General features: G+C 32.9%; 39 protein-coding genes, 1 tRNA gene and 1 pseudogene (1 of these 41 running past the window's edge). 23 read left to right on the forward strand and 18 right to left on the reverse strand.

Annotated elements, in window-relative coordinates; genetic code table 11:
* The 7 genes and pseudogenes from F0000_RS07415 to F0000_RS07450 form a co-directional block, all read right to left on the reverse strand.
* A partial coding sequence (locus F0000_RS07415; protein ID WP_149624084.1) for a non-ribosomal peptide synthetase/type I polyketide synthase occupies nucleotides 1–14,779 on the reverse strand: 14,779 nt, incomplete at its 3' end.
* Between the two features lie 41 nt (nucleotides 14,780–14,820).
* Nucleotides 14,821–16,206 (reverse strand): aspartate aminotransferase family protein, encoded by a 1,386-nt coding sequence (locus F0000_RS07420; RefSeq protein ID WP_149624085.1) that lies wholly within the window; start codon nucleotides 16,204–16,206, stop codon nucleotides 14,821–14,823.
* A 201-nt stretch (nucleotides 16,207–16,407) separates the two neighbouring features.
* Nucleotides 16,408–17,322, reverse strand: a complete 915-nt coding sequence (locus tag F0000_RS07425; RefSeq protein ID WP_149624086.1) for a cupin-like domain-containing protein — start codon at nucleotides 17,320–17,322, stop codon at nucleotides 16,408–16,410.
* A 187-nt stretch (nucleotides 17,323–17,509) separates the two neighbouring features.
* Nucleotides 17,510–18,192, reverse strand: a pseudogene (locus F0000_RS07430) (dimethylarginine dimethylaminohydrolase family protein).
* 310 nt (nucleotides 18,193–18,502) lie between these two features.
* A complete protein-coding gene (locus F0000_RS07435; RefSeq protein WP_149624087.1) occupies nucleotides 18,503–19,027 on the reverse strand; it encodes a UpxY family transcription antiterminator in 525 nt (174 codons plus the stop codon).
* A gap of 1,533 nt (nucleotides 19,028–20,560) precedes the next feature.
* A tRNA-Pro gene (locus tag F0000_RS07445) sits at nucleotides 20,561–20,635 on the reverse strand.
* 73 nt (nucleotides 20,636–20,708) lie between these two features.
* Nucleotides 20,709–21,374, reverse strand: a complete 666-nt coding sequence (locus F0000_RS07450; RefSeq protein WP_149624088.1) for a hypothetical protein — start codon at nucleotides 21,372–21,374, stop codon at nucleotides 20,709–20,711.
* Nucleotides 21,375–21,480: 106 nt separating this feature from the next.
* On the opposite strand from F0000_RS07450, the gene F0000_RS07455 reads away from it, so the two are divergent.
* From F0000_RS07455 to F0000_RS07550, 20 genes are all read left to right on the forward strand, one after another.
* Nucleotides 21,481–23,760: a TonB-dependent receptor gene (locus F0000_RS07455; RefSeq protein ID WP_149624089.1), complete on the forward strand. Its 2,280-nt coding sequence runs from the start codon at nucleotides 21,481–21,483 to the stop codon at nucleotides 23,758–23,760.
* 44 nt (nucleotides 23,761–23,804) lie between these two features.
* Complete coding sequence (locus F0000_RS07460) at nucleotides 23,805–24,926, forward strand: PQQ-dependent sugar dehydrogenase (protein ID WP_149624090.1); 1,122 nt, start codon at nucleotides 23,805–23,807, stop codon at nucleotides 24,924–24,926.
* A gap of 201 nt (nucleotides 24,927–25,127) precedes the next feature.
* A complete protein-coding gene (locus F0000_RS07465; protein ID WP_149624091.1) occupies nucleotides 25,128–25,589 on the forward strand; it encodes a cytochrome c in 462 nt (153 codons plus the stop codon).
* 88 nt (nucleotides 25,590–25,677) lie between these two features.
* Nucleotides 25,678–26,427, forward strand: coding sequence for a hypothetical protein (locus tag F0000_RS07470; protein ID WP_149624092.1), 750 nt, complete (start codon nucleotides 25,678–25,680; stop codon nucleotides 26,425–26,427).
* Between the two features lie 275 nt (nucleotides 26,428–26,702).
* Nucleotides 26,703–27,854: an anhydro-N-acetylmuramic acid kinase gene (locus F0000_RS07475; RefSeq protein ID WP_255452661.1), complete on the forward strand. Its 1,152-nt coding sequence runs from the start codon at nucleotides 26,703–26,705 to the stop codon at nucleotides 27,852–27,854.
* Between the two features lie 109 nt (nucleotides 27,855–27,963).
* Nucleotides 27,964–28,572: a uridine kinase gene (gene udk, locus F0000_RS07480; RefSeq protein ID WP_149624093.1), complete on the forward strand. Its 609-nt coding sequence runs from the start codon at nucleotides 27,964–27,966 to the stop codon at nucleotides 28,570–28,572.
* 83 nt (nucleotides 28,573–28,655) lie between these two features.
* Entirely contained in the window at nucleotides 28,656–28,970 is a 315-nt protein-coding gene (locus tag F0000_RS07485; RefSeq protein ID WP_255452666.1) for a septum formation initiator family protein, read from the forward strand.
* The gene (locus F0000_RS07490) at nucleotides 28,963–30,348 is read left to right on the forward strand and encodes a methylmalonyl-CoA mutase subunit beta (protein ID WP_149624095.1); all 1,386 of its coding nucleotides are present in this window, start codon (nucleotides 28,963–28,965) and stop codon (nucleotides 30,346–30,348) included. The genes F0000_RS07485 and F0000_RS07490 overlap by 8 nt, the downstream gene beginning before the upstream one ends.
* A gap of 71 nt (nucleotides 30,349–30,419) precedes the next feature.
* Nucleotides 30,420–31,052, forward strand: coding sequence for a hypothetical protein (locus tag F0000_RS07495; RefSeq protein ID WP_149624096.1), 633 nt, complete (start codon nucleotides 30,420–30,422; stop codon nucleotides 31,050–31,052).
* 412 nt (nucleotides 31,053–31,464) lie between these two features.
* A complete protein-coding gene (gene scpA, locus F0000_RS07500) occupies nucleotides 31,465–33,600 on the forward strand; it encodes a methylmalonyl-CoA mutase (RefSeq protein WP_149624097.1) in 2,136 nt (711 codons plus the stop codon).
* Between the two features lie 64 nt (nucleotides 33,601–33,664).
* Nucleotides 33,665–34,714, forward strand: coding sequence for a sugar-transfer associated ATP-grasp domain-containing protein (locus F0000_RS07505; protein ID WP_149624098.1), 1,050 nt, complete (start codon nucleotides 33,665–33,667; stop codon nucleotides 34,712–34,714).
* Nucleotides 34,715–34,854: 140 nt separating this feature from the next.
* On the forward strand, nucleotides 34,855–36,165 hold the full coding sequence (locus tag F0000_RS07510) for a CoF synthetase (RefSeq protein WP_149624099.1): 1,311 nt from the start codon (nucleotides 34,855–34,857) through the stop codon (nucleotides 36,163–36,165).
* A 148-nt stretch (nucleotides 36,166–36,313) separates the two neighbouring features.
* A complete protein-coding gene (locus F0000_RS07515; RefSeq protein ID WP_149624100.1) occupies nucleotides 36,314–37,195 on the forward strand; it encodes an SDR family oxidoreductase in 882 nt (293 codons plus the stop codon).
* 210 nt (nucleotides 37,196–37,405) lie between these two features.
* Nucleotides 37,406–38,170, forward strand: a complete 765-nt coding sequence (locus F0000_RS07520) for a ParA family protein (protein ID WP_149624101.1) — start codon at nucleotides 37,406–37,408, stop codon at nucleotides 38,168–38,170.
* 6 nt (nucleotides 38,171–38,176) lie between these two features.
* On the forward strand, nucleotides 38,177–39,082 hold the full coding sequence (locus F0000_RS07525) for a ParB/RepB/Spo0J family partition protein (protein ID WP_149624102.1): 906 nt from the start codon (nucleotides 38,177–38,179) through the stop codon (nucleotides 39,080–39,082).
* Between the two features lie 85 nt (nucleotides 39,083–39,167).
* On the forward strand, nucleotides 39,168–39,674 hold the full coding sequence (locus F0000_RS07530) for a DUF5683 domain-containing protein (RefSeq protein ID WP_255452662.1): 507 nt from the start codon (nucleotides 39,168–39,170) through the stop codon (nucleotides 39,672–39,674).
* Between the two features lie 33 nt (nucleotides 39,675–39,707).
* Complete coding sequence (gene dapB / locus F0000_RS07535) at nucleotides 39,708–40,406, forward strand: 4-hydroxy-tetrahydrodipicolinate reductase (RefSeq protein ID WP_149624103.1); 699 nt, start codon at nucleotides 39,708–39,710, stop codon at nucleotides 40,404–40,406.
* Between the two features lie 62 nt (nucleotides 40,407–40,468).
* Nucleotides 40,469–42,046, forward strand: coding sequence for a signal peptidase I (lepB, locus tag F0000_RS07540; RefSeq protein WP_149624104.1), 1,578 nt, complete (start codon nucleotides 40,469–40,471; stop codon nucleotides 42,044–42,046).
* 25 nt (nucleotides 42,047–42,071) lie between these two features.
* Nucleotides 42,072–42,695, forward strand: coding sequence for a WbqC family protein (locus tag F0000_RS07545; protein ID WP_255452663.1), 624 nt, complete (start codon nucleotides 42,072–42,074; stop codon nucleotides 42,693–42,695).
* Nucleotides 42,695–43,018, forward strand: coding sequence for a DUF6122 family protein (locus F0000_RS07550; protein WP_149624105.1), 324 nt, complete (start codon nucleotides 42,695–42,697; stop codon nucleotides 43,016–43,018). The genes F0000_RS07545 and F0000_RS07550 overlap by 1 nt, the downstream gene beginning before the upstream one ends.
* Nucleotides 43,019–43,026: 8 nt before the next feature.
* Here F0000_RS07550 and F0000_RS07555 read toward each other — a convergent pair whose 3' ends face one another.
* The 7 genes from F0000_RS07555 to F0000_RS07585 form a co-directional block, all read right to left on the reverse strand.
* Nucleotides 43,027–44,043 (reverse strand): endonuclease/exonuclease/phosphatase family protein, encoded by a 1,017-nt coding sequence (locus F0000_RS07555; protein ID WP_149624106.1) that lies wholly within the window; start codon nucleotides 44,041–44,043, stop codon nucleotides 43,027–43,029.
* Nucleotides 44,044–44,049: 6 nt separating this feature from the next.
* The gene (locus tag F0000_RS07560; protein WP_149624107.1) at nucleotides 44,050–44,952 is read right to left on the reverse strand and encodes a rhomboid family intramembrane serine protease; all 903 of its coding nucleotides are present in this window, start codon (nucleotides 44,950–44,952) and stop codon (nucleotides 44,050–44,052) included.
* The gene (locus F0000_RS07565) at nucleotides 44,952–45,704 is read right to left on the reverse strand and encodes a rhomboid family intramembrane serine protease (protein ID WP_149624108.1); all 753 of its coding nucleotides are present in this window, start codon (nucleotides 45,702–45,704) and stop codon (nucleotides 44,952–44,954) included. Before F0000_RS07565 ends, F0000_RS07560 begins: the two co-directional genes overlap by 1 nt.
* Nucleotides 45,705–45,708: 4 nt before the next feature.
* On the reverse strand, nucleotides 45,709–47,586 hold the full coding sequence (gene mutL / locus F0000_RS07570) for a DNA mismatch repair endonuclease MutL (RefSeq protein WP_149624109.1): 1,878 nt from the start codon (nucleotides 47,584–47,586) through the stop codon (nucleotides 45,709–45,711).
* A 3-nt stretch (nucleotides 47,587–47,589) separates the two neighbouring features.
* On the reverse strand, nucleotides 47,590–47,880 hold the full coding sequence (locus tag F0000_RS07575) for a hypothetical protein (RefSeq protein WP_188112047.1): 291 nt from the start codon (nucleotides 47,878–47,880) through the stop codon (nucleotides 47,590–47,592).
* A gap of 398 nt (nucleotides 47,881–48,278) precedes the next feature.
* Nucleotides 48,279–48,776 carry a 6,7-dimethyl-8-ribityllumazine synthase gene (gene ribH / locus F0000_RS07580; RefSeq protein WP_149624111.1) on the reverse strand — a complete coding sequence of 166 codons (498 nt, stop codon included), beginning with the start codon at nucleotides 48,774–48,776 and terminating at the stop codon, nucleotides 48,279–48,281.
* 28 nt (nucleotides 48,777–48,804) lie between these two features.
* Nucleotides 48,805–49,578 (reverse strand): tol-pal system YbgF family protein, encoded by a 774-nt coding sequence (locus F0000_RS07585; protein WP_149624112.1) that lies wholly within the window; start codon nucleotides 49,576–49,578, stop codon nucleotides 48,805–48,807.
* 136 nt (nucleotides 49,579–49,714) lie between these two features.
* Here F0000_RS07585 and F0000_RS07590 point away from each other — a divergent pair, with 136 nt between their 5' ends.
* The 3 genes from F0000_RS07590 (at nucleotide 49,715) to F0000_RS07600 (ending at nucleotide 51,580) form a co-directional block, all read left to right on the forward strand.
* A complete protein-coding gene (locus tag F0000_RS07590) occupies nucleotides 49,715–50,797 on the forward strand; it encodes a DNA replication/repair protein RecF (protein WP_149624113.1) in 1,083 nt (360 codons plus the stop codon).
* 64 nt (nucleotides 50,798–50,861) lie between these two features.
* Nucleotides 50,862–51,278, forward strand: a complete 417-nt coding sequence (locus tag F0000_RS07595; protein ID WP_149624114.1) for a lipocalin family protein — start codon at nucleotides 50,862–50,864, stop codon at nucleotides 51,276–51,278.
* A gap of 8 nt (nucleotides 51,279–51,286) precedes the next feature.
* The gene (locus F0000_RS07600) at nucleotides 51,287–51,580 is read left to right on the forward strand and encodes a DUF721 domain-containing protein (protein WP_149624115.1); all 294 of its coding nucleotides are present in this window, start codon (nucleotides 51,287–51,289) and stop codon (nucleotides 51,578–51,580) included.
* A 481-nt stretch (nucleotides 51,581–52,061) separates the two neighbouring features.
* On the opposite strand, the gene F0000_RS07605 is transcribed toward F0000_RS07600, so the two are convergent.
* The 4 genes from F0000_RS07605 to F0000_RS07620 all read right to left on the reverse strand — a co-directional run.
* The gene (locus F0000_RS07605) at nucleotides 52,062–52,454 is read right to left on the reverse strand and encodes an acyl-CoA thioesterase (protein WP_149624116.1); all 393 of its coding nucleotides are present in this window, start codon (nucleotides 52,452–52,454) and stop codon (nucleotides 52,062–52,064) included.
* A gap of 168 nt (nucleotides 52,455–52,622) precedes the next feature.
* A complete protein-coding gene (locus tag F0000_RS07610) occupies nucleotides 52,623–54,080 on the reverse strand; it encodes a hypothetical protein (RefSeq protein ID WP_149624117.1) in 1,458 nt (485 codons plus the stop codon).
* Between the two features lie 186 nt (nucleotides 54,081–54,266).
* A complete protein-coding gene (locus tag F0000_RS07615) occupies nucleotides 54,267–55,694 on the reverse strand; it encodes a hypothetical protein (protein WP_149624118.1) in 1,428 nt (475 codons plus the stop codon).
* A gap of 888 nt (nucleotides 55,695–56,582) precedes the next feature.
* On the reverse strand, nucleotides 56,583–57,671 hold the 3' portion of the coding sequence (locus F0000_RS07620; protein ID WP_149624119.1) for a hypothetical protein. Its footprint extends 381 nt past the window's final position; only the last 1,089 of its 1,470 coding nucleotides appear in the window; its start codon lies off the right edge, out of view; the stop codon is at nucleotides 56,583–56,585.

Raw genomic sequence — 57,671 nt, forward strand, 5'->3', positions numbered from 1 at the left:
ATACGCCCTCAAACACCAAAGCCGTAGCTTCTGGGGTCAATGCAACCTGAGAAGTAAACAAATCAACAACCGTCTTTTCTAAGGGATAAGCTACAGCAGTAGCATTAAAACCGGAGAGTAATTGTTCCTCTTCTATCGGAACAATATTTAAACTATTTATATTGATTTGTTCGGCACCAATAACACCTTCAATTATCTGATTTAAAGCTATTTTCATATAATAAATTATACGAATCGCATCTATATCATCAATAACATATGCTGTAAGGTTAAAGTCTGTTCCGGTATCATCTACACTTAATTCTAATGGATAATTAGTACGTTCTTTAGCTCCGATAACAGTACCACCTATCTCTGCATCGACATCATCTATAGAATATCTATAATTTAATAAGGCACTAAATAAAGGGGTGTCGTTAGGAATACCACTCCAATTATGAATACTGGATAAAGGGGTTTGCTCGTGAGATAACAATCCTTGTAATTCTTTATATACATGCTTTAAATACTCTTCAATACTTCCTTCTAAACGGAGCATTATCGGTAAGGTATTGATAAACAACCCTAATGACTGACCAGCTCCTAGTGATCCTTGTAAACGACCAGAAAATAGTGTCCCAAAAATAGCATATTCCTTATTACTACATTTACTGATGACAAGTCCCCATGCAGCATGAAAAATAACGGCTGGTGATATTTGTAAGTCACGACACACACTTCTTATCTGCTTAGATACTTTAGAAGAAAGAATACTGCTTAACTCTTTGATATCAGAACCATTTCCAAGAGTATTGGATACCCCAAAAGGAAAAGTCGGCTCCACTATTGTTCCCCATCGAGAACGGAAATATTCTTCACTATTATTATAGTGTTTTTGATATTCTAGATGCGCTATAAAATTTCGATATAAAACAGGTTCTGGAAGATTCTTAATATCTCCTGACAGAAACATGGCGATTTCTTCTATGATCTTTTCTAACCCAACATGATCTATCATCATATGATGATATTTAAATAATACATAATAAGTATCTGTATCATCTGTTGTCTGTATTTGTATAGAAGGAGCTTTTGACAGCTCCATCCAATGCTTACCGAAATTAAGGATGGATTCTAATTCTTCCAATATATTTTTTGAGGAAGCAAAAGATAACTCTTCGATACTAAATTTAACCTCTCTTAAAACGACCTGAACAGCATGAGGTAAACCTTCACTAATCACACAACTACGAAGTACGTCATGACGCATAATAATATAACTAAATGCATCAATAAATTTATTTCGCGCAAGCAAACTATTAAACGAAACTAAATTAGTTATAACATAAGGATCTCCATGAATCTGATCACTCATCAAATAATGAAAATACATCCCTTCTTGTAACGGAGATAATGGGTATATGTCCTGAATATTAGATGCACCCCCTGGAACAGTATCCATGATTACATCTAAATCACTTTGGCTAAGATCGACCAAAGGCAACATATCTGGAGTAATGTATTCACAATCTATACCAATGGCGTTCTCTGGTATCTCATAAGTTGGGGATGCAATCGATACTTTAGAAGCTAATTCTCTTATCGTTGGATTTGCAAAAACTTCTTTAACACTAATCTGAAAATCTACTTTTTGTAACTGTGCTATCAATTCAACTACCATTAATGAGTGGCTGCCCAATTCAAAGAAATTTTCATCTATCCCCAACTGATGAATCCCTAATATATCTTTCCAGATATTTACTAACTGTTCCTCAGTTTCGTTTCTTGGTAATACAAGAGCATCCTTTTTAGTATTACTTCCTTCATCATAGTCTGATAAAAAGATCGATATTAATTGTTTTCCATCTATTTTATCACTCAAATTCAATGGAAACTCATCGATAATACAATACTGATTTGGATGCATATACGATGGGAGTTCTGCTTCGCATCGTTTGTAAAGTTTTTCAGAGATAGATTCTTTTAAATTATCCAGAGGTTCAAAATTATTTAATATCACAAAGCATAATACTAACTCTTGATCACTATCACTTTTATATACCAAAACATGGCAATCATTTACAGTTTCATCTTTTCTTATTACTGATGCTATATCTTCTAACTCTACACGATGTCCTCGAATCTTAACCTGATGATCTTCTCTCCCAATGAATTCTATCATACCATTACTTAACCAACGACCTAAGTCTCCTGTTTTATATAAGGTATCCCCCAAAAGATTAGGATAAGGATTCGCTAGAAAACTTGTTGCTGTACGCTCTGGTAGTCCTATATATCCTTCACCTACTCCAACTCCACTTACACATAATTCACCTATAACTCCAATAGGACATAACTCTAAGGAATCATTCAAGATGACAACATTCATATTAGGAATAACCTGACCTATTGGGACTCGTAATCGTGTAGATGGTAAAAGTGTTGTAATCTCATATTGTATCACGTCATCAGAAGCTTCACACGGACCATATGCATTCAATAACCGAACCTCGGGAAGTAAAGTCTTTAATCCATTAACTAATGCTACAGGAATTGACTCTCCAACTAACATAATCCATTGTAAATGTTCTAATGTAATAAGGGTTTCTCTTTCCTTTATATAAGAAAATAACCCCCACATATAAGTAGGTACAAATTCTATCACATTTATTTTAGTACGCTGCAAAGTGTCAATGAGAATGTCATATGCTAATAATTCGTACTTATCAACAATAACAGTAGTTCCTCCTTTTAATAGTGGTCCTAACAATTGCCATACTGAGATATCTGAACCAATACCTGCACTTTGTAGAAAACGAAAACCATCAGGCAAATCTAATAGCTCATATTCTGCTAAAATATGATTCATTGCTCCATCATGGCGTGTAATTGCTCCCTTAGGTTCCCCTGTAGACCCTGAAGTATACAATATATATGACCAACTATCCATTTTATTTCTATTATCAGGGTTATTAATAGGCATATTGCCTATATGATAGCTATCATAGATTGGTAATCCCAACACAGCATAACTACTGGATAATAAATCAGAACACTTGTCTATTAATATTACAATTATATTTTCCACTGCTCGTATTCCTAACCCCTCTAATAAGCTAGAGGTAGTTATAAGAATAGAAAAATTAGAACCTAATAACATTTTCTTAATCCTAGAGGGAGGGTTTTGAGTATCTAAAGGAGTGTACACTCCCCCAGATTTTGAGATTCCCAACATACAACCTACAAACTCAACACTTCGGTCTAAATAAACACCGATACAAGTTTCTTCTACAACTCCAATTTCCAATAGTGTATGTGCAATTTTATTTGAATACTTGTTTAATTGCTCATAACTCCACGAGACCTCATTATGAATTACTGCTATAGATGAACTGCTTGAATGAACAATAGATTCAAAACGAACATTTATTGGCATATTATTATCTAAATCAACCTCTTGTGAGTTAAAATAAATACCTTCTGGTGTACTTGTTCTACCAAGTATTAAATCTCTCTCATCATTAGGTAGCATTGATAAATCTTTTACGACTTGAGAAGTATCCATAGTAATATTACTCAGCAACTCTTGATAATGAATTAGCATACAACGAACCGTGGCTTCTTGAAATAAAGAAGTACAATATTCCATTCGTAAAGAAATGGTAGACTCTTTTTCTATTACTGTTAAATTAAGATCAAATTGAGATGTGGTTTCTTTATACTCATAAGAAGATACCTTTACCCCTTCAAATATTGAATCATTATGTACTACATCATCCTGAACATCAAACATTACCTGAAATAATGGACTCATACTCATATCCCGTGTAGTAACAACACGATCTACAACTTTTTCGAAGGGAGTCAACTGATGATCATAAGCTGATAAGGTTGTTTCTTTTAATTGAGATAGCACTTCTTTAAAACTAAAATATTCATCTATAGTACTTCTAAGTGCCAAAGTATTAACAAAAAAACCCATTACATCTTCTAATTCAAATTGAGTGCGATTGGCTATAGAGGTTCCAATACAAATATCTGACTGACCACTATAACGAGATAATAATATTTTAAATGCAGATAATAATAGCATAAACAACGTAACACCTTCTTGTTGAGAAACTTTCTTAAGTTTCATACTCAATTCTGATTCTAAACTAAGAGAAACATTGGCTCCTTCATTACTTTGAATGGAAGGTCTTATATAATCCATTGGTAATGATAAAGGGGATACTCCTTTTAATTTATTTTCCCAATAAGACAATTGATTTTCTAATATTTCTCCCTTCAAAACTTCTCGTTGCCAAATCGCATAATCAGAATATTGCAAAGACAACTCTGGAAGAGAGAAATACTTATTACCCTGTAAACCATCATACAACAAAGTCAGTTCTTTCATAAAGATCGGAATTGACCAACCATCACTGGCTATATGATGAAAAACAACTGCTAATACATATTCCTGGTTTCCTAAATCATATAAACATGCCCTAAACATATAATCTGATGATAAATCAAAAGGAGTGCTTACAAATGAAGTAAAGTCATTTTCTAATGCTTCTTTGTCTAAAACTTTAGCATGTTCTAATGACCAATCTTTTGCTTTCTTTATTTGTTGAAATGCTTTACCCTCTTCTGAACTAACCACCGTGCGTAAGGTTTCATGACGATCTACAATAGTACACAATGATTTTTCTAAACATTGAATATCTAAATTCCCAACCAAACGTAATCCTCCTGGCATGTGATAAGCGACACTACCTTGTAGCTGGTCTATAAACCATAAACGTTCTTGACTAAAAGACAATGGGATATGTGGGGGTTTATCTGCTGGAGTGACGACAGGTAATAATGATCCTTGAGAAATTTGAGATATATAAAGTCCTAATTCCGATATTGTAACATATTCAAATACGTTTTTTATCGTTATTTCAATGGCCAATTCCTTACGTATCATTGATACTAATCGGGTTGCTGATAAAGAATGTCCTCCTAATTCGAAAAAATTATCATATATACCAATCTTATCTATTCTTAATAATTCTTCCCAGATAGTCACTAATTGTGTTTCCATTGTATTTCTTGGAGCACAATATTCTTGTGTTGATAATTGAGAACTATCAGGTTCTGGTAAAGCTTTTCTGTTTAATTTACCATTACTAGTTAAGGGCATCGATGCTAACTCAATCCAAAATTGAGGAATCATATATTCTGGTAATTGTTTTTGTAATTCTTTCTGTATTTGTTTTTTATCAAAGTTTCCTTCTGCAACCACATAACCCACCAGAAATTTCCCTCCCTGAATGTCGTCTTTAGCAATGACACAGCAACTCTCTATAGTACCTAATGATGATAAGACACTTTCAACCTCACCTAATTCTATACGATATCCCCTAACCTTAACTTGATCATCTTTCCTACCAATATATTCTATATTTCCATCAGCCAGCCACCGTACTAAATCACCTGTCTTGTAAATACGTTCTTTAGCATTAAAGGGGTTGATTATAAATTTTTCTTTTGTTAACTCTTCTCTGTTTAAGTAACCACGTGCAACCTGCACTCCTCCAATACATAGTTCTCCTGTTACTCCTATAGGTAATAATCGTTCTTGCTTATCCAAAACATACAGTTTTGTATTCGCAACTGGCTTTCCTATCAAAACACTTGATAAGGAGTTCTCTGTGGGAACTTGCCATGAAGTAACATCAATTGCAGCTTCTGTTGGACCATATAGATTATCTAATCGTACATCTTTAAATTTTTTCTTAAATAAAACTACGTGATCCATTCTTAGAGCTTCTCCACTACATAAAACTCGTTGTAAGCCACTACATTCACCTTCATTAATTTCACTTAAAAAAGCACTAAGCATAGAAGGAACAAAATGAATTGTCGTAACCTTTTGAGATTCAATCAAATTTTTTAGATAATTAGCATCCTTATGACCTTCTGGTTTTGCAAAAACTAGTTTAGCTCCAGAAATAATCGACCATAACAGTTCCCAAACAGACACATCAAAACAAAATGAAGTTTTTTGAAGAATTACATCTTTTTCTGTAAGTTGATAGTGCGATTGTGTCCATAATAATCGATTAACAACACCACTATGTTCATTCATTACTCCCTTAGGTCGACCTGTACTTCCGGAGGTATAAATTACATAGGCTAGCATTTCTGGATATGCTACGTGCCCTAATTTTCTATTAGACTCTTTACTGATACTACCCCAATCCTTATCTAATAAAATCGTTTTTAATTCTTTATTATCATTAAAAATTGAAACTCTTTCTGTACTAGTTAGTAACAAGGCAATTCCAGCATCTTCGAGCATATAATTAATACGATCTAAGGGATACTCGGGATCTATGGGAACATAAGCTCCTCCGGATTTTAGTATTCCTAAAATACCGATAATCATCTCCAGAGAACGATCGATACAAATACCTACAAGACTTTCATTACTCACTCCTTGCTTCTTTAAATAACGAGCTAACTGATTAGAGCGCTGATTTAACATTTTATAGGTTAATGCTTCTTCCTCAAAAACAATAGCCACATGGTCAGGAGTTTTTTTGACCTGTTCTTCAAATAAATCTACAATCGTTTTATCTTTAGGATAATCAACCTGAGTATTATTAAAGTCTAATAAAACTTTTTGTTTTTGATGCTCAGAAATAACTTCTATATCAGACAATACAGATGTAGGGCTTGTCATTATTTGAGAAAGGACATGCTTAAAACAGGTCAAAAACTCTTCTGCCGCAGTCTCACTTAATGCAGATGAACGATGGTTTAAACTTATGATTAACCCTTCAGAGTTTTCTATAACATTAAACGTGATATCAAAACCATTATGCAAGGGCTGATGTTCTTCTAATTGTAACTGCAGACCATTCATCTTAATATCACCTACATTAACATCAAAATTGAATAGTACATTAATAAACTCTTCTGGTTTTATTTGTGTTTCTTTTTGTAGTAAGCTTATAAAGTCAGCATAAGGATATTCCTGATGATCATAGGCATCAAATAATCTACATTTTAGCACGGTTAGATAATCCGATATGGATTGATTAGCATCATATTGGGATGCCAATGGAATAATGTGTGCAAAATAACCTATTGAATTATCTAGGTCTGGCATTGAACGTCCTCCTACTGGAATCCCCAGTACCATTTCTTTATGCTGACACAATCTATATAGCAATATCTCAAAAGCGGATAGAAACATCATAAAAAGTGTAAGCCCTTCTTGACCACTCCATTGTTTCAATACTTCAACTTCTTTTTCGGGTATTTGAAGCATTACCGAATTATTTCTGGTATCATTGCCTGGCAAAGTGGTATCAAAAGGCAAATCAACATGAAAAGAAGCATTTGCAAACTGCTCTAAAAGATAATGTTCGTGTTCTTTCCATACATCACTTTTACGTTGCTGATCTAACCAAGATACATACTCAGGAAACTGTATTATGGTATACTCAGGGATACTATGATCATTCCTAAGAGCATTATAGTGTTCTGCCAATGTGCGTAAAAATAAAGCACAGGACCAACCATCAGCAATAATGTGATGCATGGACAGATGTAACACATGATCTTCTGGAGAAAACTTAATAAGGTTTAATCTAATTAATGGCCCCTCAGTAAAAGAAAATGGAGTTTCTAAATCATTATGGAGTAATTCGCAATACTTCTCTTCTTTTTTATCCTGAATAATTGAAGATAAATCAATTTCTGTTATAGGAATTAGGATTGATTTATCATATATCAATCGTTTACCATCTTTAGAAAAAGTACTCTTTAAAATCTGATGCTTTTCTAACACTTCTTTTGCAGCACTTTTTAAGGCAGATAGATATATACTTCCTTTCATACGTAAACTCAGCGATATGGTATATGCCAGAGATTTTTCGACACTAATTTGATCTAACAAAAATAATTGCTCTTGAGCCAAGGTTGAGTTTGATTCCTTTGCTACTACTGCTACTGTATTATGATCTATAGAAGGTGTAAATTCTTTACTATCACTTGATTTACAAACTATATAAGCACTCTCACATATTGCCTTATAAATGGTATCGATATCATCATCCGAATGCGCAAATGTTAAGAAAAGATTATTGGGAGCCCATGCAAAAATGCCTCTTTGGATAAGGTGAAATAATAGTAAATCAAAGTTTCCTCTGAATTTAAAACGAAATAAAGAGCCAAAATTCACAATCTCTAGCGGAAGGGATTCTTGTTTAAAATATACATTTAGGCGCTTCATCAAATAATCTGTTTTTTGATTAAGATCTATGTACGCTTGTTTTCCTATTTGTTGTATCCGAGTTAATACAGCTCTTGCAGAAGCCATAGTTAATGGATGACGCGAAAAAGTTCCTGCAATTAATGTTTTAGGGATTTCTGGATAAGAATCATCTCCATACTTCCAGTTTCCACCATCTACAATATTAAGATACCTTCTAGAACCTGCAACGATTCCTAATGGCATACCACCACCTGCAATTTTACCATATGTAGCGATATCTGCTTTGATACCGAAATATTCCTGAGCACCTCCAGGTAGTATTCTAAACCCTGTAACCATCTCATCAAAAATCAAAGGTACATCTAACTCCAAGGTTAATTCCTTTAATTGTTTTAGCAATTCTACAGGTTGAAAATCTGGAAATCTACTTCGTACAGGTTCTACTAAAATAGCAGCCAAATCATCTGCATTTTGACGTATTTGATCCAATATATCTGTATCATTATAACTCAATACAATAAGATCATTCACCATATTTTGGGTTACTCCAGGAACCATGGGTTCTACACCATCCTCTCCTTGCATTCCTAAAACAGTTTCTATATGTCCATGATACGAACCAGAGAACAATACTATTTTATTTTTTCCGGTGGCAGCTCTTGCCAAACGCATGGCGAAAGAAATAGCCTCTGTACCTGTATTAGCGAAAGCAATACGCTCCATACCTGTAAGCTCTGAAACAAGAGTAGCTACCTCTCCTGATAATTTTGCTAATGGACCAACAGTAATGGCTTTATGCAACTGTTCTTGCATAGCTTCAATTATAAAATCGGGTTGATGCCCAAAAATACAAGACCCATACCCCATTGTGATATCAATGTATTTGTTGCCATCGATATCCGTAAAACCAGAGCCTAAAGCATGCTCGCATACAATAGGGTACTCCATCTCTTTGGTAGACAACTTAAAACCTCTTGCCAAAAAATAATCCGCTAATACTTTTCTGTATTTGGCTGTGTATTCTTTTGAGTTTTGTGTTTGATCAGTATATTTCTTTAATAATCCGGGAAGTTGTGCTTCTTGATTCTCTGGAAGTTTTTGAAAAAAGAACTCCTTATTACCCAAAGCTCCCGGTAAAGTAGCTTCTTTTTTTTGTTTTTCTATCTTTTTTCCATTGTTAATGATGGTGTTAGAAAAATGCCCTTTTTTGGGTATTATAGCCGACGACAGGAGCGTTTTATTATGGTTACTAGAAGTATTAGTATTAGTCTTTATATACTGTGTAAGAATCTCATTTTGATCCGAAAACTGTTTAGTAAGTAAACGGTTTTGTTCTGTAAATTGTCCCTGTAAAATCTGCAAAAAATCCTCATTATGTGTACCCTTTTTAGGTGATGTAGCAGAAGAATTACTGATTTTATCGGTGGCTTCTGTCTCTGGTATGGCTGGTGTAATAGTAGCAATCTTTACTATATCATTACTAGTAGTACTTTCTTCTGGGTTATATACAGACTGATCTATATTTTCTATTATATAATTTATAATAGCTTCAAGGTCCTTCAAATCTTCGAACATTTTTCGAATCGGAAGTTTTATTTTATATTCTTTCTGTATTTTTTTTGTGATTTCTAATAAGGAAAACGAATCTGCTCCATAATTAAGTAATGGTCTATCTAATGCTATTTCTTCAATATCCATATGAAGGGTAGCAGAAATCATTTTCTTTAAATAATTTTCTATATCCTTAAAAACCATATTTGTTGTCACGTTTTGATCATTTTTATTTGCTGAACTCAGTGTAGGAGTAGGTTTGTCTTTAACTTGAGTTAGGTATGTATGTTCTATCCAAAATCTTTTTCTTTGGAACGCATATGTTGGGCAGTCTACTTTGGTAAAGGTATTCTTTGAATAAAACGCTTTCCAATCTACATGTCCCCCTATAGTGTACCATTCACTTACACTTTCTAATAGTTGTAATGTCTGATCTTTATTTTGTCTAATAGAAGGTAACCAGACAGCCTGACTGGTTTCAGATACACACTGACTCCCCATAGCCATTAAAATCGGTTGTGGGCCTATTTCTAGGTATGCATCAATCTCTAATTTCTCAAGTGATTGCATACTGCTTAAGAAATCTACAGGGGCACTAATGTGTGTTACCCAATACGCTGCAGTACATACTTCTTTGTCCACTAAGGTTCCGGTAACATTACTTATTAATGAGTATTTGGGATACTGATAATTAATCGTCTTCGCTATCTCCATAAATTCGAGCAAAATCGGTTGCATCAATGGAGAATGGAATGCATGTGAAACGTTTAATTCTTTATACTTGATTCTTTCTGAATCAAGTATGCTGATAACCTTCTTTATTGCCTTTTTATCTCCAGACAATACGGTTTGATCTGGTCTATTAATTGCTGCAATGGCAATTTTTTCTTTAGTATCTAAAAACTTTAGGACTCTATCTTTATCTAGTTGTATCGATACCATTGCCCCTGGCTCAGATAATCCTTGCATGAGCCGTCCTCTGGATGCTACTAATTTAAGTCCTTCCTCTAATGAAAACACTCCTGCTACACAGGCAGCAGTAATCTCTCCTACACTATGTCCCATTAGTACATTTGGTATAACTTCCCAATGTATCCAAAGTTGGTATAAAGCATATTCTATGGCGAACAAAGCGGGCTGTGTATATTGGGTTTGGTTGATTAGCTCTGCTTTTTTACTTGCTGCCTCTGCAAATAAAACTGTAATTAGGTTTTCTGGTAAATAAGAATCTAATATCTCGGCACATCGATCTAAAGCTCTCTTAAAAATGGGTTCTGTAGCATATAACTTTTGCCCCATTCCCAGATATTGGGAGCCTTGTCCTGTAAATAGAAAGGCTATCCTTGCTATTCTATTTTTATGTTCTGGAAGTCGAGTAATTGCCTTGTTAAGTTTTTGAAGTAATTCTTCTTTGTTTCCGGAAGTTACTGCAAGTCGGTTTTCCCAATGATCTCTGGTTACAGACATACTATAAGATAAATCTTGGACTGAAACTTCTGGATTTTCTTTTATGTACTCAATGACAGAAACAATTTGATTTTGAAGTGCATTTTCTCCTTTTGCTGAAATCGTAGTTACTACTATATCATCAGTAGAGACTCCATTTGTTACTGGTTTTTTCTTTCTTTCTGGTGCTTCTTCTAAGATTACGTGAGCATTGGTACCTCCAAATCCAAATGAACTAACTCCCGCTCTTCGTACTTCATTTTCTTTTATATCCCAATCTAACAAGTCATCTGGAATCTCAATATTTACCTCGTTCCAATTGATAAATGTATTAGGTTTATGATAATGAAGCTGCCTAGGAATTTGTTTATATTGTAAGCACAATACTGCCTTTATTAAACCGGCAACTCCTGCTGCCGATTCTAAGTGACCAATATTAGCTTTTACCGAACCTACCTTCAGAGGTTCCTTATCTTTTCTATCTTTTCCGTATATCGTATGAAGAGCATTAATTTCTATCGGGTCTCCTAAAGATGTACCCGTTCCATGTGCTTCTATATAATTGATATCATTTGGCACCAAACTTGCCGATTGTAATGCCGATTGAATAACCTGTTGCTGTGCCAGTCCGTTAGGTGCTGTTAACCCGTTGCTTTTTCCATCTTGATTGATGGCAGATCCTTTTATAATCGCTAAAATATTATCCCCATCTTCTTGAGCCTTAGATAATGGTTTTAGTAGTACCAATCCACATCCTTCACTTCTTACATACCCATTTGCTGAGTCATCAAAAGCTTTACAACGACCGTCACTAGCCATCATACTTGATTGAGACAAAGCGACTGTAGCATCTGGAGTAATTATTAAATTTACACCTCCGGCAATTGCCATTGTACAATCTCCATTGCGAATATCCCTAACTGCAGTATGTATAGTTACTAACGAAGAAGAACATGCCGTATCTACAGACATACTAGGTCCTCTTAAATCATAGTAATAAGAAAGTCTATTCGCTGCAATGCTTAGCGCTCCTCCCGTACCGGAATACATATCTTTTCCTAAACCCCTTGTAAGAGACTTATAATCACTTTGGATAATCCCGATATAAACACCTGTTTTAGTTCCTTTTAATTCTTTAGAAACATATCCAGAACTCTCCAGTAGTTGGTGACTTAATTCGAGTAAAATCCGTTGTTGAGGATCCATTAATTTAGCTTCTCTAGGAGAGATATCAAAAAATGAAGCATCAAACTCATCAATGCCATCCAAAAAACCTCCCCATCGAGTTGTCATTTGAAACCCATTAATATCTTCATTAGAGGTATAAAAATCATCCACACTCCAACGATTAGAAGGAATTTCTGAGATAGAATCAGTATTGGATTTTAAATTTTGCCAAAAAGTATCGATATCATTTGCTCCTGGAAACCTACCAGCCATCCCTATGATAGCAATAGGTTCATTTTGATACGAAATTGATGATGTTTTTTTTATTGCCTGAACGGTTTTCTCTTTCTCAGATAGATATGATACTAAATCAATTATATTAGAATAACTATAAAGTAGTGATGGTAATATTTCTTTGTTCAAATATTCTGATAGTAAACCTGATAATCGTATTCCTTGTATAGAAGTCATACCCATTACTGCAAACGACTTATCAAGGCTTATTGCAGAACGCTCAATCTTTAATTCATCACTAATCGTATTTTGCAACCATTTTACGAGCTCTTCATTTTTTAAGCCATTTTGATTAGATTTCGTATTAGTTATATTTTCATTTTCTTTCTTCTCTTGCTTTGTTTTTAAACTCCAGGTTTCCACGACTCCTTCTAAAATATTTTCCTCATAAGAAGATTTTGCCACTAATCGCTGTATTTTACCACTCGAGGTCTTTGGTATCCTTCCTGGACTCACTAATACTAGAGCATACAAGGGTAATTCATGCACTTCTAATACGGCTTTGCTAATAGTGTTTACAATAGCTTCAAAATCATAACTCCTCATACTAGTGCGTTTGATCTCCTGAACAATTACCAATTGCTCTTTCTGGTTAACTGAAAAGGAAAAAGCAGCTCCAGCATTGTTTTGTAAATCAAGATGACTATTCTGTACGGTTTGTTCGATGTCTTGCGGAAAATGATTTACTCCATTGATAATCATCATCTCTTTTAATCGACCTGAAATATATAATTCGTCTTTATGCAAAAACCCCATATCTCCAGTACGCAAATAAGAATCTTTATTTTGATCTGTCGTTTTAGTATCAAAATTAATTTGTGCAGAAAAAATTTCTTTGGATAATTGCTCTCTATTCCAATATCCTCTGGAAACACTATCGCCACTAATCCATATTTCTCCTATCTGTTTGGATCCGCAAAGTCTTTTGGTTTTAGGATCTACTATTCTTACTGTCAGACCTTTTACAACCGGACCGTTACCCATTAGTTTTACAATTTCATTATCATATAATGGTTTCTCTGCTATTTCTATTTTATGATCGTTAAAACTTTTTTTATCAAGTTTAAGAACCTCAGGTGGAGTATCAAATTTACACCCACTTACAGTTAAGGTCACTTCGGCAAGTCCATATCCAGGAAATAACGCTTCCACTGTAAAGCCATACTGCACAAATCGAGAAGCAAACTTCTTAAATGTTTCTGGACGAATAGGCTCTGATCCATTAATTGCAACTCTCCAACTACTTAAATCTACTTCTTCTAGGTCTTCATCCTTTATTTGATTAAGACATAGATCATAAGCAAAATTAGGTCCACAACTGATTGTCCCTCTATATTTAGAAAATGCTTTTAACCATCGAATAGGTTTTTGAACAAACGCAGTTGGAGGCATTATGATTAGTTCAAATCCTACATAAAAAGCTTGAATTATATTCCCTATTAAACCCATATCATGATATATGGGCAACCAAGAAACACCTATAGATTTCGGAGTGGTTCTAAAGCAATTCTTAAACAGTTCACTATTATGAATCACATTAGAATGATCTATTACAACTCCTTTAGGATCTCCTGTGGAACCTGAGGTGTATTGTAAAAATGCGATCGTATCTGGTTTGATTTTTGGAAATTCTAATACAGTAATACCAACATCCAATATATCTGTTTTAAGCCATTCTATGTTTAAAAAGACTTCATGCTTAAACCAATCCCTGCTCTTTTTATATACAGTATCTATGGTTAATACCAGACTAGCCTTACAATCTAACACAATGTTTTCTAGTCTGCCTAAACGCCGTTTACCTTTTGGAGGATAGGCAGGAACAGCAATTACCCCTGCCAATAAACACCCCAAAAAAGCATCAGTAAATTCTAATCCCGATGGATATAGTAATAAAACCCTATCACCTGGGCTTACATGTTTTAAAATGTTAGAAGCAATCATCTTTGCTCTATCGAATAATTCTTGATATGTTCTAGAATCACTTTCATCTTCACCATTGGCTAAGAATCGATATAAAACCTTATTTGGTGTTTTATTAATATGATTATTAAATACTTCTATTAATGTTTCTTCTGAATACATGTGAGAGGATAAGTTTATAAGAGATGTTTACTATTAAAAAATTAGGCTAAGCTTGGTTCTAGATATTCTTCCAAGCAAAGCGTAATAGATTCTTTCATGATGCTGATTGCTGCATCTACAATAGCATGAGTAGTTATTAATGGAGGAACTAATCGTAATACATTATTATAATGTCCACCGACCTCAAACAACAAACCTCTTTGGAAACAGGCTGCTCTAAACTTTTTTATAAACTCAGGGAAAGGTTCTTTTGTATCTCTATCTTTTACAAATTCAACTCCGATCATCATGCCTCTGCCTCGGACTTCTCCTATGAATGGTGTCTCTGTTTGTAATTCTTCTAGTCTTTTTACTAAATACGCTCCAATAGATTTGGTATATGCTGCTATATTGTATTCTTCGATAAAATCAAATGCTCCTCTGGCAGCAGCTATACTTACTTGGTTCCCTCTAAATGTACCTATGTGAGCACCTGGTCCCCAGGCTTCTATTTCTTTTTTATAGATTAATCCTGAAATTGGAAATCCGATTCCTCCGAACCCTTTAGAAAAAGTGATAATATCTGGAACAGCTTTGGTATTCATAAATTCTAGAAAGCTTCCTGTTCTGAAAAAACCACATTGAATTTCATCAAATATGACGAGTACATCATTTTCATGAGCGATTCTCACCAATTCTTCTAAGTATCCATCTTCCGGAATTATATTACCTCCTTCTCCCTGGATAGGCTCTATGAGGATTGCTGCCGGTTTAGATATTCCCGAATGTCCATTTGTCAATACGTTCTTAAAATATTCTATACTAGAATTTTCGCCACTCTTTGACTCCTCTCTATAGGGATAATTATAGGGTACAAAATGTACATTTGGCATCAAAGAAGTTAAGTGATTTCTAAAAAAAGTATCCGAAGTCACTGCTAATGCTCCAGAAGTCATTCCGTGATATCCACCAGTAAAAGCAATTATTCCATCTCTTCCTGTCTTGATTTTTGCAAGTTTAATAGCAGCTTCTACAGCATCAGATCCTGTAGGCCCCCCAAAACTAACTTTATAATCATCACGAATAGCCTCTGGTAAATTATCCTTTATCTTTTGAATTAAAGCTAGTTTATTTTCTGTAGGAAAATCTAATGCGTGAATCAATTCTGTCTGTTGTGCTTTTACGTACTCTAACACATACTCATTTCCATGACCAACATTTAAAACACCACATCCTCCAAAAAAATCAATAAATTGATTTCCATCTACATCTTCTATAATACTACCTTTTGCTCGTTTTATGGCAATTGGCATATTTCTAGGGTAGGAGACAACGCTGCCTTCGATGTTTCGTTGTATTTCTAATAATTCTTTTGACTTTTCTCCTGGTATAGAAGATGAAATAATTCTTGCGGTTTCTGATAAATGATACTTTTTTAGTGATTCCATAGTAATAATTAGATTTTTTGAGTGATTTTAAAAAAATTGTGTTCTAGGAAATTCCATTTATAAATTATACGTTAACCAACGTAGCATATTAATAACTTTAAAAGGATAATAGATTTACTAAAAAAAAGAAGTGTATAGCAGGAAACATATATTCGTTTACTGCTCTATAAAAGACTAATAATAAACATTCTTAAAATGTAATTAACTTACATAATTCAGATATGACTTATAAAAAGGGAAAATATATTTAGCTGGAATATGAAGTGAAAGCCCTAAATAAATTAAGGCATTATAATAGCCATTTTTTAATGGAGCTCCTTTTAGTAGCGTTCCTACCCCTTTTCTGGCGCTTTTTGGAGTATGCCAATCTATATTAAACGATATAGATTGACTAAGCCCATGAACCTGATGTAACATCCCAGATGGCATATATAAAATATCTCCTGCTTCTAAGACTACTTCCATTTTCTTTACCTCTCTTGCTTTTGGAAACTTCTTGTAATCAGGATTGTTTGGATCAAACCTGGCCCATCGCCATCCTTCTATATAGCAAAGTTCTTTTTGATTCCCATCTATCAAAATAAACTTCTTTTTCCCAACAACCTGAAAAAACAAGTTATTTGTTAATAATGTATCAAAGTGCAATGGAGTCAGACTTCCTGTTGCTCCGATAAAGAATTGTATATAGTTATACCATTTTGCCCAATACCACTTTGGTAACAAATCTTTACTAAAAGGATCTATATCAGATAAGTACTCGGGAAATATATGAAAGAATGGTAAATCATGAAGATATCCTATTGCATCTGGAGTTAAGCCCATCTTCAAATCCTCTTCGTATTGTGTCAAACGATCTAAGAAATCACTCAAAAGCATTTTTACTTTTTTTCCTTCTTCTATCTTTGCTGATTTTATAGGTATTTTTATGCCCCTTTCTCTTGACTTTAAGTATTCGATATCCCAATCTAATGCTTTCCAATTGGCAGTCATTCCTTTTATTACTAATGGTTTACTTTTGTTTACAAAATTTGCGTAAAACTCATTTCTTGTAATATGATCTACAATTGTAACTTCTTCTGAATATTTTAATTGATCAATAAATTTAAGTTGCCTCATGCTTTTGTTGAATTAATAATTAAAGTGGAATGAAATTTTGGGGATCCCAGATCATTAGAGTAAACTACCTCATGGCAAGCCCACGAGGCATTTATTAGAAAAAAATAGTTTGATTTCGAGGCAAGCCTCGGAGCATTTAAATCTCAATTATTGAGTAAATAACTTTCTCTAGTTTATATAGAAAGTTCTAATCTCTCATTAATGACAATGTAGAAAATCCTATCAAACCTTCTTGTTTTGTAATTTCTGGATAAGGAACCTCTTCTACAGTGATACTAATACTTCTTAGCCAATGATTCAATCTGATAAACTTTTTCTCAGAAACTACTATATCCTCATTAATAGAGAAAATATTTGAATTCATACGGTACATTTCTTCTTTGCTAATGTGAAATAAATTCTCGAACCAAAAAAAATCAACTCAATATTCATAGTCTTCTTTATTCCTAAATGACTCTCTATGAATGATTGCTTTTCCTTTTCCAAGTAGTTGGAGGCAACAATCTAGATGTAATGCATTCTCTTTTGGTTCTGTTATTGACTTTGTAAGGCCAAATTCTTTCACTATTTTATTAGGAAAAAGTTCTTTAATGTACTCGACTCCCTGCATATTACTTCTTACCACCATACAATTATTAAAATGATCAGATTTATGTGTGCCAACAAAAATATGTTCATTATGCACTATGACATCTCCTCCTTCAATAAAAATACCTTCTGATGCAGCATCATGAATATTATCAGGATGTATTCTATCGATTTTGGATCGTATGCTTGTTCTATTTCAGGCACTCCTCCTAAACTATTTGCAATACCTAAAATTACCACTCTTAATCTGGAAGTTTCATTTTGTATATTCAGTTTCATCAATTTATTTATACGATTTTAGCATCCCTTTTTATAATCGTTTAAAACTTTTTTGAGTAATACGATTTACGGATGAGAATTTCGTAAAAATAATGGCAAGGATTTTTCGCTAGATTGATGAATCAAATTAAAGAATAGCCATAGCTATTGTTTAATTTTATGAAGAAAATATAGTAGAAAAAGAATGTCATTAGATGCGAAATTTTTATTCGTAAATCGTATAAGAGTTTTAATATCTCTAAATAACAACTCTACTCTAATAAAAAGATTTATCCAAGTAATTAAACCATAAGTGAATTTATATAAACTATTCTTAAATCACTTCTAATTCAGAAAGGAAAGAAGAAGGTAGGGTCGCCATAATACTATGCTTGATAGAATCAATACGCACAATAATTTTGTTTACATTATTAACATTAATTATCTCACAATCTAAACCAGACAATGCTCCTTCTTGTACTCTTCTATATTCTCCTACTTTTATTGCTATGTCACTATTTTCTATATCTTTTACATCACTCATTTCTGTAAGCAACCTAATCGATTTTATTTCATGATCTTGCACCTTAGCAAATTCTGATCCGAAACGTATAAAAGTGCAAAAACCTCTAATTGACAATACATTTTCTGAGTCCTTTCTAAAATCAATCTTTACAAAAAGATAGGAAGGGAATAAAGGTGATTCTATCATCTTTTTTCGATCACTCCATTTTCTTATTGTTTTAACCAATGGCAAATATGTTTCTATCTGTTTTTCTTTTAATAAGTTTTCAATCTTCTTCTCATGCCGTGGTTTTACATACAATACGTACCACGCTGTAGGCTGGTTAATCCTCATTGTTAAATTTCTTTTGATATTGGTGATGAATTAGGTTTAAATTAAGAGCAAAGCTTCGCCAATTGACTCACATTTCTTCTTTTCAAAATAGGTTTTTTGTGAATCTGGATTATGTAAAATATATTTTTAATTTGAACTGATTAATTAGAAAATCACTTTCCCTGATTAATCAGTTTTAGAAAATATAGATTAGGGTCTATTACTATAAATATGTGTTGAATATATAAGTTCAGTCTAAAAACTTTATAATATGATATTCTTGATTAGTAAATTTTTCATCTTAGTACTAAATCCTGTTTTCTAAACAGAAGGTGTAATCCTTTAAGCTGGTTTATTGTCATGATATAGGTTTCTTTGATATTGATATAAATTAGGTTTAAATTAGGAGCAAAGCTTCGCCAATTGACTCACATTTCTTCTTTCAAGATAGAATTTTTGTGAATCAGGGTTTTATGAAATAATTTAGATAGCGGAATTAACTAATAAGAATATCTACTCTTCAAGTTAATTGTATTTAAATAAAGCTTACGCAATTAAAGAATTTAGTTTGCTAAAAAGTCTTTCAAATCTACCATCTCTAATTAATAAAAAGGTTACGTAATGATTAAGCCTTAAATAATAATTTACAAAAAGTATTAATTTTTGTTTGTTAAATAATCATATTAGTAAATGTATTCATTGACTTTACAATAATTTATATTAGATAATTTCTTCCGAACAATTACAATTTATATGTCCTTATTTTATACATTCAGTTTAAAAATATAAGACACGATTAGTATCATAAAAAAAATACACTCTTTTTTGAACATATTAAAACAGAGCTCCGCCATTTGACTTACATTTTTTTTCTTTATACACTTTTTGTGAATCAATATTATAAAAAGGAAATTAACCCTATAAAAACAAAGTATAACCCTTATTTTATAATTGTTTTTAATACATTGAATTTTAAAATTCAATGTATTAAAATTAATGTCTACAAACCATACAGGTGATTTGTACCCCCAATAAGGTTAAATAACTATTATACTTATTTCACTACTAAATTATAATTAAAATCCAGTAAGTGACTCCCAAAAAACAAGGAAATTTTTATATAAAAATTCCCTGAAATCAGGGTAGTGTTTTTTTTTAAAAAATATGTACATTTAAAAGATAAAAACGTAAATCCTTTATAAACAAACAATTACGAACCAATCTAAAATTTCCCCAAAAAAATTACTTAATTATTTGAATCAATCGAAAACAATTTAAGTTTCGATTATCAATGTAAAAGATCTCTAAAAATCATCTGTTCGAGGCTTTATCTTGTGTTTAAACGCTTCAGCAGAATCATTTAATGCAAAGATAAAAGCCTTTAGAGCTCAGTTTAGAGGTGTCAAAAATGTAGAATTCTTCCTTTTCAGATTAACTAGAATATTTGCATAAACACAACAATTGAGCTTGATCCCTTTATTATTTACTGACGTAGAACCGCCTATAAATGAAAAATCCGTTCGTATTTCCTTGAATACGAACGGCTTACATTTGTCGGGGTGGCAGGATTCGAACCTGCGACCTCCGCGTCCCAAACGCGGCGCGATAACCGGGCTACGCTACACCCCGAATTGGCTATCAATAAGCGGGTGCAAATATAAATAAACTCTTTTATTAAAACCTACTATTAAACAAAAAATATTTATTTCAATATTCGTTTAAATTGAAGTGATAATAAATATCCTAATTTATTATAGCAACTTCCCATCCTAGCGATATCTCCAAATTCTCCTTTCACATAATCTCCCAAAATATTTGGTGTTTCTGTTTCATATATCACCTCTTCGGTATCTGTTACTTTTACAAACTTCAATGTATTTTTCATTTTTGCTCCATTTCTTGCAATTTGTACTTTACCATATCCAAAATACATCCAATCTGCTTCTATTATCAAAATATATTTGGTGTTTTCATTAGGAACTACAAACCGGAAATCACTATAATCATCTATATTTTGATGTATTGATCTTATAAAATTTTGTCTCCAAACTTCATCTTTCGCTTCATTATATTTTGACAACCAAGTATCTCCATTAATAGAATCTTTTTTATTCCATTTTTTAATCATTTTTTCAACAAATACCTTTTCAGATGACATATTCCCTTTAATTTCTTTTGCATAATTATAACCTACAGGTAAAGTTAAATTAAAGCCAGCTACCACAATATCCTCTGGAAAAGTAAGCTTCACTCCAATTTCTTTTTCTTCTTTTAAAAATTCTAGTTTTTTCTTATCAATCTTTATTCTTTGTGCAAAAGAAATCGCAAAAGTAAACAACAGGGATACAAAAAGTATTTTTCTAATCATTCTATAATTCTTCTAATTAATTTTGTTTTTTGAAACCAATACAATTATAAGTAATTTTTAAGAACTCTTAATCAATTAGTTTCGGATATTTGAAGAAAAATCTCACTTGAAAAAAATAATTCTCATTTTCTTAATACTAAGCTTGAATAGCTATTCTCAATATAACATTTCGGGGGTTATCGTTGACAACACTACCATGATTCCTATTGAAAACTGTAAGATTATCGATATTTTATCTAAGGCCGAAGTCTATACAGATAGTAATGGCTCTTTCAGCTTTATGAGTAACAACAAGATAATTGTAAGTTCTCCTGGCTATGAGACAAAAGAAGTTATAATTAACAGAGATGAGCACCTTACTATCTATCTAATTCCCACGATTAATAAACTTGAAGAAATATTGGTAAAAGCAGCATCCATACCCATAGAACAAAAACATGCTACAGATGCAGTGTCTATTATTAATAAAAAAGAAATTGATCGAGGAAACACTATTGAATTGCACCCTATATTAAATAAGGTCGCTGGTGTTTTTATGCAACATGCAACCCTAAACACTAATAGAATTGCCATTAGAGGTATTGGAGCCAGAAATTTGTTTGGAACCGCTAATATAAGAACATATTTTGGTGATATACCACTCACAGATGGTAATGGGGAGTCATCTATTGAAGATATAGAACTGGCCTCTTTGTCAAAAATTGAAATTCATAAAGGACCATCTTCCAGCACCTATGGTGTAGGATTAGGTGGAACCATTTTATTAAAACCTACTCTTACCAATTATCAAGAATCCAGAGCTTCATTATCTACTTCTGTAGGTAGTTATGGACTAAGAAGAACTGTGGCAAACGTTACTAAAGGAGGAAAAAAATCTAATTTTAATATCCTATATAGTAATAATCATTCTGATGGATATCGAGTTAATAATACGTATGACAGGAATACAGTGACCATAACAGCTGGGGTTGATACAGATAATATGAATACTTTTTCGATAATAGCAAGTTATATCAACCTAAAAGCAGGTATTCCCAGTTCTTTAAATCAAGAAGATTTTGACACAAACCCCAGACAAGCAGCGTTTACCTGGGGGAGATCTCAAGCCTTTGAAGATATCGATTACGGAATTCTTGGAATCACCTGGAATCATCAATATTCTGACAAGTATACGCAGTACACAAGTCTCTTTGGCTCTTTTAGAAATAATTATGAACCAAGACCTTTTAATATACTGAGCGAAAGATCGAATACACTGGGGATCCGAAGTAGGATTTTAGGAAAACACACCATCCATACAAAAGAGCTTACCTGGAATCTTGGAGGCGAACTTTTTTTTGATTTTTATAACGGAAGAACTTTTGATAACCTCTATCAGGATTTCCCTCCCGGTACAGGAAGCGTACAAGGAAATCAACTTTCGGATCTGCAGGAAAAAAGGAATTATTACAATCTTTTTGCTGAAACAAATTTAAAACTAAATAATAAACTACGCTTCAACTTGGGACTACATCTTAATCAAACATTTTTTGATGTAAATGATCAATTTCTACAAGATGGAATTAATAGCTCCGGAACATTTGATTTTAATCCCATTTTCTCCCCAAAAATCGGTATAAATTATGTCATAAACTCTAATCTTATACTATTTGGAAACATTGCTCACGGATTCTCTACTCCTACTACTACAGAGACACTTCTCCCAGAGGGCGTTTTTAATCCAGACATCAAACCAGAAATAGGATGGAACTATGAAACGGGGGTTCGATACAAATTCTTAAAAAATAAAATATATGGTTCTATTTCCCTATACACCCTTAGAGTAAGAGATTTATTAGTTACAAGAAGAACTGTAGAAGATAATTTCTTTGCAATTAATGCCGGAAAAACAAATCACAATGGTATAGAAGGTGAAATTAATTACACGAGTACAAAAACTAACTATGGACAGCTAAATTTCTATATCAATACATCACTGAATATGTATACTTTTGATGAATTCACAGATCTGGAAGCTGATTTCTCTGGCAACAACCTTACCGGAGTTCCTAAAAACATTATGAACCTTGGTATTGATTTGATTTCTGAAAAAAAGTTTTACGCAAACCTTAACTTTCAAGCGGTTGGAGAAATTCCTGTAAATGATGCTAACACTGTATTTAATGATCCGTATGAGTTATTAAATGGAAAAATAGGATATCAAAATACAATTAAGAAACACTGGAAATGCAACGTATATATTGGTGCAAATAATATTTTAGATAAAAAACATGCGTCCCAACTCCAGATAAATGCTATTGGTTTTGGAGGGAACGCCCCAAGATATTTTTATCCAGGTCTCCCATTTAATATATATGGAGGCATTAACATAAATTATAGGCTATAAATAATATTTCTTTGTATTTTTCAGAAGTAAAACAATCAATTAAAATGAAAAATTTTATATTTCTAAAAGTTTTATTCTTGTTCACTCTTTTTTCTTGTGCACAAGAGAAGTTAGATGATGTTCCTCTGGAACCTGATCCCAAAAATTATACCAGCAAAATTGTTGTCCCTGATTTACAAATTCCCTGGGGAATGACCTGGCTTCCTGATAATAGTATGCTAATTACAGAAAAAAGTGGAGAGTTAATTCATTATAAAGATGGAATTAAAACTCAAATCGGTAATATTCCAGAAGTCTATAACCGTAATCAAGGAGGCTTATTAGATATTGAACTACACCCTAATTATAAAGAAAATGGATGGATCTATCTCACATACTCTTCTAAAGAAGGAAGTGAAAAAGGTGGGCATACAGCATTGATACGTGCCAAATTAGAAAATAACCAACTCACCGCTATTGAAAAATTATATAAAGGAACTCCCAATACAACTCGTGGACATCATTTTGGATCAAGAATAGAATTTGATAACGAAGGGTATCTATATTTCAGTATTGGAGATCGAGGTAATAGAGATGAAAACCCGCAAGATATTACTCGTGATGGCGGTAAAATATATAGATTGCTTGATGATGGAAGCATTCCCGACAATAACCCTTTTGTAACCAAAGATGGTGCTAAAAAAGCTATATTCTCTTATGGTCATCGCAATCCGCAAGGAATGGCATTGAATCCAGTAGACGGGAAAATATGGATTCACGAACATGGCCCCCGCGGTGGTGATGAAATTAATGAGATACACAAAGCCTCCAATTATGGATGGCCTGTCATTACATACGGTATTAACTATAGTGGTACATCCATAACTGATATTACTAGCAAAGAAGGAATGAAACAGCCTATATATTACTGGATTCCTTCTATCGCACCTAGCGGTATGGATTTTGTAACAAGTGATGTATATCCTGAATGGAAAAATGATTTGTTGGTAGGCTCACTAAAATTTCAATACCTCGAACTAGTAGAATTAGAAAATAACAAAGTAATCGGTAGAAAAAAAGTGTTAGAAGATATCGGTCGCGTACGCAATGTACGTCAAGGTCCTGATGGATTTATCTATGTTGCGGTAGAAAATAAAGGAATTGTAAAGATCATTCCTAATCCGTGATCAATGTCAAGTACATTTCAAAATTATTAATTTACATTTTGTACTATGAAACATTAGAAAACGAAGCAAACATTTAAGAGACTTAAAAATTACTATATAAAAGTTGATGTTTAAAATTTTTAATAAGAAAACAGAGAGCGTATACACTTTCTTAGTTTTATAATTAATTTCTGATTAACAATTACTAAAATTTATTTTTTTATGAAAAAACGTATAAAACAACTCTTTATTCTTGAAATCTTTTCATTCATATTTTGTATTTCTATTATAGCAAATCAGACGAAATCAAAGACGCAGTATACTAATATCCATACTAACGATCAAGATACTTCTTTATCAAAAAGTATTACAAGAGGAGAAATAATTTACTCCGATTTCTGTATGCAATGCCATCTTCATAATGGCAAAGGTACTCCTAAAATTTTTCCTCCATTGGCAGGATCAGACTGGCTTACTCAAAAAAGAGAAGAAAGTATTCATTCAGTAAAATATGGATTAAAAGGAGCAATAGAGGTTAATGGGCAACCATATAAAAGTGCTATGACTCCATTAGGATTAGAAGACGATGAAATTGCTGATGTAATGAATTATATTATGAATAGTTGGGGAAATACTCAAAAAAAGATGGTTACTATAGAAGAAGTAAAAAGTATTAAGAAGTAAGAAGCATATAACAATCATACTATATTTTACGTTAATATTTTAAAAACACCTACAAAATACAGTTAAAATACAGTACAAATTACGGTTCATGAAATTCCTGATCTTTTTCTATATATTTTCTTTTGCGTATTCAGGCTATATGCAAGATGTAGATGAGATCTCTCCCAATACCTATAAATTCAGATATCGCTTAAAAGTATTTAAAGGTTCCAGATTAGAAATCACAGCGCAATTAAGAGCCATAAAAAATGATCCGAAATATGCAGGTATTCCAGAAGAAATACAACTTGAATTAAATAATCTTTTTGAAAAAGTAAAAAACCAGGCTTTTCCTAAACAGTATCGAAAAAATGCCATATCATTTCTTAATGCCTTATATACATATGATGAATTTGTTATAGTCTATAATGACGCACTTCAGAAAGTGATAAAGAAACTAAAAAAAGATATAAAATATATTGATTTTAAGCTAGAAAGGCAATTCACTAAATCAAAAATAGCGCTGGATCGAGTTAAACTGGAAGATTCTACAAATCAAAAAGAAATAGTCCGACTGGGAGAGGATCTGCAAAAAAGTCAAATTAGATTAGTCTGCCATCGATGGATGCAGAAAAAGTTTGAAAACTACCAAGTTTCTACAGTCGTTAAAGAACCTGATCAATTGATTAAGGAGTTCAAAAAAACAGAAGCTGCTAAAGTATTTTTATTATTTAAAGAAAAAAAAACAGCTGAGATCGAAAACTATCTGGAACATCAAATCATAGATTTTTTTTATACAAAATCAATTCCGGAAATAGACCTCGACAAGTTTGAACTTAGATATATTAATAAAATATAGCGCTTATCCATTATTTTACTAATACTTACAAACCACAGTTTCTATTATTAATACAGAAGAGTAAACTACTACCTCGGAGCAAGGATACGAAGCATTTATTGAAAAAAAATATTTTGATTTCAAGGCAAGCCTCGGAGCATTTAAATCTCGATTATCGAGTAAAAACCATCAATTCGATTTAATGAAGAAAAAGTGTGTCAAGCATAGGTTTTTAGCCCCAAAACATCTATTTTCTTTACAAAATTCTTATCAGAATTTCACTCAAACTGACACCCTTGGGAGTAATTGAACTAAGCTTATTATTTATATTAGAATTATTTTTGGTAGTTTGCACGTGCAACATGCTTACTGCTCCAGAATCATACAAAGTAATAGGATTAATGTCTGGTACATCTCTGGATGGATTAGATATTGCCTATTGTCATTTTGAAAACAAAGGAGGCATCTGGAAATTTTCTATAGAAAAAACCGCAGATATTCAATATACAGCGCGATTTAAAGAAAAGCTCAAAAACACAGTACAATTAAACACTATCGATTTACTAGCATTTCATAATGAATATGGAAGCTGGTTAGGAGATAAGGCTGCCGATTTTATAGCAAAAAACAAATTGGATGTTGATTTTATAAGCAGTCATGGGCATACTGTTTTTCATCAACCCGAAATTGGAGTAACCTATCAAATCGGATCCGGACAACATGTAGCAAATCGTTCTAAAAAGAAAGTCATTTGTGATTTCAGGACTAATGATGTCGCTCTGGGAGGTCAGGGAGCACCTTTAGTTCCTATCGGAGATCAGTTATTGTTTGGTATCTATGATTTTTGCCTTAATCTGGGAGGTATTAGTAATATCTCATTTCAATCCAATCACACCAGAATTGCCTATGATATTGCTCCTGTAAACATGATATTAAACTATCTCTGTCAGAAAATAGACCTGGCATATGACAAGGGAGGAAACCTGGCCAGTTCAGGAATAGTAAATACCGATTTATTAAATAAACTAAATGGATTAGAGTATTATAAGAAGACATTTCCAAAATCTCTGGGATATGAATGGTTTTTAGAAAAAATAATCCCTCTGATAGAAAAAGCTGATGATTCTATCGAGAATTTACTACATACCTCAGTACATCATATTACTGATCAAATAGCCAAGTCTGTAAAAGAAATAAAAAAAGAAAATACTTTGCTATTAATAACCGGTGGAGGTGCTAAAAATGATTTTTTAATAAAAATGTTACAGCAGAAAGTAAAGCAAACCGTCAATGTAGTTATTCCGGAGGAAAAAATTATTGATTTTAAGGAAGCACTGATTTTTGCTTTTATGGGCGTACTAAAGGAGAGAAAAGAAATCAATTGTCTACATACAGTGACTGGAGCAGAAAAAGATTCGTCATCGGGTGTGATCTACTATCCGTCATAATACAGTAAGAATACCGAATTTCACCTATATGTATCATAAAAAAAACTCTCGTACACAAAACTCAATAACTCAATAACTATTTCTAAATTTGCTGAAAATAAATCGGAAAATGTTAATTATTGGTATCGCTGGTGGCACAGGTTGCGGAAAAACTACAGTAGTAAATCAGATTATAAATGAATTACCTGAAAATGAAGTTTGTATAATTTCTCAGGATTCATATTATAAAGACACTAGTCATCTGACATATGAAGAGAGAACTAAAATAAATTTTGACCATCCCCAATCCATAGATTTTGAATTATTAGGAGATCATCTGAAATCTCTGAAAAACGGAGAAATTATAAAACAACCTGTATACTCTTTTGTAGAGCATAACAGAACCACAGAAACTATAATTACTGCTCCTAGTAAAGTGCTTATTGTAGAGGGTATTTTAATTCTTACAAACCCAACAATAAGAGATATGTTTGATATCAAAGTATATGTCCACGCGGATAGTGACGAACGCTTAATAAGAAGATTAAAACGTGATATTGCAGAGCGTGGTAGAGATATGGAAGAAGTTCTGGATAGATATCAAAATACATTAAAACCCATGCATCAGCAATTTATTGATCCTACCAAAGAGTTTGCTGATCTAATTATTCCTAATAACACCTATAATAATGTGGCTGTTGATATTCTTCGTACAATTATAAAAGAACGCTTGGATTAACTTTTGTACCTTTATAAACCAAAATCATACGATTAAGATTGAAGTTAAAAAGTTATTTAGAAAAACTAAGGAACACACCTGCGTTGATTCCTTTTTTTGCCATATTTTTAAATAAGTATGTGTTGATAATACTTGTGTTTGTAATCTGGATGTTATTTCTGGATACAAATTCCTGGCTAATACATAGAGAATTAGATCAGGAAATAAAAGAATTAAACGATAATAAAGAATACTACAAAAAGGAAATTGTAAAAGATCAAAAAAACATAAAAGTTCTTAAAGACAGTAGTGAATTAGAAAAATTTGCACGAGAAGAGTATTTTATGAAACGTGATAATGAGGAGATTTATATAATTGAATACGAGGATAGTATCCATAAAAAAAAGAATAATGACTAAAATCTTATTTGAAAGTTTCGATGCTGTTTCTACAAAAGAGTGGAAACAAAAAATTCAATTCGACTTAAAAGGTGTAGATTATAATGAGGCATTGATTTATAAATCTTTTGAAGGTATTGATATAAAACCTTTTTATAATCAAGAAGATCTTTCAGAAACCAAAAATCAGATTACACATCCTTCTTCCTGGAAAAATGCTCAAAAAATAGAAGTTAATGAAGCAGCGGTTATTGCAAATAAAAAAGCCCTAAAAGCAATCAAAGAAGGAGCAGAAAGTATCTATTTTGTTATTTTGAATGAAAATTGTATTCCAGAAGAACTGCTAAAAGATATTTCTGAAGAAATTACGATCTATATAGAAACCTTATTTTTATCCTCCAAATTTGCTCGGGAGCTTGACAAAATTGCAGCAACGTTTACAGGTGACATCTTTTTATTGGTAGACAGCATTGGCAATCTCTCAAGGACAGGCAACTGGTTTGATACGTTAGCGGATGATCACCGAAATCTAATTAGCATTCTAAAAGAAACTCAAAATCTTAAAAGTATTATTAGTGTTGATATTAGCTTGCTCCAAAACGCTGGAGCCACTATGATTCAGCAATTGGCATATGGATTAGCACATGCTAACGAGTATTTGAATATACTGAATACCAACAAAATGGATTCTTTCAGTGAGGCGTTTATAGTTTTTAAAGTAGCTATTGGAAGTAATTACTTCTTTGAAATAGCAAAATTGAGAGCTTTAAGAATGCTATGGACAAGCTTGTCATCAGAGTTCGATCTACTTAAAAAATGTCATATCCTTGCACATCCTTCCCATAGAAATAAAACCATTTTAGACTATAATGTAAATATGCTACGTACTACTACAGAATGCATGAGTGCAATTTTGGGAGGAGCAGATACTATTTATAACCTTCGCTATGATGACATATATAATCTGGAAAATGATTTTGGAAACAGAATCGCACTAAACCAATTACTTATTTTAAAAAATGAAAGTTATTTTGATATCGTAACCAATCCAGCATCAGGAAGTTATTATATTGAGAGTTTAACACGGCAATTATCAGAAAAAGCACTGGAGCTATTCAAAAACATCGAACAAGGTGGCGGTTATCTTACACAATTAAAAGAAGGAACAATTCAGCGAAAAATAAAAGATAGCGCTAAAAAAGAACAAGACTTATTTGATAATGAACACATTATACTAACTGGCGCTAATAAATTCAAAAACCCTAGTGAAGATATTCCAAATTTGGAAAAAATACCTTTTTCTAAAAAAAATGTTATAAAAACTTTACTGAATCCAATAGTTCAGCGAAGATTATGTGAAAAAATTGATAAAAAAACAGCAGCAAACGCTAATAATTAACAACTTATTATTAACTTACGATCTAATTAACATATCTATAACACATAATTAACATAACAAAATCTTAATCGATGCCCCATAAGATGAGATTAATGGCCAATATTGTATTAGTAGGATTACTTTTTACCATCACCTGTAATGCACAACAATATGATTGCGCTATTGCAGACAAAAGTGGTTTTATCAAAAAAGCCTTTGATTCGTTCGAAAAAGACCTATTTGATCATTATAAATTTGATAGCGATTCTGTAAAAACATATAGAACGTTCTTAGCAGAGGTAGCAAGTTTATCTCTCGATCTCAGAAAACTCCCTTCAGACAATTCTATACAATTGGCAAGAACTTTTAAAAAGAAAGCTAATGATAAAAATTCTATATGGGTGAAACTGAGCGATTATGAAAGTAGAGACGCCACAAAAAAAACATCAACGTATACTCCTTCTCCAGAAGAAAAAGATGAGGAAGTATTGATTTTTAATTACAGAGGAGGTTTTATACAATGCCTTAAAAATACTAGTAATAGTGACGATTTTAAAAAAATTATATACACATTAGAAAATGATGGAAATGTAAGCACCTCACTTATAGCTCAAAAGGTATATTACATGGTAGACAAAGAAATCAACACCTCTCAGGTTAAAGAATTTATTGCTTTTGACATTTACTATTCGATACTTATGGTTATCGAAAAAGCTTTTGGCTAGTCAAATCCACATCATACCTTACTCAGTATTAATATAATTATTGTTTTCTAAAATAAATCATCAATAAAATTGTAATTTTATATTTTATTGATGATTTATTTTTTTTTATGAGAATAAGGTATTGTTTTCCTATATTATTTATTTTGTCACCGATCTCAGGTAAAACTATTATTGATGAAGCACTAAATTGGATAAAAAAAATAACTCCAAAAAAACCAGACGAGTTATTAAACAGCATCTATTTCTTTAAGAAAAATAAAATTCTTAAAACACTTCTTTTTCTTGAACTCATCTTGTGTAATGCTTTTACCTGCAAAATTTATATTTCGAACCCTAATTTTGATATTCTTTGTAACCAATACCATTTAAAATCATAGTTGGCAGATATATTTTAAAAATGATATTTTAGAAAATGACAAGAAAAAACATCCAACATATTACAGTTCCAAAAGACATCAACAATCAGACGTTAAAAACTGATTATAAAACACATAGTACTTCTGAAGGTATCGAGATTAAATCAGTGTATACCGCAGAGGACAACAAAGAATTAGAACATCTTAATTTCTCCGCAGGCATTCCTCCTTATTTACGTGGTCCATATAGTACAATGTATGTACGCAGACCCTGGACGATCAGACAATATGCGGGTTTTTCGACTGCAGAAGAAAGTAATGCCTTCTATCGCAGAAATCTTGCTGCTGGACAAAAAGGATTATCTGTAGCTTTTGATCTGGCTACACACAGAGGGTATGATAGTGATCATGAACGCGTAGTTGGTGATGTAGGAATGGCTGGCGTAGCGATTGATACCGTAGAAGATATGAAAGTACTCTTTGACCAGATTCCATTAGATAAAATGTCTGTATCTATGACGATGAATGGAGCAGTTCTCCCAATTATGGCCTTTTATATTGTTGCAGCAGAGGAACAAAATGTAGATAAAAGTTTACTCTCCGGAACTATACAAAATGACATTCTTAAAGAATTTATGGTGCGTAATACCTATATCTATCCACCGACTCCTTCTATGAGGATCATTAGTGATATTTTTAAATATTGTTCTAAAAATATGCCAAGGTTTAATCCCATCAGTATATCAGGATATCATATGCAGGAAGCAGGAGCCACCTGTGACATAGAATTGGCATATACACTTGCAGACGGGCTGGATTATATCAGAAAAGGAATAGAGGCTGGCATGGATATTGATTCTTTTGCTCCTCGCCTATCCTTCTTTTGGGCAATAGGAATGAATCACTTTATGGAAATTGCCAAAATGCGTGCTGCCCGCATGCTATGGGCAAAATTAATCAAGCAATTCGACCCTAAGAATCCCAAATCCTTAATGCTTAGGACACATTGCCAGACAAGTGGATGGAGTCTCACAGCTCAAGACCCTTTTAATAATGTTGCCAGAACATGCATTGAGGCAAGTGCCGCTGCCTTTGGTGGCACACAAAGCCTTCATACCAATGCACTGGATGAAGCCATTGCATTACCTACAGATTTTTCTGCCAGAATTGCCAGAAATACACAAATCTATCTTCAGGAAGAAACCCAAATAACTCGTACTGTTGATCCTTGGGCAGGAAGTTTTTATGTAGAATCTTTAACAAACGAAATTTCAGAAAAAGCCTGGCAACTCATTCAGGAAGTAGAAGAGCTGGGTGGCATGACCAAGGCAATAGAAGCTGGAATTCCCAAAATGCGTATTGAAGAAGCCGCCGCCAGAAAACAAGCAAGGATAGATAGCGAACAAGATGTTATTATTGGTGTTAACAAATTTAAATTAGCGCGCGAAGAAGCCATAAGCACATTAAAAGTTGATAATGATGCGGTAAGAAATCAACAAATAGCAGGATTACAAAAAGTAAAAACCTCAAGAAACGAAAATGCTGTACAAATGGCATTAAATAATATTACAAAAGCTGCTAAGGATGATACTCAAAACTTATTAACTTTAGCAATAAAAGCTGCCAGACTAAGAGCTACCTTAGGTGAAATCAGTAGTGCTCTGGAGAAAGAGTTCGGAAGATATAAAGCAGAAATTAAATCATTTACAGGAGTGTACGCCAAAGAAATAAAAAATGATGATTCTTTTCATAAAGCAAGAGAGCTAGCCAATCAGTTTGCAGAACTCGAAGGTCGAAGACCAAGAATTATGATTGCAAAAATGGGACAAGATGGTCATGATAGAGGGGCAAAAGTAGTTGCTACAAGTTATGCAGATGTTGGTTTTGATGTAGATATTGGTCCTTTGTTTCAGACACCGGCAGAAGCTGCTAAGCAGGCAGTAGAAAATGATGTCCATATAGTAGGAGTATCCTCACTGGCTGGAGGGCATAAAACATTGGTTCCTCAAATCATTTCAGAATTAAAAAGATATGAAAGAGAAGATATTATGATTATTGTTGGTGGAGTCATCCCTCCTGATGATTATACTTATTTATTTGATGCAGGTGCTGTAGCAATTTTTGGTCCTGGCACCAAGATTAGTGATGCTGCCATTACTATTTTGGATATTTTAATTTCGACGTTTCAATAGTTTTTATTTCTGTGGATATACCATAAAAAAATTGAATTCGTTTTACCAATAAGCGTGCTTATTTATGACAAACAAAATTGCCCTTTTCAATAAAAGAATTTCCGTTTTTATAAAGGATAAAAACAGGAAAAGTCTTTTTAGAATTTGTAAAGAAGCTTTTATCTTTTGGATCGTAAAAAAAGAAAAACCATACTTTTATTTTGGCAAATTTCTTTACAGAAAAAACATCCTTAATTATACAGATTATCTCAGTAACAAAGAAGTACATAAAATTACTTTTTCTAAAAACCTACACAAATATCAATTTGCCTCTCTTTTAAGAAATAAATTATCATTTGCAATATATATGGAACAAAACAGTTTTCCTGTTCCTAAACTTATAAGTCATAATTTCAAAAAGCAGTTTTACTATAAAACTAAGAAATATACAATCAACACCTCAGAAGAATTAGCGCAATATATTGAAATGATATTCGAAAAAACTCAAACAGCTACTATTTTTATAAAGTCTATGACAGAAATGGGAGGCACCGGTTGTTTTTTAATAACAAAAAGCAATCTGAACAATCAGGTCTCTGAACACGCGAATTATATTTTATCAAATGAATGCATTCATCAGGAAGTTGTAGTACAACATCCGGAAATCAATAAAATATATGCTCATAGCATAAACACCATACGTTTTGACACCTATATAGATAAGAATAATAATATCCATATACTATCGGCATTCATGCGTTTTGGGTGTGGAGGCAATGTTGTAGATAATGGCAGCTCTGGAGGTATTTACTTATCTGTTGATATTCAAAAAGGAGAGCTAAAAGGTTTAAGCCACCAACTTATGAAATATGGCGGCAAACAATTACAAAAACACCCAGATACTCATACACAATTTGACGGTTTTTCAATTCCGTATTTTACAGAATCTCTCGCACTGGTAAAAAAAGCTGTTTCTTATATTCCTGATCGAATTATTGGTTGGGATATTGCGATTAGCCCCGATGGCCCTGTAATTATAGAAGGAAATGACAACAATTCTTTTATCACACCGGATATTGCTTTTGGAGGATACTTAAAACACCCTTTGTTTAATGAAATTTTAGAGGAGGCTTAGACTTGTTTTTAGACGAAAAATTCCCTAACTTAACTCTTAACTAATGAAAATAAGAACGTTAGCCTTTTTGATCTTAAAACAATTACACCCTAGATTAAGTATCAATACCCAATACACTCAACCTTTAAAACCTGTAAATTATGTTACAAAAAATACGTAATAAGTCGTTCTGGTTTGTAGATTTGTTAACCGGAAGTAAAAAAAAGTCAAATTTTGAAGATATTAAAACCATACTCACCGATGGATCTTCAGATGAATCCAAAAAAAGAAAACAGCAATATCTGGAAAAGATTTTAAGTCACGCCATCCACACGGTTCCGTTTTACAGAGATAAAAACCCACAATTAACTTCTTTTCCGGTAATAAATAAAAATTTAATTCGAAAAAAAAAATCTGAGTTCGAATCTACTGCGTATATCGACAAGGAAAAAATAACCGTCTGCACCAGTGGCTCTACAGGAACCCCTTTTAAGGTTTGTCAAAACAAAAATAAAAGAATCCGAACTGTTGCAGATAATTTATTTTTCTGGCAGAAAGCATCATTCAGTGTAGGAGATAAATTATACTTTTTCAGGCTTTGGAATGCATTCGAAAAGAAAAATTTCTTAACTCGTTTTACTCAAAATGTCGTCCCTATCGATGTTTTTGAACTCTCTGATGATTTTATAGCAGCGTTACTCAAGGATATACAAAAAAGAAAAAAGAAACCCAGCTTGCTGGGCTATGTTTCTGCATTTACGAAAATATGTAAATATCTTGATCGAACAGACACCGGTTTTAAATCCAATGATGTAAAATCAATAATAACGATTTCAGAAAAATTAGATGCATACACAAAAAAATCCATAACAAAATATTTTGGTATTCATGCAATTTCCAGATACTCTAATCTGGAAAATGGCATAATTGCGCAACAACCAGCAGGTGAGTCCTATTTTATTATCAACCACGCTAGTTATCATGTAGAAATTCTAGACATAGATACAGATCAACCAGTAGAAAAAGGAACTATTGGACGAATCATCGTGACTGATTTTTTTAATTATTGCATGCCTATGATTCGATATGACACAGGTGATTTAGGAAGCATTGATACAGTACAAGGCAAAGAAGTTCTTACACATATTGAAGGAAGAAAAATAGACACTATAAAAAATACACGTGGAGAAATAATCATATTTAATGTAGTACTGATTGTAAACAAATACCAAGAACTGAAACAATGCCAACTCATTCAGAGAGATACTAAAGAATATGTTTTTAAACTTAATTCGGAGACTACTTTTCTAAGAGAAGAAGAATTTCTTATTGAATTCAGATCTTACCTGGGAGATGATGCCGTATTAAGCATTGAATATGTAGATGAAATACCTTTACTAGCCTCAGGGAAAAGAAGAATGGTGGTCAATGAAATGGAGCAATCTAAAAACATGAAAGTCCTAAATTATTAACAATATTACCATCAAAATACCAAAAATATTGATTTTCTTAATATATTAGACTAGAAACATAGGTAGGCATAAAAAACTATGCAAGCATAATTTTTTATAAATATAAATTGTATTTTTCAGCACTATAAATGACACTTATACAAAAAACATGAGTTATACGGATAAAATGCTTAGAGACGGAGCACTAGAAGGAAAAAACATTGTTGTTACTGGAGGCGGTAGTGGACTAGGAAAATCAATGACCAAATACTTTCTGGAACTTGGTGCAAAAGTGGCTATTACATCTCGTAATCTCGAAAAACTTAAAGATACAGCAATAGAGCTTGAGAAAGAAACTGGGGGTACTTGCCTGCCTGTACAATGTGATGTAAGGCATTATGATCAGGTAGAAGCGATGAGAGATCAGGTGATTGATCAGTTTGGATCTGTAGATATCTTATTAAATAACGCTGCCGGAAATTTTATTTCTCCCACAGAACGCTTATCTGCCAATGCCTTTGATACAATCATTGATATTGTTCTAAAAGGAACTAAAAACTGTACACTTGTATTCGGAAAACATTGGATTGACACAAAATATCAAAATACAGTAGTACTTAATATCGTAACTACCTATGCCTGGACAGGCTCTGCATACGTAGTACCAAGTGCTACTGCAAAAGCGGGAGTATTAGCAATGACCAGATCACTTGCCGTGGAATGGGCTAAATACGGAATGAGATTCAATGCTATCGCCCCAGGACCATTTCCTACAAAAGGCGCATGGGACAGGCTACTCCCAGGTGATATGAAAGAAAAATATGATCTATCTAAAAAAGTGCCTCTTAAGCGTGTTGGTGACCATCAGGAGCTGGCAAATTTAGCTGCATATTTAGTATCAGATTTTTCTTCTTATGTAAATGGAGAAGTTGTTACTCTGGATGGTGGTGAATGGCTTAAAGGTGCAGGGCAATTTAACCTTTTGGAAGAAGTCCCCCAACAAATGTGGGATATGCTGGAAGCAGCAATCAAAGCTAAAAAAAGCAAGTAAAGCAACCCACAAAAGAGAATCGTTGCTGTTTTTTGTTTATTTCTGAAATTCTCTTTTCATACATACTTTTCAAATAAGATATATTTATAAACACGCTAAAATACCCATACTACAGCGGATAGCCTGTTTAATCTGGAAATGTTAATATTTTTCATTTTTATAATGTATAATTAATTGTATTTTTATCGCTGTTAATCCAAATCTCCCCTTATGGGTAAAATAATAGCAATTGCCAATCAAAAAGGAGGTGTAGGTAAAACTACAACTTCAGTAAATTTAGCAGCTTCTTTAGGAGTTTTAGAAAAAAAAGTATTACTTATAGATGCAGATCCTCAAGCTAATGCTACTTCGGGACTTGGTATAGATGTAGAAAGTATTGAAAAAGGAACGTATCAGATTCTGGAACATACTATTACATCTAAAGAAGCTATTATAGCTACCAATTCACCGAATGTTGATATGATACCAGCACATATCGATCTTGTAGCCATAGAAATTGAACTTGTTGATAAGGATGAAAGAGAATACATGCTAAAAAAAGCAATCAATGATCTCAAAGAACAATATGACTATGTCTTAATCGACTGTGCTCCTTCACTGGGATTATTAACTCTAAATGCGCTTACAGCTTCAGATTCTGTTATTATACCAATACAATGTGAATATTTTGCACTGGAAGGATTAGGTAAATTATTAAACACTATAAAAAGTGTTCAGAAAATACATAATCAACAATTGGATATTGAGGGACTTCTATTAACCATGTATGATTCCAGATTGAGATTATCCAATCAGGTGGTCGAAGAAGTACAGAAACATTTTAATGAAATGGTTTTTAAAACAATCATTCAAAGAAATATACGTTTGAGTGAAGCTCCCAGCTATGGAGAAAGTATAATAAATTATGATGCTTCTAGTAAAGGAGCAAGTAATTACTTAAGTTTGGCACACGAGATTATAAAGAAAAATAGTTAATGATTCATGGCGAAGGCAACAAAAAAACAGGCATTAGGTAGAGGGCTATCAGCATTATTGAAAGATCCTGAAAATGATATAAAATCAGCAGAAGATAAAAATGCTGATAAGGTCGTTGGTAATATCATAGAATTAGATATGAATAGTATCGAGGTAAACCCTTTTCAGCCTCGTACCAGCTTTAATGATGAAACGTTACAAGAACTGGCTACCTCTATAAAAGAGATTGGAGTCATACAACCTATTACGGTAAGAAAACTTGATTTTGACAAATATCAATTAGTCAGTGGAGAAAGGCGTTTTCGTGCGTCCAAACTGGTTGGCTTAAAAACGATCCCTGCATACATTCGAATTGCTAATGATCAGGAATCTTTGACAATGGCATTGGTAGAAAACATACAACGCCAGGACCTGGATCCCATTGAGATTTCATTGTCTTACCAAAGATTAATTGACGAAATCAACCTAACTCAGGAACAATTAAGTGATCGAGTCGGTAAAAAAAGATCAACCATTGCCAATTATCTAAGATTATTAAAATTAGATCCTATAGTACAAACGGGAATACGAGATGGTTTTATTTCTATGGGACATGGACGAGCACTTATAAATGTTACTGACCAACAGGAACAACTCTCTATTTATGAAAAAATTATAGCAAATTCTCTATCGGTTCGTAACACTGAAGAATTAGTTAGGTCTTTAGGTAAAAAAGAAGAAAATACAGGTACTAAAAAAACTGAAACCAAGGCTCCTCCATACATATTAAAAGGAATAAAAGACTTTTCTGAATATTTTGGAGCCAAGATTGATGTAAAGGTCTCCAACAATGGACGTGGAAAATTAATTATCCCGTTTTCTTCAGAAGAAGATTTTAAACGTTTAAAGAAACTAATAGATAGTGAAAATTAAATCCTTTCATATTATAATATTACTTTTTTTTTGCTCCTGCACACTATTTGCTCAAGAAGAAAATGAAAATGAAGAGCTAAAAATTGTGACCGAACAAGTAGCTGTCAAAAAAAAGAAAAGAAGAAAGAAAAAAATTAGACCCTACGAACCTTTAGCTCCAGCTAAAGCCGCATTTTATTCGGCTATAGTTCCTGGACTTGGTCAAGCGTACACCGGAAAATACTGGAAAATTCCTATTGTCTATGGAGCTATTGGTGCAGGTATTTATTTTTACACCTTTAATAACGACCAGTACAATGAGGCTAGAGATCTTTTTAAACGTAGATTAGCAGGTCTTCCGGATGGTGATAATAGATTAAGCATCCTTGACAATGAACAACTAATCGACAGGCAACGCCGTTTTCGAAGAGATCAGGAATTATCCATATTAATTACCGTAGGATTGTATGTATTAAATATAGTAGATGCCAATGTAACAGCACATTTACAGCAATTTAATATAAGTAAAGACCTATCATTTAACCCCAAACTAAATTTTAACGAGTTCGACGCAAAACCAAGTTATGGTGTATCTCTTACTTATAGTTTTTAAACTTTATAACTACTAACAACCAATCAAGAAAATATGAATATCGCACTGCTAGGATATGGCAAAATGGGAAAAACCATAGAGAAAATTGCAATAGAAAGAGGACATACCATTATCCTTAAAGTAGACAAAGATGACACTTCATATGATGTTTCTGTGGCAGATGTAGCCATAGATTTTAGTATCCCCAACGCTGCTGTACAGAACATAACTAATTGTTTTAATGCCGGAGTACCTATTGTTTCCGGAACTACAGGCTGGTTAGAGTATTATGATCAAATGGTATCCTTGTGTACTGAAAAACAAGGAGGATTTATCTACGCATCGAATTATAGCCTGGGAGTTAATTTATTTTTTGAATTAAATAAAAAACTATCAAAAATGATGAACCCCATCCAAGGATATGATATTCATATGGAGGAAATTCATCATACCCAGAAACTAGATGCTCCTAGTGGAACTGCCATTACGCTAGCCGAAGGAATTATAGAAAATACATCAAAAAATTCCTGGAAGTTAGATCATGGTGATCAAAATACTATTCCTATTATTGCAAAACGAATTGAAAATGTTCCTGGTACGCATACCGTAACCTATACTTCTGAAGTAGATGATATAGAAATCAAACATACCGCGCATAACAGACAGGGCTTTGCGTTGGGTGCCGTAATTGCTGCAGAATGGTTATGCAATAAGAAAGGTGTATATGGTATGAAAGACGTTTTGGGATTATAAAAAAATATTTAAAAGTGTAACGCTTTTACCAATAGAAGCACTTATACTAAAAACAAAGACGAATGACACTTACAGAATGGTTTATTTTTTTCCTGGCAGTACAAGTAGTACATTTCTTAGGAACCTGGAAATTATATATAAAAGCAGGAAGAAAAGCTTGGGAAGCAGCAGTACCAGTATACAATGCAGTAATTTTAATGAAAATAATTAATCGCCCGTGGTGGTGGGTTATACTTTTATTCATTCCTGTAATCAATGTGATTATGCTACCGGTAATATGGGTAGAAACGATTAGAAGTTTCGGAAAAAACAGTACCACAGATACCATTTTGGCTATTGTAACATTAGGGCTCTACATATTTTATGTAAACTACATGCTAGATGTCAATTATATAGAAGACAGAAGCCTAAAACCTACAACTGCAGCGGGAGAATGGATTAGCTCAGTACTTTTTGCGGTCGTTGCTGCCACTATTGTACATACCTATTTTATGCAACCGTATACAATCCCGACAGGGTCTCTGGAGAGAACTCTGCTAATAGGAGATTTTTTATTCGTAAGTAAATTTCATTATGGAGCCAGAACCCCTATGACCTCCATATCATTCCCTATGGTTCATGATACGATACCGTTAGCTAAAACCAAATCCTATAATAGTGATATACAATATCCATATTTTAGAATCCCTGGTTTCCAAAAAATTAAGCGTAATGACATTGTAGTATTTAGCTGGCCTGTAGATACTGTTCGGTTTTTTAGAGATAATTCTGGTATCAATGTTTATAAACCAATTGATAAGAAATCAAACTATGTAAAACGCTGTGTTGGAACCCCTGGTGATTCTCTCTCTATTATTGAGGGTAAAGTACATATTAACAATAAACCATTACAATTATCTTATAGAGCCCGGGTACAATATTCATACACAATAAAAACCAAAAGCGGGTTTAATCCAAAAAACCTTTATGACCGTTACAAGTTAATATATGGTAAAAATCTATACCCTACTGACAACTCCGGAGGGTATATTGCCGCAGAATTATCCGAAGAAAATGCTAAAAACCTAAAAAATAATCCTTACGTTACCAGTGTAGAAAGGGTTATTTCTCAGAAAGCTCCAAGAAAAGATTCGTCTATTTTTCCTAACAATGGCAAGGTAGACTGGACTATAGATAATTTTGGTGCCATCTATATCCCAAAAGCGGGTACAACAGTAGAAATGAACTTAAAAAGTTTTTCGCTTTACAGAAGAATTATTGAAGTGTATGAAGGTTCTGAATTGGGTATTGACAATAAACTGTCTGTAAACGGGACGAACGTATTACTTAATGGCAATCCTATAGACAGCTATACGTTTAAACAAGATTATTACTGGATGATGGGAGACAACCGTCATAATAGTGAAGATAGCCGTATGTGGGGATATGTACCTGCAAATCACATCGTAGGAAAACCTGTTTTTATATGGATGAGTTGGGATAGCAATGCCAAAGGATTCTTTAATAAAATTAGATGGGAACGCCTATTTACAACCGTAGGAGGAGATGGAGAACCAAGATCTTATTTTTATTACTTCCTGATCGCTTTAGCTGGATGGTTTGGTTTCAACTTTTACAGAAAAAAGAAGAAAGCTAATTAGTATAAATTAATAGTAATTTCAAAAATTGAAACCCACCCTACTCCATCCAATGTATTTTGGATCTATATCAAAGTATGTAGCTATCGCCCAATCAGGCGAAGTTGTTTTTGAGGATCATGATAATTACCAAAAACAGACCTATCGCAATAGGACTTATATTTATGGAGCCAATGGTAAACTTCTATTGACTATACCTGTAAAACATTTAGGAAAAAATAACAGACAGTTATATAGAGATATACGTATAGAAAATGATTTCCCCTGGCAGCAAACACACTGGAGATCCATAGAGACTGCTTATCGCACTTCTCCTTTTTTTGAATACTATGAGGATGAATTTGCACACTTATTCAAAAAAAAGAAAACGTTTTTATTAGATTTTAATTATGAATGTATAGAAATCATTCTTGACTGCTTGCAATTGGATCGTAACTACACCAAAACAAATACATATATAAAAGATGCCGTAGTCCATAGAGATATGAGATATCTTGTAAATGCAAGAAAGGAAAAATCAGTGTTGCTGGAAAAATATATTCAGGTATTTTCAGAAAAACATGGTTTCATACAAAATCTCTCTATCCTGGATCTATTATTTAATGAAGGCACCAATGCCCTTACCTATCTGGAGAATCAAAAAATCTTTTGATGCTTAGGACTTGTATTCATTATGGCCTTCATTTTTTAATTCCTATAGCCATTGTTCTGGTTTTTTTTCCAAAATATTGGAAAAAAAATTATCTTATTTTTTTAACAGCTATGCTAATAGATCTAGATCACCTAATAGCTGATCCTGTTTTTGATCCTAATCGCTGCAGTGTAGGGTTTCACTTTTTACATAGTAGCTATGCTATTGTATCATATCTCATACTATCAATACCTAAAAAAACGAGAATCGCCGGACTGGCACTATTATGGCATATCATCACAGATCAAATAGACTGCTGGATGATGTTGTCTGACTTCATATAGAACTGTCACTATAGTTTAATTTTAGAAAAAATAGGATAATGATCTGATAGTTCTACATCAAAACTCTTAAAATCAATCACATCAATATCTTCTGGAACTAGAATAAAATCAATTCTTGCTGGGAATAATTCGAATTTAAAAGTTTTACCAAAACCGCTCCCGGCCTCCTTAAATGTATCCAAAAGATTTTCTGATTTAATTTTATCATATACATAAGAATAAGCAGTGTTATTAAAATCTCCCATCACAATATTTTTATATGGCGATGATTTCATGTGCTCAATAAGTTTTTCTGCCTGGTTTTGTTGTTTTTTAAAAGATACTTGTATGCGCTTTAGTAACTTCTGTGAATCGACTTTTGCCAGCTCATTGGTATTAGAACTGATCCTGTGTGATTGCAAATGCACATTATACACACGTATTGTATCTGATTTTATCACTATATCGGCAAAAATCACATTATTGGGTGTTTTTTCGAAACTCAAAGAGCCTTTATTTAAAAAAGGATATTTAGAAAAGATAACCAGAGCTAACTCTCTTCTATTATGATTAAAATACTCATATTTATGCTGATACTGACTGAAATCGGTATCTGCATTATTATAGAACTCCTGTGCACAAAAAACATCAGGATCTTGTTTTTTTATTAATTTAGAAATGTTCTGAGGTATCTCCTCTGAATCAATCCAATGAAATCTATTAAAACTATGCACGTTATAGCTTAAGAGAGAAGTAACACCTTCTATTTCTTCAGATGACTTTCCTCTCAACTTATACAAAGAAGAAACATGCGAAATTCCTAAAATCAGAATCAGTAGTGATACTAACATTTTTCGGTTCAGGAGTACCACCCAATACAGTAAAAATATTACATTTATTATTATTAGCACAGGCACTGCCAGGCTTAATACGGAGAGTAAAGGAAAAGTATGAGGCGAAACATATGGCAGCAGATATGATAATAACAAAGCAAAAGCTGCAAAGGAATTGATGATAAAAACAATCTTATTTACCAGCTTTCTCATACATAATTATTCTTTACCAGCTTTGAACAAAAAATCCTTTTCTTGTTTTGTCAAACTTTCATATCCACTTTTACTAATCTTATCAAGTATTGCATCGATCTGAGCCTGATTAGGATTCTTCTCTTTTTCTTTATATAAATTCGTTCGCTTGTTCGAAGCTGTTTTGGTTTTGGTCGCTTTATGCACCGTTTTTAAGGGGCTTTTTTTTCTGGAAGTAAACATACTTACTGTAGCATCCATTATTTTTTCGAACCAGCCTCCTATATCATTTCCTTTTTTAAGCTGACTTGCATAGACATATCCAAACAAAGCCCCTCCTAAATGAGCTATGTGACCACCTGCATTACTAACAGGAATCTGAATTATATCTAATATCACAAAAAAAGCAGCTATCCACCAGAATTTAATACTCCCTAAAAACATCAACCTAATTGTCATATTAGGTATATACGTTGCGATTGCAATTAATATAGCCATGACAGAAGCAGAAGCTCCTAATAAGGAAGAAGCTCCTATCTCAGAAAAAGCAGGAAATAAGTTATATGATAACATATATAATAACGCTCCAAAAATTGCTCCTAGAAAATAAACAGTAAGCACTCTTTTTCCTGTTAGATACTGAACAAAATATCTTCCGGAAAAATACATTAATATCATATTAGAAGCGATATGCCATATATCACTATGCAGAAATGCATAGGTAATTATTGTCCACGGTTTTACTATAAATTCACTAAGCTCTTTAGGAAACACGAACCAATCCTGTAAAGAATTGTTTGGTATTTTAAATAAAAATGCAAAGGTATTCAAGAGATAAAACAAAACAAATACAACTACATTGATTACTATCAGTTTTTCTATGATAGTAATCATCTTATATTTCAGTTTTAAATCGTCTATCAATGCCATTAGTTCCAGCGATTTTGATTAAATGAATTCTTCTTCCAATACCACATCGTAATAAATCCTATGACCGCTCCACCAATATGTGCCCAATGTGCTACATTAGATGGACCCATAATGGATTGTCCGGTAATTCCGCCAAACAAATCCATAGCAAAATAAGCAGCCACCAGATACTTAGCTTTAATAGGAATAGGGATAAACATTAGATATAATGGTAAATTGGGATATAGCACAGCAAAAGCCACTATGATACCCGAAATTGCACCAGAAGCACCTACCATCAAACTTCTATATGCTCCAAACATATTAGAAACACTTTCTTCTGAGGTATACTGCAAAACAGCAGTGCTATATTCTCCTGATTTTAAAAAACCTATCACCTCCTCATTAGTAAAACCAGCCTCAATAAAACTCTGATACGCAGGCTGAAACTGAACATAATAAAATACTAATTGAAGTAACATAGCTCCAAAGCCAGAAGAAAAATATAAAAACAAAAATTTCTTTTGCCCGATAGAGGTTTCTAAATGACTACCAAACATGTACAACATAAACATATTAAATAATATATGTGTAAAGGTTGACTGACTATGCATAAACATATGCGTAACCACCTGCCATATCTGAAAATTGTCATTCTTAGGAAACCATAAAGCAAATAATCGATATGCAACATCTCCTAATGTCAGAGATCCTATAAAAAAAATAACATTAATTATCAGTAAAGTTTTTACCGTGTCTGTAATTCTCCCCATATATTTAAAATTTCTTATCTATGTCATCTACTGTCAGGGTGATGAACGTTGGTTTATTATCAGGTGTTATGGTGGGTTCTGTACATGCAAAGAGACTATTTACAATATGCTGCTGTTGCTCTATTTCTAAATCCACCCCAGTTCTTACTGCCAAACTACCAGATATTGACCTTGCTAAAAGATCTGTCAACGAAAAACCACTATCCGGCACTTCCTGCTCTATATCACTCACCAACTTTTCTAACAGCATAGAGACTTCGCTTTCTGTTGTTACTGTTGGAATTCCGGAAATGGTAGCTTCTTCTTCTGAAATGTCATCAAAAACAAAACCTGTATTTTCTAACTGCTCTTTTACTTCTTTTAACAATATCGCTTCTTGCTTAGAAAAAGAAAGTTTTAATGGAAATAACAATTGTTGACTGACAGCACTCGCCATAGTAATATTGCGCAATACCTCTTCATACAATATCCGCTGATGCGCACGGTGCTGATTAATAATTACCATTCCACTTTTTATAGTAGTGACAATGTATTTACGTCTTAATTGATACGTAGTATTATGTGCTAATTCTGTATTCTCATTACCTTTGAACAAAGAACCTGTTACTTCAGTACTTTCGAATTCTACTGTAGAAAAATTATTCTCAACAGGTTTAGGAGCTATATCCGGGGTATCTAGCCCAACATATAAATTCTCCCAACTTCCTGCGGCATCTTTTTTGAAATCAGTATAAGGTTTTGAAGAAGAGAACCCTGCATTTTCTTTTTTCTCTTCCTTAAAAGGATTAAAACTTCTATCTACTTCTATTGTTGGAGTCTGCGCTATTTTACCTTTATACTCGTATGGAGTATCCATAGATGAATCTCTATTAAAATCCAATACTGGTGCTACATTAAACTGACCTAAACTATGCTTAATAGTCGAACGCAGCATGGCATATAAAGCATGCTCGTCGTCAAATTTAATTTCTGTCTTTGTTGGATGAATATTAATATCAATAGACTGTGGATCCACTTTTAGATATATAAAATAACTTGGATGTGCTTTTTCCTTCAGCAAGCCTTCAAAGGCCGAACTGACTGCATGATTGAGATAAGCACTTTTTATAAATCGATCATTCACAAAGAAAAATTGTTCTCCTCGTGTTCTCTTCGCATATTCTGGCTTACCTACAAACCCACTAATACTAACTAAGTCAGTTTCTTCATTTACGGGTACCAGTTTCTCATTTGTTTTTCCTCCAAAAACCTGAACAATACGTTGTCGACGATTTGAAATCGGAAGGTTAAAAATTTCGCTCCCATTGTGATAAAAATCAAATTTGATAGTCGCATGTACCATAGCTACCCGTTGAAATTCATCTATAATATGCCTAAGTTCTACTGAATTAGATTTTAAAAAATTACGTCTTGCGGGAATGTTATAAAACAGATTCTTTACACTAATAGAAGTTCCTTTTGGTGATACACATACCTCTTGGGATATCACTTGGCTTCCTTCTATTTTAATTTCTGTACCTACCTCATCCTTCTCCTGCTTTGTTTTCAATTCTACATGGGCTATGGCTGCTATAGAGGCAAGTGCTTCTCCTCTAAAACCTTTAGTCTTTAATTGAAAAAGATCCTCTGCTGTTTTTATTTTTGAGGTAGCGTGACGCTCAAAACTTAACCTGGCATCAGTAACACTCATCCCCATGCCATCATCGATTACCTGAATCAATGTTTTTCCTGCTTCTTTAATAATCAATTTTATGTGAGTCGCTTTGGCATCGATAGCATTTTCCAGTAGTTCTTTAACTACTGAGGCTGGACGTTGTACTACCTCTCCTGCGGCAATTTGATTTGCTACGTGATCTGGTAATAATTGAATAATATCTGACATGTATTATTGAGCAGTAAAAATAGAAACATCAAAATCAATAAAATATAAAAAGATAAAAATAAGTACACAAGCGATATAAATGACTCTTTTATTTATTTCTCTGTTTCCTCTATTACGACTTGCTTTTCTATCTTCACTCCATTGAGAACCAAAATCAATAGCATTTGTAGCTTCGCGATATTTAGTGATTCTATTTTCAAAATCATAGATATTACCTTCACTCTTCCCTTTGTAATACCTGGGCGTATAGTTATACCTTCTGTTAGTCTTTCTTTTAGGAATACTTAATTTCACGATCTGCTCCTCTCCTTTTTATTATTCAAATATACTCAAAATACGTAGTATTATAAAGCTTTTAGCATTACAATAACAATGAAAATAAGTGCTCATTCAAAAAAAATATTTTCTAAAAACAATCATGTAGACAATCATAAGATCACTTCGAACCTCACTACAACGAAATAACCCGCAATACGTTCGAAACTTTAAACTATTGATTTTCAGGTCACATTATTTAAAAAAAACACTAAATCAGTAAGCTTTGCTTTATTTATAAGTGCCTAAATAATTATCAAAAAACACAGCTATATGGTTTCATCATAAATTATACAGACAAAACGTAAACATCAAGGATGATGCCGTTTTACAAAAACAGGGAAATAGAATTTATGAATACAAAAACAAAGTACTATCTAAAACTTAGCATCTTTACGTAATTGTGCCATTTTTATAGCAGCAATAGCAGCTTCTGTACCTTTGTTACCATGTTTTCCTCCGGATCGATCTATAGACTGCTGCATTGTATTATCTGTCAATACACAAAAGATCACAGGAATATCATTCTGTATATTTAGATCCTTAATCCCCTGAGTAACTCCCTCACAGACAAAATCAAAATGTTTTGTTTCTCCCTGGATAACACTACCGATTGCAATCACAGCATCGAGCATATCATAGGATTCCTGCATTTTTTTACAACCGTAAATCAACTCAAAACTTCCTGGAACATTCCAGCGAACAATATTTTCTTTGATCGCTCCGCAATCTATCAAAGCGTCAAAAGCACCCTGAAAAAGACCTTCGGTAATAGTATCATTCCATTCTGAAACAACAATCCCAAACCGAAAATTCTTCGAGTTTGGGATGGTTGATTTATCATATTGAGATAAATTCTTGTTTTCTGTAGCCATTTCTAAAGTTCAGAATTTATTCTTCTATCTATTTTAACATTCCTTGCGCTCTGCCTAAATGAACATCTACCTGGTTTGCTTCCACACTTTTAGAAAATTCTTCTTTTATTTTTTCTAAATGTGTAATTGCTACCTGAGGTTTATCAAGAGAGATGGCTGTAATTGCAGCTTTTAATAAAAACTTAGGCGTAGTAAAGTCATTATTTTTTGCCTTTGCTGCTTTTTCATAATACCCTAATGCTTCTGACATCTGATCTAGTTGCGCAAAAGCATCTCCTATACCTCCTAGTGCCAAAGGACCTAACATCTCATCATCACTCTTAAAGTCATCCAGATAATTAATAGCGTCCTGATACTTATTCATATTGAGATATGAAAATCCAGCATAATATTTTGCAAGATTAGCAGCATCTGTACCACCATAATTTTCTATGATTTCTAAAAAACCATATTTACCTTCGCCTCCATTAAGTGCTAATGTATATAAAGAGTCACTGACAGTAGTATTTCCGTTTACTGCATTATCAAAATATTGTTGTGCCTGGAACATTTCGTTCGAAGCTTCTTGTTCTTTAGGTTCCTGAATATATTTTTGATATCCCAGCCATCCTAAAACAACGACAGCTATAGCTCCAACAAAAATGAATATATATTTCTGATTAGCAGCAACCCACTCTTCTGTCCGGGAAGCTCCCTCATCCAAAGTATTAAATACTTCAGCAGTTGTAGAATTATCTTCTAGTTGTTCTACTTCTTCTTCTTTATTCTTTGGTTTGTATCCTCGTTTCTTATAAGTTGCCATAAGTTGATTTTAATGAAACGCAAAAATAAAATTTTTATTCATAATTAAAAGCGAAAATATTTGTTATTTTTCAATATTTTGCACTTCATATTTAAGAATTCCTCTATATTTATTATTTACTGACGATCAGTGTTTTATGATTTTGAAAATGCTTTCCCTAATCAATTATAAAAATTTTGAATCTATCAATTTTGAATTTGATGATAAGATAAATTGTTTTGTTGGTGATAATGGAGTAGGAAAAACGAATATTCTGGATGCTATTTACCATTTATCTTTTGGCAAAAGCTATTTTAATCCAATTACTAGACAAAATATAAAGCATGATGCAGATTTTTTTGTAGTAGAAGGGATTTATGAAAAAGCCAACCGTGAAGAAAAGGTACTTGTCAGTGCTAAAAGAAATCAAAAAAAAGTAATCAAACGTAATGCTAAAGCCTATGAAACATTTAGTGAGCATATTGGCTTTCTTCCTTTGGTTATTATTTCTCCTGCTGATCGTGACTTAATCACCGATGGTAGTGATACGCGTCGCAAATTTATTGACGGTGTCATATCACAAAGTGATCGCAGCTACCTTACGACTTTATTAAAGTACTCAAAAGTGGTATCACAACGCAATTCATTATTAAAATATTTTGCTGCCAACAATACTTTTGATTCCATTACTTTGGATATCTATAATCAGCAACTTCATGAATTAGGGACTTTTGTTTATCAAAAAAGAGCCACTTTTCTTGAAATATTTATACCTATATTTATAGAACGTTATGCTGCGATAAGTTCTGGAGAAGAAAAAGTCTCATTATCATACCAAAGCAAATTATCAGAAAACGATCTGTTGATACTTCTGGAACAAAATTTAGCAAAGGATAGAATCCTACAATATACGAGTGTAGGGATTCATAAAGATGATTTATCTTTTGAGATCAATGAATATCCAATCAAAAAATTTGGCAGTCAAGGACAACAAAAATCTTTTTTAATAGCTCTAAAACTTGCGCAATTTGACTTTATAAAAAAACAAAGTAAGGTACACCCTTTATTACTTCTTGATGATATTTTTGATAAACTAGATGAAAAACGTGTTGAACATATTATAAAACTTGTAGGAGATCAGAATTTTGGTCAACTATTTATTAGTGACACCCATGCCGATCGAACAGAAAATGTGGTAAAAAAAATATCTCAGTCCTATAAAATCATCAGATTAACATAGAGTGATCTATACTTTTTTTTAATTTCTGGTAAAAAGTATACAACAATTCAATAAAATAATACGTATGCAGAAAACCCTTTTAAATATAATCGCAATAGTCTCGATCCTCTCTTGTTCCTCTCCTAAACCAGAAACATATATTGACTACATCAATGGATATTGGGAAATCGAAAAAGTAGTTACAAAAGAGGGGAAGGAAAAACAATATAACTTTAATCAGCATATTGATTTTTTTGAAGTCACAGAAATGAAAGGAGTACGTAAGAAAGTACAACCTACATTAGATGGTAAATATATAAGCACCAATCATAGCGAAAGAGTAACGCTAAAAATAGAGAACGACAGCCTAAGAATCTATTATAAAACTCAACTCGCCACCTGGAAAGAAACTATCATTTCTGCAAAAGAAAATCAAATGATTTTAAAAAATGAAGCAGGAAACCTTTACTTTTATAAATCTCATACAAGAATACAATTATAAAGATATACATGGCAAGACAAAATGATCATCAGTTATTAAGTGACGTTCTTAAGGAATTTGTCAGTAAAAATAAATTACAGAAAGGTTTGGATAAGGTAGAAGTGCGTGACGCCTGGGAGCAGATCATGGGACCTGCTATTACAAAATACACCAGGAATGTCAAATTAGATCGTGATACTTTATATATAGAACTTACATCTTCTGTACTTAGAGAAGAATTAAGTTACGGAAAAGAGAAAATTATCTATAACCTTAATGAAGCTATGAATCGTGACCTTATTAAAAAATTAGTTTTGCGCTAATTGAAACCTTTCTAACTTGTTAATCTTTCTTAATTAATCTGTTTTTCAACTCATTATCAAGTAACATTTGTTGTTTTACTGACACTATTAAATAGAAGTAGTTTAATTATTTAAAACATTATAGTATGTTACAAAACATTTTAAATTTAGAAGGTATTTCTGAATTTAAAAAAGAACAACAAAAGGTAATTAATGGTTGAGGCAATCTAGAAAATTGTGACAAACCTGCAACTTGGCTTTATGACGTGTCGTCTGAATGTGAATCACATTATAGTAATTAGTAAGCTTATAGAGATTGTCTTTTTTGACAACCTCTACTTAAAAAAAATAAGATGATCTTTATTTTTTTTAAGAATTATAAATTTTACTTTATACTATCCTCTTAAAAGTTCCAGGTACATAATGAAGTCTCGAAGTATTTAATCCTCAGAAATTAAATTGAGTTTTTTTTAGATTACTTTAATGTTTAAAACTATCAATCTTAGTTTTGCGCCAATCTATCCTTTACAAACTCTATTTTGGTTTTACCGTGTGGAGTTGGTCTGCCGTCTTCGCCCAAATTAACCATTGTTATATTTTCTACCTTAATAATAGTTTTTCGTGTCAATTTATTTCGTACTTCGCATTTAAGCTTTAACGATGAATTTCCAAACTTTGCTACATCCATCCCTATTTCTACAATATCTCCCTGCACTGCAGAGCTGACAAAATTAATTTCTGACATAAATTTAGTAACGACTCTCTTACTTTCTAGTTGTATCACTGCATATAGAGCTGCTTCTTCATCGATCCATTCTAATAATCTACCGCCAAATAAAGTCTCATTGGGATTTAGATCTCCTGGCTTTACAATTTTTCTAGTATGATATCTCATATTCTTTTTTTTACAAAATTAAGGAATATCCATCGTTTAGATAGGTTACATCCACAGGTATAAAAAAGAATTATGGTATTCGTTATTGATCAGTACAGGAGTTTCAAAATCCTTTAATATCATTTATAATTTTTATCATCTTGACAACTATAAATACAAGATTATCTCTTACTGAACCACAATTTCTTCACAAAACTCAGTCCCACTTGGGCAAGAAGAGTTCTCTGCACGCATACATACCGTATAAGTCCCTGCGAGTTCAAACTGAAAAGTAAAAATACCATCACCATCTGAACCTCCATCAACCTCTTGCAACATATCATCTACAATCCATTCATAGGTGATACTGTCATCGTCTTCAAAACTAGCGAAAAAACTATATTGATTATTTCCTTCTGGTTCAAAACCAAAAGAAAGGTTCGGGCAAGTTTCTTCTACTATTATTTCATTATTACAAAACTCCAAAACTTCATTATCATTAGGGCAAGATGGTACGGTTGCTCTGATACATACCGAATGCGTTCCTGGTCCAATATCAGGAATCAAACGATTATTTCCATCTGCTCCACCATCTACTTCTACAACCTGATCATTTACAACCCACTGATACGTAATATTAGAGATTCCTTCGAAATCCGCAGTCAATTCTACACCAGCAACATCTTGATTTACTTCAAAAAATAATTCTGTACATAGTTCTGGTACAACAATATTTTCACAAAATTCAGGACAAGTATCGTTTTCTGTTTTTATACATATCTTATATTCTCCTGGAGCATCAAAATTACGAACCAGCAAATTATCACCTTCATTATCGGGTCCATCTTCTTCTACAAATTCATCATCTATAAACCAGCTGTAAGTCCCAACAGTTGTTAAGTCAGGGAAAATTGCCTCGAATGTATACGCTAAGTTGTACGGATCATTCAAATTAGATGTAAAATTCAACTCTGGACATCGAGTCTCACAGGCATTTATAATTCTGTATAGCTCAAAATAAGTACTAATAGATTGTGGATTAAAATCTGGTGCTACCAAAAGATTTATAGGAAACTTAATAGTAGGCTGATACGCTGCTCCCTGATTTTGAAAAAAAGAATCAAAATCCTGGTCAGACTCTAATACAATCCCTCTGTCATTCGAATTTATTAACGTTACAGGATACTCAAATCTAAAACATTCATTAAAAAAAGTATCAAAATCATCTCGTATCGTATTAAACTGACATGCTCTCAACACCTCTATCAGAGCCGTTTCATCTTCTATGGTAACTTCACTATCATTCGTATTAATGACAACGTTTACTGGAAATTGCAGTCCTGTAATATTAAAATTAACCACCTGACTCGAAATAACGCTTATTAAGCCGGCATAATTATTTATTTTAATACTAGAATCTGTATTATAACCCAGATTAATCGGATAAACAAACTTAAAACACTGTTCGTTTTCAGATAAGAATGTTGTTCCCGAATCAAAATTATCTAATATGGTTACAACAGCAATACTGGATGTGATTTCGCCTATATTTTCTTCTGGAAAAAAGGAATCATCGTTAACGCAAGCACTCATAAGTACTAATACTGCCAGTATTAAAAACTTCCAATATGTAGTTAAACTCTTCAAAATAATTCTATTTTTATATTAAGTAAAACGCCTGAATACCGATCAACCCTACCTCTTTTTTTTTGATATTTCTAATAAATTTTCAGACCACAATCTAATACATCTCTTTCTTATAAACAAAAATCATCTGGAAGTATGGCATTTCCTCCAAGTGATTTCCCTACTTAATCTAACCTAATAAACGAATTATTCTATCACTAACGTTTTACAAAATAATATACCATTAGGACAATTTTGAGTTTCGGTTGCAATACATATTTCATATGTACCTTCTTCAAACTGATGATACAAGTAATTATCTCTGTCACTGCTATCAACTATTTCTCTATCTACGACTTCTCCATTTATTAGCCATTCGTATGTAACGCCATTCAAACCATCAACATTTGTCCAAAAATTATATCCGCTACTATCTCCTTCTTGTTCTATATCAAAATATAAATCCGGGCATGTAATAGCAGGGGCTTCGATTTCAATAATTTTACAATATGATATCCCTTCAGGACATTCTGGAGTTTCTGTTTTTAAACATACCTCATATCTTCCTGGCGCAAACTGGTAATAGAACCTATTGTTATCCCCTTGATTAGAGTCTTCTACAAAATCTCCATTAATATACCAACCTAGCCATTCTAAAACATCTGCTCCTTCAAAAGCTACCTGAAAGTAGTATGCCGGATTAGTATCATCCTGTTCTATCTCAAAATATAATTCCGGGCAAACATCATCATCTACCTTAATTTCTTTGCAATACACAACTCCATCTTGACAGTCGGATGTAAATACTTTTAAGCACACTTCGTATATTCCCCGGGTAAACTGATAGGTAAATAGTCTTATTCCTTCTTGCTCATCAGTAGTATTTTCTACTAAATCTCCATTAACATACCACTGCACTTCATTGACCTCATCTATTTCTTCGATAACTGCTTCAAACACATACGATCCAATTGCATCTGGCTCTCTTTCTTTATCAAAAGAAATTTCAGGGCATCTATCACTTACTGCCTCTACTTCTATCACCTTGCAATAAAAAACTCCGTTTGCACACTCTTCTGTTTCTGCTTTGACACAAACTTCATACCTTCCAACTTCATCAAATTCCCAGAATAGGTAATTATCATTATTTGTATTCTCTACTAATTCTTCGTTAATAAACCACTCAAAAGGTATTTCTTCAATTCCACGGAAATTAGCTATTAATTTATATTGAGAAGGTCTTTCTTGTATGTGTGCATCAAAAAATAAATCAGGACAAGGATTTAATTCATCTATAATAACTTCAATTTCTTCACAAACTTCTATCAAACAAGTATCACTTGCTGCTTTTACACAAATCATATGACTTCCTTCTTCAAACCTGTAGTCAAGACTCTGATTTATAATATCGTTTAAACTTCTTATAGTAACTTCTTCTCCGTCAATTGACCAGGAGAGTCTAACTTCTTCCTCTTTATCTAACTGAGCATAAAAACGATACACCTCACTCCCAGGTGTATTATTAATACTTATACTCACATTAAGGCACGTTTCAAATTCTTCATTTTCATCACAAGAAATGAATCCTAATAATAGTATAAAAACTATTATACAATACATACTACGTTTTTTCATCATATATAATTTTAGGGGTTATTCAATTATTGAGTGTAAAGCATAGTATTACAACCTTACAATAATAAAACGCAAAAAATAAGAAAAACCCTACCCATTTATTTTGAAAAATCAAAAAACATTGCTTAAACCTGTTTTTTAAATCATTTAAACTTAAAAAAAATACTCAAACTACCGTTTCTACCATTCAGTTTTCGAATAATATAATATTATAGACACCTATTATGCATTTAGACATAATTATGGTAAAAAAACATCAATTCGAGACATCCAATAAAAATTTTATCCAGTGTATAAACTGACGAATCTTATCTCTAAAATGCCTAAATGCACGACGGCTTATATACTAAAAAATGTATTAAGAATTTATACGAGGATTTGATTGAAGAAGAATTATCAAATCTAAAAGAGTGATTTTTTGAAATGAAATGTAGAAAAACAGAATTGATGTTCAGTTTTTTATTGCAAAAATATTATTCTCGATATCAATCTTTTATGTTATAAAAATCGAATCTATATAATATTTATATCAAATTAACGTCTAATACGATTTGTGATTAAAAAATTCGTATAAATTCATTGAATTATTTTTTCTTTATGCAAGGCAAAAAAATCAAGCATAGCTATAGCTACGGTTTATTTTTTAAACGAAGTAGAAAGGAAAAAGAAACGATGAATATGCGAAATTTTTAGTTATAAATCGTATAAAACGTTTAATTGGTAAACTCCCCCGGAGCGTTTAAATCTCGACTATCGAGTAATTGCAACAGATTCACTAATAACTTCTAAATAATACTAAAAAAATAAGGTCACAAATTAATGTGACCTTATCTCTTTTATAAATACCCAAAAAATCTATGCAGTTTTTAAGGATAATAAGACTACTTATTATAATCCCTGGAAATTAATATCTATACATTTCTCTAAATTTCCACAAACACGAGAAACTCCTCTATAGCAAATCTGATACATTCCTGGTTGCGTAATATGATCACTAAGCGCTAAGATTTGTCCTTGAGTAAGTACTGATTGTGGTATATCAACACCGTCTATCGACCAGAAAACCGTACTACGATCCATATTTAATCTGATTGTTCTGGCATCTACAAGCTCTGTAGTACCAACAACAACATATTGAACATCAAAAACAGAACAATCTGCTGAATCTGGCTCAGAAATAGTTACTTCTGAACAGTATTCTACACCTTGAGGACAATCTGCAGTTGTTGCTTTGATACAGATATTAAAAGTTCCAAAACCATAAGAGCTTATATCTAACGTATTATCACGATCCTGACTCTGAATATCTTCTGTTTCTGCCAACTGACCATCTACAAACCACTCATAAACTGCTACATTATTGATTCCAGGGAAATTTGCAAGAATCGTAGTACCTTCAACATTAAATGATAATTGTGGACAATCATCTCCGCCTCCATTACCGTCTCCTTCTCTCACAACAACTGTATCACAGAATTCTACTCCTTGCGGGCAATCTTCTGTCGTTGCTTTTATACAAACATTATACGAACCTGGATCATATGAACCAAGAACCAATTCATTATCACGCCCCTGATTAATATCTTCTGTCTCTACCAGCTGACCATCTACAAACCACTCATAAACTGCTACATCATTTATCCCAGCGAAACTTGCTACTGCTGTAGTTCCTTCTGAGAAGAAACTTAATGCCGGGCAATCATCTTCATCACTTTCTATAACAATGTCCTCACAATACTCAGTAAAAGTACAAAAAGCACCTTCGGAAACTAAGCAGATCTTATAAGTACCTGGTTCTAAACTTTCCAGAGAAAATTTATTATCTCCTTGATCATTGGTACCTTCATTTTCTGTAATTACTTCATTTCCTAAAGATTCTCCTGTAACATTCCAAGCATAAAACTTTAATGTATCAATTCCTTCAAAATCTGCAACTAAATACGCTCCTTCTTTAGTATACTTTAAATCAGGACAACC

It is taken from the genome of Aquimarina sp. RZ0 (assembly GCF_008370685.1).
GTDB lineage: Bacteria > Bacteroidota > Bacteroidia > Flavobacteriales > Flavobacteriaceae > Aquimarina.

What these genes read in the sequence shown, in the direction of transcription:
- F0000_RS07505 (WP_149624098.1), top strand. Translation starts at nt 33,665, where the DNA reads ATGACAAACAAAATTGCCCTTTTCAATAAAAGAATTTCCGTTTTTATA.
- F0000_RS07460 (WP_149624090.1), top strand. Translation starts at nt 23,805, where the DNA reads ATGAAAAATTTTATATTTCTAAAAGTTTTATTCTTGTTCACTCTTTTT.
- F0000_RS07565 (WP_149624108.1), bottom strand. Translation starts at nt 45,704, where the DNA reads ATGGGGAGAATTACAGACACGGTAAAAACTTTACTGATAATTAATGTT.
- F0000_RS07525 (WP_149624102.1), top strand. Translation starts at nt 38,177, where the DNA reads ATGGCGAAGGCAACAAAAAAACAGGCATTAGGTAGAGGGCTATCAGCA.
- F0000_RS07425 (WP_149624086.1), bottom strand. Translation starts at nt 17,322, where the DNA reads ATGAGGCAACTTAAATTTATTGATCAATTAAAATATTCAGAAGAAGTT.
- F0000_RS07435 (WP_149624087.1), bottom strand. Translation starts at nt 19,027, where the DNA reads ATGAGGATTAACCAGCCTACAGCGTGGTACGTATTGTATGTAAAACCA.
- F0000_RS07465 (WP_149624091.1), top strand. Translation starts at nt 25,128, where the DNA reads ATGAAAAAACGTATAAAACAACTCTTTATTCTTGAAATCTTTTCATTC.
- F0000_RS07470 (WP_149624092.1), top strand. Translation starts at nt 25,678, where the DNA reads ATGAAATTCCTGATCTTTTTCTATATATTTTCTTTTGCGTATTCAGGC.
- udk (WP_149624093.1), top strand. Translation starts at nt 27,964, where the DNA reads ATGTTAATTATTGGTATCGCTGGTGGCACAGGTTGCGGAAAAACTACA.
- F0000_RS07560 (WP_149624107.1), bottom strand. Translation starts at nt 44,952, where the DNA reads ATGGCATTGATAGACGATTTAAAACTGAAATATAAGATGATTACTATC.
- ribH (WP_149624111.1), bottom strand. Translation starts at nt 48,776, where the DNA reads ATGGCTACAGAAAACAAGAATTTATCTCAATATGATAAATCAACCATC.
- F0000_RS07515 (WP_149624100.1), top strand. Translation starts at nt 36,314, where the DNA reads ATGAGTTATACGGATAAAATGCTTAGAGACGGAGCACTAGAAGGAAAA.
- F0000_RS07585 (WP_149624112.1), bottom strand. Translation starts at nt 49,578, where the DNA reads ATGGCAACTTATAAGAAACGAGGATACAAACCAAAGAATAAAGAAGAA.
- F0000_RS07420 (WP_149624085.1), bottom strand. Translation starts at nt 16,206, where the DNA reads ATGGAATCACTAAAAAAGTATCATTTATCAGAAACCGCAAGAATTATT.
- F0000_RS07590 (WP_149624113.1), top strand. Translation starts at nt 49,715, where the DNA reads ATGATTTTGAAAATGCTTTCCCTAATCAATTATAAAAATTTTGAATCT.
- F0000_RS07450 (WP_149624088.1), bottom strand. Translation starts at nt 21,374, where the DNA reads ATGATTAGAAAAATACTTTTTGTATCCCTGTTGTTTACTTTTGCGATT.
- dapB (WP_149624103.1), top strand. Translation starts at nt 39,708, where the DNA reads ATGAATATCGCACTGCTAGGATATGGCAAAATGGGAAAAACCATAGAG.
- F0000_RS07550 (WP_149624105.1), top strand. Translation starts at nt 42,695, where the DNA reads ATGCTTAGGACTTGTATTCATTATGGCCTTCATTTTTTAATTCCTATA.
- F0000_RS07595 (WP_149624114.1), top strand. Translation starts at nt 50,862, where the DNA reads ATGCAGAAAACCCTTTTAAATATAATCGCAATAGTCTCGATCCTCTCT.
- F0000_RS07510 (WP_149624099.1), top strand. Translation starts at nt 34,855, where the DNA reads ATGTTACAAAAAATACGTAATAAGTCGTTCTGGTTTGTAGATTTGTTA.
- F0000_RS07605 (WP_149624116.1), bottom strand. Translation starts at nt 52,454, where the DNA reads ATGAGATATCATACTAGAAAAATTGTAAAGCCAGGAGATCTAAATCCC.
- F0000_RS07600 (WP_149624115.1), top strand. Translation starts at nt 51,287, where the DNA reads ATGGCAAGACAAAATGATCATCAGTTATTAAGTGACGTTCTTAAGGAA.
- lepB (WP_149624104.1), top strand. Translation starts at nt 40,469, where the DNA reads ATGACACTTACAGAATGGTTTATTTTTTTCCTGGCAGTACAAGTAGTA.
- F0000_RS07615 (WP_149624118.1), bottom strand. Translation starts at nt 55,694, where the DNA reads ATGAAAAAACGTAGTATGTATTGTATAATAGTTTTTATACTATTATTA.
- scpA (WP_149624097.1), top strand. Translation starts at nt 31,465, where the DNA reads ATGACAAGAAAAAACATCCAACATATTACAGTTCCAAAAGACATCAAC.
- F0000_RS07495 (WP_149624096.1), top strand. Translation starts at nt 30,420, where the DNA reads ATGCCCCATAAGATGAGATTAATGGCCAATATTGTATTAGTAGGATTA.
- F0000_RS07490 (WP_149624095.1), top strand. Translation starts at nt 28,963, where the DNA reads ATGACTAAAATCTTATTTGAAAGTTTCGATGCTGTTTCTACAAAAGAG.
- mutL (WP_149624109.1), bottom strand. Translation starts at nt 47,586, where the DNA reads ATGTCAGATATTATTCAATTATTACCAGATCACGTAGCAAATCAAATT.
- F0000_RS07555 (WP_149624106.1), bottom strand. Translation starts at nt 44,043, where the DNA reads ATGAGAAAGCTGGTAAATAAGATTGTTTTTATCATCAATTCCTTTGCA.
- F0000_RS07520 (WP_149624101.1), top strand. Translation starts at nt 37,406, where the DNA reads ATGGGTAAAATAATAGCAATTGCCAATCAAAAAGGAGGTGTAGGTAAA.